This is a genomic window from Klebsiella sp. HC6, from assembly GCF_022605325.1.
GTDB classification, from domain to species: Bacteria; Pseudomonadota; Gammaproteobacteria; order Enterobacterales; family Enterobacteriaceae; genus Klebsiella; species Klebsiella terrigena.
The window spans coordinates 4261862-4319532 of the sequence record NZ_CP093276.1; the positions used below are offsets into that span (position 1 = coordinate 4261862).

Sequence of the window (57671 nt, forward strand, 5' to 3'; positions counted from 1 at the left end):
TTGGGAAGCGCACGAGGCTTCATTAAGAGTGGATCAACGCACACAATGAGAACCTCAGCTTCGTTTAACACTGTATTCTCGGCGTTGACGATTCGCTGCGTGAAGACCAAAGAGGTGCCTCGCATCGAAGATATTTCCGTCTGGATTTCGAGCATGTCGTCGAGTCTGGCGGGCGCAAAATATTCAAGCGTCATTTTGCGAACCACGAAGGCAACTCGCTCAGCCAACAAAACCTGCTGACTGAAGTGATGGTGGCGCAGCATCTCCGTACGTGCTCTTTCATAAAAAGCGACGTAGCTGGCGTGGTAAACCACACCACCGGCATCGGTATCTTCGTAGTAGACCCGAACCGGCCATCGAAACATATACTTATTCATTCCTGCTGCCTCTTTGTTGGCTTCGTCCGCTCACGCCAGTCACTTACTCTTGTAAGCTCCCGGTGAGTTGCGTACCTGCCGCCGCGATGCATTGAGAATGCCGTTGTATATCGCGTTGTGTTCACTTTACATCCCGGTAATGCAAAAAAAGATTAGTGCTTTCAAACTTCGCTACTATACGCGCGGGAATCGTGGTTTGGAATGGGAGAAAGTAAACGGCGAGTAAATTTTTATGGGCTTATGCAAGCCCATGAGGTTACCAGAGTTCTCTTATACTTTTATCGTTCAAAAGAAGAAAAAGAAAAGCCCGGTAATGAGGACAATATCAGCGATAAGTGGACAGAAAATCCCCTGCCAGTAAACGGCGCGCGGACGAAAGCCCACGCCGTGGATAACGCCGGCACAAACGGCCCACATCAGCAGGAAACCATGCCAGATTTCAAGCTCGCTGGTTTTCGCCGCAAAGCGCGACGGATCCCAGAAAATGCAGCCCGCCAGCAGCAGCGCCATCACCAGAGAAAGCGCCCTGAGCGGGCGCTTATCCATTATCGCATAGATATATTTTATCATTCGTGTTGCCTCCTTGTTGGCTGCGCCCGCTTACCCCAGTCGCTTACCTCCGTAAGCTCCCGGGGATTCCCTGGCTTGCCGCCTCGATGCAACCCGACTGATTTCGTATATCGCGTTGCGATAACTATCATCAGTGTTCTTCTTTACCTGCTTTGGTGGCTTCCACGTGCTCAAGCGCCAGCGCGGTGATAACCCCAAAAGCACAGGCAAGAAGCGTTCCCAAAATCCATGCGAAATACCACATATATATAGCTCCTTACCTTAGTACAGCGAGTGGGTGTTCTTTTCGATGTCTTCTCTGGTGATGCGGCCAAACATTTTCCAGTAACACCAGCTGGTGTAGCCCAGAATAATCGGCACGAAGACAATCGCCACATAGGTCATCAGGTTCAGCGTCAGCTGGCTGGAGGTCGCATCCCACATGGTCAGGCTAACGTTCATCATCGTGCTGGACGGCATGATGAACGGGAACATAGCGATACCCGCAGTCAGGATGATACACGCCAGGGTAATGGAGGAAGAGACAAACGCCAGGGCGCCCTTCTCCAGACGTGAGGTCAGAATAGTCAACAGCGGCAGCACGACGCCCAGCGCAGGGATTGCCCACAGCGACGGCATGTTGTTGAAGTTAACCATCCACGCGCCGGCCTGACGCGCCACTTCTTTGGTCAGCGGGTTAGACGGCGCCGCACGGTCGATAACCGAGGTCACCACGTAACCATCGATACCGTAGACCACCCAAACGCCCGCCAGCAGGAAGCAGACCAGCGTGACCAGTGCCGCAACCTGTGAGGTGACGCGAGCGCGCAGGTGCAGTTCACCGACGGTACGCATCTGCAGATAGGTCGCGCCCTGGGTCAGGATCATCGCCACGCTCACTACGCCGGCCAGCAGGCCAAACGGATTCAGCAGCTGGAAGAAGTTACCCGTGTAGTACAGGCGCATGTATTCATCCATGTGGAACGGCACGCCCTGCAGCAGGTTACCGAACGCCACGCCGATCACCAGCGGCGGCACGAAGCTACCGATGAAGATGCCCCAGTCCCACATGTTACGCCAGCGGGTGTCCTCAATCTTCGAGCGGTAGTCGAAACCAACCGGACGGAAGAACAGAGACGCCAGCACCAGAATCATTGCCACATAGAAGCCGGAAAACGCCGCGGCATAGACCGTCGGCCAGGCGGCAAACAGCGCGCCGCCCGCGGTAATCAGCCATACCTGGTTTCCGTCCCAGTGTGGAGCAATGGAGTTGATCATGATTCGACGCTCGGTGTCGTTACGACCGAGGAAGCGGGTGAGCATGCCCACCCCCATGTCGAAGCCATCGGTGACGGCAAAACCAATCAGCAGAATGCCGATCAGCAGCCACCAGATTAAACGCAATACTTCATAATCGATCATTTGACGACTCCTGTCTTAGCGTGCCGGCTGAGTAGTCGCGGAAGACTGCTCAAAATGGTAGCGACCGGTTTTCAGGCTGCTTGGGCCACGGCGTGCGAATTTGAACATCAGGTACAGCTCCGCCACCAGGAACAGGGTGTACAGACCGCAAATCAGCAACATCGAGAAGATCAGGTCAGCGGCGGTCAGCGAGGAGTTCGCCACCGCGGTCGGCAAGACCTCACCTATCGCCCACGGCTGACGGCCATATTCAGCAACGAACCAGCCGGATTCGATGGCAATCCACGGCAGAGGAATCGCGTAAAGCGCGATGCGCAGCAGCCATTTTTTCTCGCCAACCTGATTACGGATAACCGTCCAGAAGGAGGCCGCAATGATACCCAGCATCAGGATGCCGCAGGCAACCATGATACGGAAGGCAAAGTACAGCGGAGCCACGCGAGGGATCGAGTCCTTCGTTGCCAGCGCAATCTGAGCTTCCGTCGCGTCGGAGACGTTAGGCGTATAGCGTTTCAACAGCAGCCCGTAGCCAAGGTCTTTCTTGACGCTGTTGAATTGGTCGCGAACGGCCTGATCTTTCGAACCGGCGCGCAGCTCTTCAAGCAGGGTGTAGGCTTTCATGCCGTTGCGGATACGCGCTTCGTGCTGAACGAGCAGCTCTTTCAGACCGGTAACCTGCTTATCCACGGAGCGGGTGGCAATAATCCCCAACGCATACGGAATTTGAATCGCGAAGCGGTTTTTTTGCGCATCCTGATCGGGAATACCAAACAGGGTGAAGGCGGCCGGTGCCGGCTGAGTTTCCCATTCGGCTTCGATAGCCGCGAGTTTGGTCTTCTGCACGTCGCCCATTTCGTAACCGGACTCATCACCGAGAACGATAACGGAGAGAATAGCGGCCATACCGAAGCTTGCCGCGATGGCAAAGGAGCGTTTAGCGAAGGCGAAGTCGCGACCGCGCAGCATATAGTAGGAGCTGATGCCCAGAACGAACATCGCGCCGCAGACGTAACCAGAGGCGACGGTGTGGACAAACTTCACCTGAGCTACCGGGTTCAGCACCAGCTCGGAGAAGCTGACCATCTCCATACGCATGGTTTCGAAGTTGAAGTCCGAGGCGATCGGGTTTTGCATCCAGCCGTTAGCAACGAGGATCCACAGTGCGGAAAGGTTGGACCCCAGAGCCACCAGCCAGGTCACCGCCATGTGCTGTACTTTGCCCAGACGATCCCAGCCGAAGAAGAACAGACCGACAAAGGTAGATTCGAGGAAGAAGGCCATCAGCCCTTCAATGGCCAGCGGCGCACCGAAGATATCGCCCACGTAGTGCGAGTAATAAGACCAGTTTGTCCCGAACTGGAACTCCATGGTCAAACCGGTTGCTACACCCAGCGCAAAGTTGATACCAAACAACTTGCCCCAGAATTTGGTCATATCTTTATAAATCTGTTTGCCGGAAAGGACGTAAACCGTTTCCATGATGGCCAGCAGGAACGCCATACCGAGCGTCAGTGGCACAAAAAGGAAGTGGTACATCGCGGTCAAGGCAAACTGTAAGCGCGACAGTTCGACTATATCTAACATCATGACTCCTTGCTCATCGCATGAAGACTCCGAGAGTGAACCCCGTTAGAAAGGGTCACACACATGCCCCAATACAAATTTATTTGCGCCCTTTCGCCGTACCCTTTCTTCCGGAGAGGAAACGGTAATGGAGAAAAGTTACAAACATGTTAAAAAAACACCCAAATTGATCCCGTGGTTATATTACGCTGCAAATCCCTTACAATAAATAGGTTTTTATTGAGATAAATTTGCGCTTTTCGACAGCGATCAATTTATAGCGAAAATACCGGTTTTCGGCCAATTTGATCGGCGACAATTTAACTCCATTTCTCATTTTTTTCCAACAGTTAAACATTGATTTAAATCAATTTTCATTTTGAATGTTAATTATGTTTACTATGTGCAACGCTAGTAAACGATAGGTTAAGGATATGTTTTGCGAAGGTGTCATCAGTTACTGGAAATGATAGTCGATTTATTTAAAGCCGGATCCTCTTTTAAGCTGAAGGAACAATGCCGGGACGAGAGACTATCGGCAAATAATGTCGCGTAGCTCACGGATTTTTTTTATCAAGTTATTACCCGTTTATTTTCAACTTATTTTATTTATCATTGTTTTTACCAACACTTAACACAGCTGGGGAACTATCCCACAATCAACGAAGCAGGGATGCCGCTCCGCTACCGCCACGAAGTTCTGGCCATGCCTCGCGCCACAACGCTGACGGCGTAAGAATAATGCTCAATGCTGGTCAGCCCTCCCCTCTCCCGCCCTACAAAAAATAAATATATAACAAAGGGTTCCGCCATCACCTCCGGCGTTTAAAAAAACATATGCAGAAAACCGCCCTCGCCCAGGCATTGTTTTATACCCGTTGAGAATTAATTTAAAAACGATTTAATAACGTCATTAAATAGTTATTTTACATCGACGATAAAAATAACAGTCCGCGTGTAAATATAAACTCGGGCTTATTTAAGCCGCTGTTCATAGCCCTTACCCTGTAAACGAAATGAAAGTAACCCCTTGATTAACATTGATTTAAATGAGGTTATTAAACCTTCAGGTGGTCCTGCATTGATAGTCGATGCTCCTGAGGAGAGCGCGTAAAAAAACGGCCCGAGTCACGGGCGTTATTGAGCACCGTAGTCGGCGCAACGGAAAAGATCGGAAATATCAGCGGGAGCGGCATAAAAAAGGCCACCGGAAGGTGGCCAACCATGTCGAAACTGGACCGGCCCCGGTCTATTCAATAGCAAGCATCAAATAGCAGGGGCCGTTTTATTACATTTACTTAATGATAGATTTCAGCGCTTCGCCGATGTCTGCCAGGCTACGGACGGTTTTCACACCGGCCGCTTCCAGGGCAGCAAACTTCTCGTCAGCCGTGCCTTTACCGCCGGCGATGATGGCGCCAGCGTGGCCCATACGCTTGCCTTTCGGCGCGGTCACACCGGCGATATAACCCACTACCGGCTTGGTCACGTGCTCTTTGATGTAGGCTGCCGCTTCTTCTTCAGCGCTGCCGCCGATCTCACCGATCATCACGATCGCTTCGGTCTGCGGATCTTCCTGGAACAGCTTCAGGATATCGATGAAGTTAGAACCCGGGATCGGGTCACCGCCGATACCGACGCAGGTAGACTGGCCGAAGCCGTAGTCAGTAGTCTGCTTAACCGCTTCATAGGTCAGCGTACCGGAACGGGAAACGATGCCCACTTTACCCGGCTGATGAATGTGGCCCGGCATGATGCCGATTTTGCATGCGCCTGGGGTGATAACGCCCGGGCAGTTAGGGCCGATCATGCGCACGCCGGCTTCATCAAGCTTCACCTTCACGGTCAGCATATCCAGCGTCGGGATACCTTCGGTGATGGTGATGATCAGCTTAATGCCCGCATCGATAGCTTCCAGAATGGAGTCTTTGCAGAACGGAGCCGGTACATAGATAACGGTCGCGGTTGCGCCGGTTGCGTCAACGGCTTCGCGCACGGTGTTGAACACCGGCAGGCCCAGATGCGTGGTGCCGCCTTTGCCCGGCGTCACGCCGCCGACCATTTGCGTACCGTAAGCGATCGCCTGTTCGGAGTGGAAAGTCCCCTGGCTACCGGTGAAGCCCTGGCAGATAACCTTGGTGTTTTTATCAATTAAAATGGACATTATTTCCCCTCCACTGCAGCAACAACCTGCTGCGCTGCGTCCGTCAGACTTTTCGCTGCAATAATATTCAGGCCGCTGTCAGCCAGTTTCTTCGCGCCCAGTTCGGCGTTGTTACCTTCCAGACGAACGACCACCGGAACGTTAACACCCACTTCCTCTACCGCGCCGATAATGCCGTCAGCGATCAGGTCGCAACGCACGATACCGCCGAAGATGTTAACCAGTACGGCTTTAACATTGCTGTCGGAAAGGATGATTTTGAACGCTTCGGTAACGCGCTCTTTGGTTGCGCCGCCGCCAACGTCAAGGAAGTTAGCCGGTTCGCCGCCGTGCAGCTTAACGATGTCCATGGTACCCATCGCCAGGCCTGCGCCGTTAACCATACAGCCGATGTTGCCGTCCAGCGCAACGTAGTTCAGCTCCCACTGTGCAGCCTGGGCTTCACGCGGATCTTCCTGAGACTGGTCGCGCATTTCACGCAGGTCCGGCTGACGGAACAGGGCGTTGCCATCAGCGCCCAGCTTGCCGTCGAGGCAGATCAGGTCGCCCTGTTTGGTGATAACCAGCGGGTTGATTTCGATCAGCGCCAGATCGCGCTCCAGGAAAATGTTCGCCAGGCCCATGAAGATTTTGGTGAACTGCTGAACCTGCTTACCTTCCAGACCCAGTTTGAACGCCAGCTCACGGCCCTGGTAAGGCATCGGGCCCGCCAGCGGATCGATAGCAATTTTGTGGATCAGGTGCGGCGTCTCTTCCGCCACTTTTTCGATTTCCACGCCGCCTTCGGTGGAAGCCATGAACACAACGCGACGGGAGCTACGGTCAACCACGGCGCCAAGATAGAGCTCTTTGGCGATATCGGTCGCCGCTTCAACCAGGATTTGGTTAACCGGCTGGCCGTGCGCATCCGTCTGGTAGGTCACCAGGCGCTTGCCCAGCCAATGTTCAGCAAATGCGCGAATGTCTTCTTTGCTGTTAACTACTTTCACACCGCCCGCTTTACCGCGGCCGCCAGCGTGAACCTGACATTTCACTACCCACGGACCCGCACCGATTTTTGAAGCGGCTTCTTCTGCTTCGCGCGGAGTAGTACAGGCATAACCCACCGGCGCCGGTAAGCCATAGCGGGCAAACAGTTGTTTTGCCTGATATTCATGTAAGTTCATGTGTTCAGTCCATCCTTCAGGTAATCGTTATCATTGAGTCTGTAAGGCGATAAATCGCGGTTTACAGCGCTGATGATGTTTTTATTGGCCCGGCACGCTGAACGCTGCCGGGCCATGATCGCTACACGTCCAGCAGCAGACGAGTCGGGTCTTCCAGCAGCTCTTTAATCGCTACCAGGAAGCCTACCGATTCACGTCCATCGATCAGACGGTGGTCGTAGGAGAGCGCGAGGTACATCATCGGCAGAATTTCTACCTTGCCATTGACCGCCATCGGACGATCTTTAATAGCATGCATACCCAGAATTGCGCTCTGCGGTGGGTTGATGATTGGCGTAGACATCAGAGACCCGAAGACGCCGCCGTTGGTAATGGTGAAGTTACCGCCGATCAGATCGTCTACGGTCAGCTTGCCGTCGCGGCCTTTCAGTGCCAGCTCTTTAATATTCTTTTCGATATCCGCCATACCCAGCAGATCCACATCGCGCAGAACCGGCGTTACCAGGCCACGCGGCGTCGATACGGCCATGCTGACGTCGAAGTAGTTGTGATAAACCACGTCGTCGCCATCGATGGAGGCGTTCACTTCCGGATAGCGCTTCAGCGCTTCCACGACCGCTTTCACGTAGAAGGACATAAAGCCCAGGCGGATGCCGTGACGTTTTTCGAACGCGTCGCCGTACTGCTTACGCAGGTCCATAATCGGCTTCATGTTGACTTCGTTGAAGGTCGTCAGCATGGCGGTAGAGTTTTTCGCTTCCAGCAGACGCTCGGCTACGCGTTTGCGCAGGCGGGTCATCGGAACGCGTTTTTCAGAGCGGTGGCCCAGTTGAGCAACCGGAGCTGTGGCCGCAGCCGGCGCCTTGGTTTCCGCTTTAGCCGGCGCTGCCGCCAGATGTTTTTCAACATCTTCACGGGTCAGACGGCCGCCAACGCCGGAGCCTTTGATCGCGCTCGCATCGAGGCTATGTTCAGCCAGCAGGCGACGGATCGCCGGGCTGAGCGCATCGTTGCTCTGCTCTTCCAGAGAAGCCTGCTGACGCTGAGCCGGGGTGGACTCTTTCGCATCGGCCTTCGCACCGGACTCTTTGCCCGCGCTGTTGCCTTCACGCAGGCGGCCCAGAATTTGACGAGAAAGCACGGTTGCGCCTTCGTCTTCCAGCACTGCTTCCAGAATGCCGTCCGCTGATGCCGGTACTTCCAGTACCACTTTGTCAGTTTCGATTTCCACCAGCACTTCATCACGCTGGACGCTATCGCCCGGTTTTTTATGCCAGGTCGCAACGGTCGCGTCAGCTACGGACTCAGGCAGGTCGGGAACCAGAATATCTACGCTACTCATTATGTATCCTTTAATTAATCGACGTTCAGCGCGTCATTGACCAGATCTTGTTGCTGTTTCTGGTGAACGGACATATATCCTACCGCCGGAGAGGCGGAGGCCGGGCGGCCTGCATAACGCAGAGAGGCCCCAAACGGAATCACTTCGCGGAAGTGATGCTGGCTGCAGTACCACGCGCCCTGGTTGAGCGGTTCTTCCTGACACCAGACAAAATCATGCACCTGCGCATAAGGCTTCAGCGCTTCCTGTACCGCCTGATGCGGGAACGGATAGAGCTGCTCTACGCGCACGATAGCGACATCTTTTTGGTCGTTCTTACGACGCTGCTCCAGCAGGTCGTAATAAACTTTACCAGAGCACAGTACAACGCGCTTCACGGCTTTCGGGTCGAGGTCGTCCACTTCGCCAATCGCCGGCAGGAAGGTGCCGTTTGCCAGTTCGTCGAGGCTGGACACCGCCAGCGGGTGGCGCAGCAGCGACTTCGGTGACATCACCACCAGCGGACGGCGCATACCGCGCAGCGCCTGACGACGCAGCATGTGGTAAACCTGTGCCGGGGTAGACGGGACGCAAACCTGCATGTTCTGCTCGGCGCAGAGCTGCAGATAGCGCTCCAGACGCGCGGAGGAGTGCTCCGGGCCCTGACCTTCGTAGCCGTGCGGCAGCAGCATCACCAGGCCACACATCCGGCCCCATTTCTGCTCGCCGGAGCTGATGAACTGGTCAATAACAACCTGGGCGCCGTTGGCGAAGTCGCCGAACTGTGCTTCCCAGATAGTCAGAGTGCGCGGCTCAGCGGTGGCATAGCCGTATTCAAACGCCAGTACCGCTTCTTCAGAGAGCACGGAGTCCCAGACTTTGAAATGCTCCTGGCCGTTGTGCACGTGCTGCAGCGGAATATAGGTTGAGCCGTTCACCTGGTTATGAATAACCGAGTGGCGGTGGAAGAAGGTGCCGCGACCGGAGTCCTCACCGGACAGACGAATCGGAATGCCTTCATCGACCAGCGTCGCGTAGGCCAGGTTTTCCGCCCCGCCCCAGTCAAACAGCTTCTCGCCGGCCGCCATCGCCTGACGATCGCCGTAAATTTTGGCGACGCGAGACTGCATTTCAATGCTTTCAGGCACGGTGCTGATGCGCTTAGCCAGTTCCTGCAGGCGCTTCATCTCTACCTTGCTCGGGTAGCTCTCATCCCACTCGTGGTTGAGGTACGGCGACCAGGTAAAGGAGTGCAGGTTCATCGGGCGCCACTCTTCTACCACGCATTCGCCGGCATCCAGCGCGTCGCGGTAGAGGTTGACCTGCTCGGTTGCATCTTCCAGCGTCGAAACTTTGTCCTGCTCGAGTTTGTCAGCATAGATTTTGCGCGGAGTCGGATGCTTTTTGATTTTCTGATACATCAGCGGCTGGGTTGCGCTCGGCTCGTCGGCTTCGTTATGGCCGTGACGGCGGTAGCACACCAGGTCGATCAGAACATCGCGTTTGAAGGTATTGCGGAAATCCAGCGCCAGGCGGGTAACGAAAGCCACGGCTTCCGGGTCATCCGCGTTAACGTGGAAGATAGGCGCCTGAACCATCTTACCGATATCGGTGCAGTACGGCGTAGAGCGCGCGTCCAGCGGGTTCGAGGTGGTGAAGCCCACCTGGTTGTTGATAACAATACGTACGGTACCGCCCACTTCGTAACCGCGGGCTTTCGACATGTTCAGGGTTTCCTGAACTACGCCCTGACCGGTGATCGCGGCGTCGCCGTGAATGGTAATCGGCAGCACTTTATTGCTGCTTGGCTCGTCCAGACGATCCAGACGGGCGCGCACGGAACCGATAACCACCGGGCTGACGATTTCGAGGTGCGACGGGTTAAACGCCAGCGCCAGGTGCACCAGACCGCCTTCGGTTTCCATATCGGAAGAGAAGCCCATGTGGTACTTCACATCGCCGGTGCCAAGGTGTTCTTTATGCTTGCCGGCGAACTCGTCAAACAGATCCTGCGGCTTTTTACCGAGGACGTTGACCAGCACGTTCAGACGGCCGCGGTGCGCCATGCCCAGCACCACTTCGCGGGTGCCGCTTTTGCCAGCGTGGCGGATCATCTCTTTGAGCATCGGGATCAGCGCATCGCCGCCTTCCAGCGAGAAGCGTTTCGCACCCGGGAATTTCGCGCCGAGGTAGCGTTCCAGACCTTCAGCGGCGGTCAGTTCGCTTAGGAAGCGTTTTTTCTCTTCAGCGGTAAAGCTGGCTTTCCCTGCTACCGATTCAATACGCTGCTGGATCCAGCGCTTCTCTTCGGTAGAGGTGATATGCATGTATTCCGCGCCGATAGCGCCGCAGTAGGTCTGTTTGAGCGCTGACAGCAGCTCGCCCAGCTTCATCGTATCTTTCCCGATGGCAAAGGAACCTACGTTATAACTTTCCTGGAAATCGGCCTCGGTCAAATCGTGGTATGCCGGGTCTAAATCCGCCACTCTATCCTGTTTCCACAGTCCCAGCGGATCGAGATTCGCATGCTGGTGACCGCGGAAGCGATAGGCGTTGATGAGCTGCAGGACTTTAACCTGCTTCACATTGGTGTCAGGGTCGGAAATCGAAGAAGTGTAACGTGAGGCATCCTTCGCCAATCGACGGAAATAATCACGCGTTTTGGAATGAAATTGATCCGGTTTGACTCCGGTGCCAGGTAACTGCTGGAACATAGAACGCCAGTTGGCGTCAACAGAGTCAGGATCGGTTAAGAAGTCTTCATAGAGCTGTTCTATCCAGCTCTGGTTCGAACCAGAGAGGTAAGAAGAGTCCAGCCAGGCTTTCATTGCGCCGTTCTGCATCGTGATCCCTTAAGCATTTATATGCTTATTTCGCCGTAGAAACTACCACGCACATGGATTGTACGTGCCGGGGTTCACTCATTACGGACGAGTTGTGGCTTCTGCGTCCGCTAAGGAACCTTTAAAAACTGCCATTAATCTTCGGCGTTCAGGCTGCGGTTGCGTTAGCTGCCTTCACTTACCCCGGTCACATAGTTCACTATGCTCCCGAGGATGCGTTCAGTTGCCGCCTTACCTCGCTCTGAACGCCTTGATTACTGGTACATATTTGGCGGTTTTTAAAGATTTCCTGCCATTCCCTTCATACTTCAAGTTACATGTGCGTTGGCTTTCCTCACTCACCCCAGTCACTTACTTGAGTAAGCTCCTGGGGATTCGCGGCGTCGCCGCCTTCCTGTAACTCGAATTATTTAGGGTATTCATTTCCCGGCGGCACAAACGCTGCCGGGGCTACTGCTTCGGGTAGCCCGGATAAGCGATAGCGCCATCCGGGACAGACCGGGTTACTTACGCACTGCGCTGCAGCAGCATCGACTTAATATGGCCGATGGCGCGCGTCGGGTTCAATCCCTTAGGACAAACACTGACGCAGTTCATAATGCTATGACAGCGGAATACGCTGAAAGCATCGCTTAACCCTTCCAGGCGGCTGTCGGTTTCGGTATCGCGGCTGTCGATCAGGAAGCGATACGCCGCCAGTAAGCCCGCCGGGCCGACAAATTTGTCCGGATTCCACCAGAACGACGGGCAGGACGTTGAACAACATGCGCACAGAATACACTCGTACAGCCCGTCGAGTTTCTCACGCTGTGCCGGCGACTGCAGATGCTCACGAGCCGGAGGATTTTGCCCATTATTCAACAAGTAAGGCTTAATCTTCTCATATTGTGCATAGAATTGCCCCATGTCTACAACCAAATCGCGGATAACCGGTAAACCTGGCAGCGGACGGATAACAATTTTCTTGCCCGGCTGATTCAGCGCGGAGATCGGCGTGATGCACGCCAGACCGTTTTTACCATTCATGTTCAGACCGTCGGAGCCACAGACCCCTTCACGGCAGGAACGACGAAATGAGAGCGACGGGTCTTTTTCCTTCAGCTGCATCAGCGCATCAAGCAGCATCATGTCGCGACCTTCTTCCGCTTCCAGGGTGTAATCCTGCATATGCGGAGCATCGTCAACGTCCGGGTTATAACGATAAATTGAAAACTCGAGTTTCATTTTCCTGTCTCCGCATTAATAAGTACGAATCTTCGGCGGGAATGCCGGGCGCAGTTTCGGTTGCATGTTGACGCTACGACGCGTCATCGCTTCCGACTCTGGCAGGTACAGGGAATGGCACAGCCAGTTTTCATCGTCACGTTCCGGGAAGTCGAAGCGGCTATGCGCGCCACGGCTTTCGGTACGGAAGTTTGCCGACACCGCGGTGGCGTAAGCAGTTTCCATCAGGTTATCCAGCTCCAGGCACTCGACGCGCTGGGTGTTGAACTCGCTGGAGGTATCGTCCAGACGCGCATTTTTCAGACGCTCGCGGATCGCCTTCAGCTGCTCAAGCCCTTTTGCCATCGCATCACCTTCGCGGAACACCGAGAAGTTGTGCTGCATACATTCCTGCAGCGCTTTGCGGATCTCGGCCGGGTCTTCACCGTTACGGTTGCCGTTCCAGCGGTTGAGGCGCGCCAGGGAAGCGTCGATCTCTTCTTCCGTAGCGTCGCGCAGATCGCCCTGTTCGGCGATAGATTCCTGCAGATGCACGCCGACCGCGCGGCCGAACACCACCAGGTCAAGCAGCGAGTTGCCGCCCAGGCGGTTAGCGCCGTGGACCGATACGCAGGCGATTTCACCGACGGCGAACAGCCCAGGAATAACCACATCTTCGCCCTGCTCATTAACGGTCAGCGCCTGGCCGCTTACGCGGGTCGGAATACCGCCCATCATGTAGTGGCAGGTTGGGATAACCGGAATCGGCTCTTTCACCGGGTCAACGTGCGCAAAGGTGCGGGACAGTTCGAGGATACCCGGCAGGCGGGATTCGAGAACCTCTTTACCCAGGTGGTCAAGCTTGAGCTTGGCGTGCGGGCCCCACGGACCGTCGCAGCCGCGACCTTCGCGGATTTCGATCATGATGGAACGCGCCACCACGTCACGACCCGCCAGGTCTTTCGCATTCGGCGCATAGCGCTCCATGAAGCGCTCGCCGTGTTTATTCAGCAGATAGCCGCCTTCACCGCGGCAGCCTTCGGTGACCAGAACCCCTGCCCCGGCGATACCGGTTGGGTGGAACTGCCACATTTCCATATCCTGCACCGGCACGCCGGCGCGGATCGCCATCCCAACGCCGTCACCGGTATTGATGTGGGCGTTAGTGGTGGATTGATAAATACGACCTGCACCACCGGTAGCCAGCACGGTTGCGCGGGCCTTGAAGTACACCACTTCACCGGTTTCGATACACAGCGCGGTACAGCCAACGATGGCACCGTCGGCGTTTTTCACCAGATCCAGCGCGTACCATTCGGAGAAGATAGTGGTGTGGTTTTTCAGGTTTTGCTGATACAGCGTATGCAGCAGGGCGTGGCCGGTACGGTCAGCTGCCGCCGCGGTACGTGCCGCCTGCTCGCCGCCGAAGTTTTTCGACTGGCCGCCAAACGGACGTTGATAAATGGTGCCATCTTCGAGACGCGAGAACGGCAGGCCCATATGATCCAGTTCGAGAATCGCTTCCGGACCGGTTTTGCACATATATTCGATGGCGTCCTGATCGCCAATGTAGTCCGACCCTTTAACGGTGTCGTACATGTGCCATTCCCAGTTATCTTCATGGGTATTACCGAGCGCAACGGTGATGCCACCCTGCGCGGAAACGGTATGGGAACGAGTAGGGAACACTTTGGAGAGCAGCGCACAGGACTGGCCGCTCTGGGAAATCTGCAGCGCCGCGCGCATACCTGCGCCACCGGCACCAATCACAACAGCATCAAATTCTCTGACAGGCAATTTCATTACACACCCCACACCACAACAAATCCATAAAGAACGTAAGCCACCAGCGCAACAACGATAAGCAGTTGCAGAACCAGGCGCACAGCCAGTGGTTTAACGTAGTCTGTCAGTACCTGCCACATACCGATCCAGGCGTGGATCAGGATGGAGACGAGGGCCAACAGGGTGAAGACTTTAGTGAACGCGGAGGAGAAAAAACCCGTCCAGACTTCCCATGAGATTTCACCCGTGGTGGCAAAAAAGCCGACCATATAGATGATGTAGAGGGTCAGAACGATAGCGGTGGCACGAACCAGAATGAAGTCATGTACGCCGTTGCGTCCCAGTGCTGAGGCGTTGCTTACCATACGAGGACTCCTGCGAGAAGTGAAAGCACGACAGTAATAACAAAAGAAATCTTGGCGGAGCGTGTCCCTACTTCGAGGGTTTCTTCCAGGTAGCCAAAGTCCATCATCAGGTGGCGGATACCGACCACGGCGTGATAAGCCAATGCGGTCAGAATGCCCCACATAATGAATTTCACGAAGAAGCTATCCATAATGGATGCCGCAGTGAGGAAACCTTCAGGAGAGGAAAGGCTGGTGCCCAGCAGCCAAAGCAGAATCCCGACCGCCACGAAGGTGATCACACCGGATACGCGATGGAGAATGGACGCTATCGCCGTGATTGGGAACCGGATCGTTTGCAGATCCAGATTGACAGGTCTTTGTTTTTTCACATTTCTTACCATGAATAACGCCCACATGCTGTTCTTATTGTTTCCTTCCTCCGGTCTGCTTGCGGGTCAGACAGCGTCCTTTCTATAACCTGTAGTCATGAATAAACTCCTTTTCAGGAGCGAAAACGTGACCAAACAACGCTGGGTGGCTCGGGATTGCAGGGTGTTCCGGAGACCTGGCGGCAGTATAGGCCGTTCACAAAATCATTACAATTAACCTACATATAGTTTGTCGGGTTTTGTCCCGAACAGTGATCAAAGTCACGATAACAACATTATTTTAAAATTTAATCACCTGATTTGACAAATATTAAACATTCTTGTTACAACCATTACCAGATAAATGCAATAATGCTCAAAAGTTATGGGGTCACTCTTTCACCTGAGAATAAGTTATGCAACAGTGTGACGGTATTGACCAATGTAATCAGGACGGTTATTAGTGGTATAACGATTTTTAAATTCGGGCTGCTAAAACGCTGATTTGCTGTTATTTCGTCGTAAACTGAAAACGTTCCATCAAGCGCCTTTGCTCTGTACCCTGCCAATTCCGCTGTCGCAGAGCTGTGTGCAACATAACAAACTGGTAACGTAATCAGGCACGAGCCGAAGGCAAATCCCCCCCGGCAGTCTTAAGCAATAAAGGCGCTAAGGAGACCATAAATGTCTGATGCAAAAGCAAAAATCACCCTAGGTGGTGATACTGCTATCGAACTGGATGTGCTAAAAGGCACGCTAGGCCAGGATGTTATTGATATTCGTAGTCTTGGTTCAAAAGGCGTATTTACCTTTGACCCTGGTTTCACTTCAACCGCATCGTGTGAATCTAAAATCACCTTTATCGACGGTGATGAAGGTATTCTGCTCCACCGTGGTTTCCCGATCGATCAGTTAGCGACCGAGTCCAACTACCTTGAAGTCTGCTACATCCTGCTGAACGGCGAAAAGCCGAATCAGGCCCAGTACGAAGAGTTCAAAACCACCGTTACCCGCCACACCATGATCCACGAGCAGATTACCCGTCTGTTCCACGCGTTTCGTCGCGACTCGCACCCGATGGCGGTGATGTGCGGTATTACCGGCGCGCTGGCTGCGTTCTATCACGACTCCCTGGACGTGAATAATCCACGCCACCGTGATATCGCGGCGTTCCGCCTGCTGTCCAAAATGCCGACAATGGCAGCGATGTGTTACAAATATTCAATCGGCCAGCCTTTTGTTTATCCGCGCAACGACCTCTCCTACGCGGGTAACTTCCTGAATATGATGTTCTCCACGCCGTGTGAAACCTACGAGGTTAATCCGGTACTGGAACGCGCCATGGACCGTATTCTGATCCTGCACGCTGACCACGAGCAGAACGCTTCAACCTCAACCGTCCGTACCGCAGGCTCCTCAGGCGCGAACCCGTTCGCCTGTATCGCTGCGGGCATCGCCTCCCTGTGGGGACCGGCGCACGGCGGCGCGAACGAAGCGGCGCTGAAGATGCTGGAAGAGATCAGCTCCGTTGAGCACATTCCGGAATTCGTTCGTCGCGCGAAAGATAAAAATGACTCTTTCCGCCTGATGGGCTTTGGCCACCGCGTGTACAAAAACTACGACCCGCGCGCCACCGTCATGCGTGAAACCTGCCATGAAGTGCTGAAAGAGCTGGGCACCAAAGACGATCTGCTGGAAGTGGCGATGGAGCTTGAGCACATTGCGCTCAACGACCCGTACTTCATCGAGAAGAAACTCTATCCGAACGTCGATTTCTACTCCGGTATCATCCTGAAAGCGATGGGTATTCCGTCCTCCATGTTTACCGTTATCTTCGCGATGGCACGTACCGTAGGCTGGATTGCCCACTGGAACGAAATGCACAGCGACGGCATGAAAATTGCCCGTCCGCGTCAGCTGTACACCGGCTACGACAAGCGTGATTTCAAGTGCGACATCAAGCACTAAGCCAGATTTCGGCAACAAAAAACGCGCCTTCAGGGCGCGTTTTTTTATGGCTGCGATATCGCCGCTATCTGAGCACCATTCAGGGCAGACGAAACGCCAGCTGAACGTCATTGAGGCTATCGAACGCCTGAGATGATTGCTGCTGCAGGCGCGGAAGATCGAGCTGATGCAGCAGTTGGGCTACGGGAGAGGACGAGCGGACCACCAGTACCGCGCTGGAAATCTCTTTGGCCAGCGCCTGCGCGGACGGATTATCCAGCGGACAGATGTTCAACCCAACCTTATCCAGCGGAATCAGCGATGCTTGCTGATGCCAGACGCCGGTATCAATTTCGCCGAGAAAAACGGAACGCGGCAGCAGGGTAAAATCCACTTCCACATACTCATAATCCGCTTCCGGGAACTGGGCTCGCGTCAGCCGCTGATGATCGCTGGAATGAAAATCGATGCCGACGCGCGGGCGCCGGGCTAACGCCGCATCGGTTTTCTCCACCACCACCAGACTACCCGGCCGATAGTAGCTTCCGTAGCCGACGTCAAAGAGTTCGAAGCCCTGTTCGGCGGTATCCGCCATCAGCATTTGTGCAGAACCGGAAGAGAGCAGAACAATATCCACCGCATGATGCTCAAAAGCGGCCAGGCGCGAACGCGCGCCGCGCAGATAGCCGACGGTGGTGACCACACCCCAGCATTCGGACTGCTGTACAAACGCGGAGGCCACCTGCGTCGCTTCGAGGGAGCCTCGAGGCGGCAGCAGGATATGCACCGGCGGCATGCGTGCGGCGTCCCAGAGCGTCGGGAAATCCCAGGAGACGACAAATGTCCCCTGGTGCCCGCGAGAGACGAGATTGACCGCGCCATCTTTTTTCAGCTCCTGCAGCGCCTTTTGCACCGTACCAGAGCCAATATCCAGCACCTCCTGAAACCAGGAGGTGGTCGGCAGACGGCCGGATAGCCCAAGCGTGATAATCGTGCGGGCAATAAATGCGACCGGAGAAAGCTGTTTCGCATCGTGCGCAATAACCGTCATTGTTTCCGTCAACTCTTACTGTTCCAGAAGCCGCAGCGCCCGTTCAACGCTGTGGTTTTCATGCACCACGGCATTTAGCGCGCGAAGCACGCCGGCCGGCCGCTGCGCGCGGAAAATACGTCGTCCAAACATGACCCCTTTCGCTCCCGCCTGCATGGCATCGGCTGCCAGCTGCAGCGTTGACTGCGGATCTTCGCCGCCCGCACCGCCTGCCAGCAGCACCGGAGTATAGCAGGTGCTTGTTACCGCAGCAAAATCCTCCACCGAGCCGGGCCAAAGCGCCTTCACCAAATCCGCGCCGATATCGGCGGCAATCCGGCAGTACATACTCATCACCCCGGCGCTAAGCGCGTCGGGATCGATGCCCTCCAGCGCCGAGCGGGGTTCGATAATCACCGCGATACCGTATCGTTCACATTCGCGAACAATACGCGCGTTGCGCGCAATTTCCGCCTGTTCCAGCGCCGTATCCTTCTGCCCGAGGTACATATAGGTCATCACTGCATCAATACCGCTGGCGGCCACCTCGCTAATTTCTGCCAGCTGCACCAGCACGCCTTCGCTGCGGCCATCTTTTCCCGGCGTATAAATCGAACGCGCGTGGTTTTTCCAGTCGAGATGTAGCACAAACCCCGGCCTGTCACGCCCCATAAACGTCTGATCCACCAGCGGGATCATCCCCGGCGAAACCATCACCCCATCCGCGCCGCGCAGCTGGGCAAAGACGGTTTCAATATCCCTGCGGGTTTTCAGCCCCGACGGTGGGCCGGACATCACCCCGTGGGATGCGGCGACGACCACCGCGTGCCCTGTTTCCGGGCGCAAAATACGACTTAAACGAACTGCCTTGCCGGTACGGGAATCCATCTTGCTCTCCTTCACAAAGTTGACTAAAAAATAAAATGCAATTTGCAGCTTTCTGCAAATTGATCGTATATTAGCCATCAACACGATGTCAATGAATTATCCCTGAGCGCGTTTTCTCCGCCAGACCGCCAGGATGTTCTCTACAATTGTCAATGCAGGAGTTGGTATGCCGGACATTTCTCATCTCATTAGCGCCTTGAAAAATATATTGCCAGAACAGCAGGTACTGAGCGACCGCGAAACCCTTCAGGCCTCAAGCCACGATACATGGCCACTGTCGACAAAGCTCAGGCGCTTAGGGTGCCATGATTACCAGGCCGACGTTGTGGTGAAGGTCACCGATGAGCAACAGATCCAGCAGGTGCTCGCGCTGGCGACGGCGAACGATACGCCGGTCACCCCTCGGGCTCTGGCTTCTTCGGTCACCGGACAGCCGCTACCCACGCGGGGCGGTATCGTCCTCGATCTCACTGCCATGGCGCATCAGCGCGCAATCAATACGACCAACCTGACCGTCGAAGTCTCCGCCGGCTACAACGGCGGTCAGTTGGAAGATGAACTGCAGCAGATGGGCTGGACGCTAGGACACTCACCGCAATCGCTGTACCAGTCCAGCGTCGGCGGCTGGCTATCAACGCTGGCGACCGGCCAGTTCTCCTCTTACTACGGCGGAATTGAAGATCTCATTACCGCCTATACGGTTATCCTCGCAACGGGTGAAAAGGTACGGCTGAAAGCCTCGCCGCGCGCGGCGATGGGGCCGGATCTACGCCAGCTATTTATCGGCGCCGAAGGAACGCTGGGCGTAGTAACCTCGGTGCAGCTCAAGATATTCCCGCTGCCGCAAACGCGTCTTTACGACACCCTGGAGCTGCCCTCCGTCGAAGCCGGACTGCAGATCATGCGCGAACAGGCGATGGCCGGGCTGCGCCCTTTCCTCCTCCGGCTGTACGATCCCACCGAAGCCCGCCACGCTATGCAAAATCCGGCTCAGGACAAGCCGGTGATGTTCCTAGGCACTCAGGGCGTTGAGGCCGTCGCCCGTGCGGAAATGGACGCATTTATGACTCTTGTCCAGCGTCACGGCGGCAAATCGATCGGTACTCAGGGCGTACTGCAGTGGATGGATCGCCGCTTCGACTTCTCAACGGTCGAAAAGCTGCTGGATTGCAGCGGCGGCTTTGCTGAAACCATCGAAGTCGCTCATACCTGGGACGGTATCGCCAGCCTGTATCACGACCTGAATCAAGCGCTGACGCCGCTGGCCGGCGAAGTTCTCTCGCATTTCTCCCACGTCTATCCGCAGGGGACCTCCATGTACATGATCCTTCTCGGACACGAAACCAACGACGCCGAGGCGGTAGACAAGCTTCGCACTATATGGCGGGAGGCGATGCGCGTCTGCCTGGCGCACGGCGCCGAGCTCTCGCACCACCACGGCGGCGGACTGGTACGCTCACCCTATGCCCGAGAATCGCTTGCTTCGGCGCATATACTGCTGCGACGCGTTAAGCAGGCGCTCGATCCAAACGGCATTCTCAACCCTGGCAAACTGGGGCTATAACGCTTAACTGAGGGTCATCACCATGTGGTTTCTCGGCATTGATATTGGCACCACGCATATAAAAATTATCGGCATCGACGAAGAAGGTCAGCCGTTGGCGGTGAAAAAGTGCCGCACGCCCGTCCTCCAGCGCGACGGGCTGACCTTCCACGATGCGCAGGCGGTTTGGCAAACCGTGGCGGCGCTTATCATCGACTACTCCCGCAGCGAGGCCCGCACCTGCGGCCCGCTGGCGGCGATCTCCATCGGCACCTTTGGCCAGGAGGAGTCGGTGGCGGTCAATCGCTATGGTGATGTTGTCTATCCATCGCTGGCGTGGTGGGAGAACTACCCTGCCGCCGCGCTGCCCGACGACGTTCATCTCTGGCTGGATAGCCAGGCGCATTACGCTGTTTCCGGGATGCGATCGCGCCCGAACCAGAGTCCGGAACGGCTGAGCTGGATACGCCAGCAGCATCCCGATCTCTGGAGGCAAATCGACCAGTGGGTAGATTTCGGCAGCTACACCATGTGGCGTTTAACCGGCGAATGGCGGGCCTGCACCTCGCAAATAACCCACTCGCAGTGCGTCGATTTACAATCGATGCGCCTCCATGAACCCACGCTGGATAGGCTCGGGCTACGCCCCGAAATTTTCCCGGCTACGGTTAACACCGGCGAGCACTGCGGGGAGATTAGCCCTCAGGCTCTTCCCGCAGTGGCGCTGCACCCCGCAGCCTGCGTTTTTGCCGGCGGGCACGATCAAATTATTGCCGCCTGGGCGGTTCAGAGTCGCCAGCCCACTCACGTCTTCGATTCGATCGGCACCTCGGAATATCTGATGGTGCTGACGCCCCACTTCCCGGATACGCCGATCGCCTGGCAGCTTGGCGTGGATATCGAACGAACCTGGCAGCCGGGAGAATTTGTCATGGGCTGCGCGACGCCGTCGGGGAAAATCATTCAGACGCTGGCGGAACTGCTCTATCAGGGGGATTACGATCCGCTGTTTCGCGAGCTGCTCGAGGAGGCACGCACGCCTGGCGTGTCGGTCTCAGTTAATGACGACGAATCTCTGGGCCTGTTTTCACTGCACCATTTGCCTGCCGGTATTCAGCCGGCAAGCATCGTGCAGGCAACCCTGAACCATATCGCCGATCGCGCATTCCGACTGCTGACCAGGATGTGCGAGATTGGCGCAATCCGCCCTCAGGATGCCGTGCTGATGGGCTCGCTATTCCAGCGCAAGGAGATGCTTGAGCACCGCAAACGCCGTTGGAAAATGCCGCTGTTCGTCAGCGAGCTCGCTGAACCGGTTGCCACGGGCGCCGCCATGATCGCCCGCGAAAGCTGGCTCATTACCACTCACCGGGAGAACCGCCAGTGAACGTGCTTATCGCCTCGCTGAATACGGCTATTGAACGTCTGCTGCTGGTCGACCAACAGCGTCCCGGAACGGTCCATCGCCTGCTGAACGATAAAACCCTGGCCGGCGGGAAAGGGGTGAACGTGGCGCGCGTTTTACGCCAGCTTCAGCTACAGCTGGAAAACGCGCCGGAGCCCCTGCTGCTCGGTTTTCTTGGCGGCGCGACGGGTCGGCTATGCCGCGAGCTGCTGGCCGAGGAAGGGCTGGAGGGACGCTGGTGCGAGATTGCCGCGAGCACCCGCATCTGCGAGGTGGTGACGGAGCAAAAAGCACCGGACAAAGCCAGCGTCTACAACGCCGTTGGCCCGGCTATTCAGCCCGAGGAATACCGTCGTTTGTGGAGCATGCTGGCGACGGAGCTTCCTCGCGCCAGCGCCGTTGTCTGCACCGGTTCTCTGGCGCAGAACCTGACGCCGGACGAGTACGGGCGCTGGATATCCCTGGCCCGCGAACATGGCGTCCTTTCGCTGCTCGATACCCACGGGGCCGCGCTGCTGCAATCCGCCGCCGCGCTGCCTGACATCATCAAAATCAACCGCGATGAGCTGCGGCAGGCCAATGCAGAGACGGCGGACGATTTACCCGGCCACTGGCTCGCGCAGGGCGTGCGCTGCGTGATTATTACCGATGGACAGCGGCCAACCCAGGCGCTTACGCCGGACGGAAATTTTACAGTCGCCGCCCCCGCCGTGGCGACGCTCAGCGCGGTTGGCTCTGGCGATGCGTACTGCGCCGGGCTCATCGCCAGCCTGCTGGCCCGACCGCAGTCGGGCTGGGCGGCGCACCTGACGCTCGCGGCGGCCTGCGGCGCGGCCAATGCGGCCAGCTCAACGGCAGGCCTGGCCGCCGACGTCAGCCTTCATGTATTACAACAACGCTGCGCGGTACGCGCGGTACGCTCACCCGCTTAATAACGGAGTGTATTATGGTCAGTCATGCCTCTATCTCAGCAAAAAACGCCTGGATGCGTAACGTTCTGTTGATCTCCATAGTGACCGCCGTCGGCGGGTTTCTGTTTGGTTTTGATAACGGCAGTATTTCCGGCTCCGTCGGTTTTTTACAAAGCAAATTCACCCTTGATGCGAACGGTATCGGCTGGGTGACGTCGTCGATTATCGTAGGCTGTATCATCGGCGTAGCGCTGGCGGGGCCGCTTTCCGATGCGGTAGGACGAAAAAAAGTTCTGCTGCTGACGGCGCTGATTTTTATTTTTGGCGTACTCGGTCAGGCCATGGCGACCTCGGCGGAGATGCTGGTGTGGTTTCGCATCCTCGTGGGGGTGGGTATCGGCGTGGAAACAACCATCGCGCCGCTCTACATCGCCGAGGTTTCCCCGGCGCACATTCGCGGTCGACTGGTCTCGTTAAATCAGCTTTTTAACTGCGTGGGCAATCTGGCTATTTTTTCGATTGCGGCAATCATCGCCAGTAGCGCCAGCGAAGCGTGGAATATCGAATACGGCTGGCGGGTTATCTTCGCGACCGGCATCGCCCCGGCGGCGATCTTTCTGATCCTGCTGGCATGGGTGCCGGAAAGCCCACGCTGGCTGCTGCGCAAAGGGCATGATGCGAAGGGGCTCGAGGTGCTGCGAAAAATTAATCCGGATGAAGCAACGGCCAGGCAGCAGCTGGCGGCGATCCAATCCGCGTTACAAAATGAAAGCCAGTCCAGACTGAGCGAGCTGTTTACCCCTCGCCTGCGTAAGGCGCTGATCGTCGGCTTTTGCGTGGCTCTGTTTCAACAAATTACCGGAATTAACGCCATTTTTTACTACGCCCCGGAAATCTTTAAAACAGCGGGTGTGGATGTCAGCGGCGCGATGTCTTTTACCGTACTGATTGGCCTGACGCTGGTTATTTCGACCCTGCTCTCCATGTGGATCATTGATAAAGTCGGACGCCGTTCGCTGCTGATTTTCGGCTCTATCGGTATGACGATTGCGCTAACCTGTATTGGGATGCTGTTCCGCGCCAGCGAAGCGCACACCACCCTGTTGCTGCTGAGTATTCTCGCCTATGTGGCTATTTTCGCCGTCTCTTATGGCACCGTGGCCTACGTCATCATCGCAGAAATATTCCCTATTCAGGTTCGCGGCGTGGCGGTTTCTATCGCAACGTTTGCCCTTTGGGGAGGCAACTTTTTGGTGTCGCGCTTTTTCCCGGTCCTCGTGGAAAATATCAGTGCGGCAGGCACATTCTTTATTTTTGCCGCCACCTCGGCGGTCGCGCTAATTTTTGTCCTGACCATGGTTCCTGAAACTAAAGGCAAGACCCTGGAGGAAATAGAGCTCGAATTACACCATAAATAATCCTTAGCCCACGGCGGGCGGAGGGAGCGTTTCACCACCTGACACCCTGTACCGTATTTTACTTATATAAATAACACTATCCGGAGTACATTATGAGACCTGGAAAAATCCTACATCCGCAAATCGCCTCAGCGTTAGCCAGTTTAGGGCATGGCGACATTATATTAGTTACCGATGCCGGCGCACCGATTCCCGCTGACGCGAACCGCATCGATCTTGCCTTTTATTCCGGGAGCATCGATCTTCTTGAAATTCTCGCCGTTCTGCGCAATGAAATTTTCATCGAAGAAGTTATTTTTGCCGATGAGGTCCCGGATAATAATCCAAAACTACTCACCCATGTAACCGAGATATTTACCGGCAGCGGTGCGGACTTCACCTTGATTCCCCACAGCAATCTCGTTACCGATATTTATCCGCGGGCTAAAGTGACTATTCGTTCCGGTTCGCTGATGCCCTGGGGAAACTTTGCGCTGGTCGCCAGCACCGATCCTGATGCCTGGTTCGACGGCTCCATGAAAATAATCCCTGAATATATTGAACGCTCCCGGCGCATTACCGACAAGGCCGTACCAAAAATAAAAAAAGTTTACTAACGGGTGCCTGCACATGAATACAACACATCATATGAGTTATAAACTGTCCCTCATAGCCTCATTAGCGGGGCTGTTGTATGGTTTTGATTCCGCAGTTATCGCCGGAGCAATCTCTCATCTCAGTAAATATTTTTCACTCGATGCTATCGGTACCGGATGGGCGGTTTCTTCGGTCGTTTTAGGGTTTATGATAGGCGCGCTGAGCGGGCAGTTTATCAATAACTCTTTGGGGCGCAAAAAAGCATTACTGATCTCCGGATTGCTGGTTTTTTTAGCGGGGATATTCACCGCATTCCCCTATAACTTTACCCTGTTTATCCTGTTCAGGATCCTTGGTGGCGTCGGCGTGGGGCTGGGTTCGGCAACCGCCCCCGTGTATATCGGCGAAATATCGGCACAGGAAATACGTGGTAAAACGCTGGGTTTTTACCAAATGATGATCGCTTTCGGCATCCTGCTGGTCTACCTGGTCAATGCGCTGGTCGCCGCCCAGGCGCCAGACCAGGCGTGGGCGACCCAATATTCATGGCGCTTTATGTTAGGCGCGATGGCGCTTCCCGGCTGTTTGTTTATGATCCTCGTCTGCTTTTTGCCAGAATCCCCACGCTGGCTAATGGGTAAAAACAGGGATGCCGAAGCAAATAAGATAATGAAATATATTAATGGCGAGGACTATGACTGTACCGCTGAATTGTCGGAAATTAAACGCTCATTTTCCGCTAGCGGGGCCGGAAGCTCAGGGGCCACCACCTCACTATTATCGAAAAAATACCGCAGGGTATCATTTACGATCCTCGCCATGGCGCTGCTGGCAAATCTTTGTGGCATTAACGCCGTCCTGTATTATGGCAACGTATTACTTGAAAATATTGGCATCGCAAACGAACGCACCGCCTATTATCAGCAAATTATTATCGGCAGCGCATTTTTTGCCGCTGCGGTATGGGCCGTGTATCGGGTGGATAAATATGGTCGACGTAAGCTCCTGGTCGTCGGATCGTTTGTCTGCTTTGTATCGCTTACGCTGCTCGGAATTTTAATCTGGATGGGCGTCACCAGCATCTTTATGCTGGTGATTATGATTATCTATATTTTATTTTTTGGCGGAACCGTCGGGCCTATTCTATGGATAATTATCCCGGAGCTGTCACCGAACATTATTCGCGGTAAGCTGATGTCGTGGGCGACATTTTTAATCTGGAGCGGTAGCTTTATTGTCTCCCAGACTTTCCCGATGCTGACGGATAGCCGCATGCTCAACGAGTGGTTCAACGGCAGTTTCCCTTTCCTGCTCTATGGATTGTGCTGTCTGCTGTGGTTTTTACTCAATCTCTTCTGCGTAACGGAGACCAAAGATAAATCCCTTGAGCAAATCAGCGCCGAGATGAGCGCGGCCTGAATACGACACGACCCGCCTGCAAAAAATCACGCTAACCCTGCCCGCCTACGCGCAGGGTTAGCAAGCTGCTTTAATGCTGGCAGCCGGGGCACCAGTAGAACGGCCTGGAGGAGAGCATGGTTCTCTCGATAAGCGTGCCGCAGCGTTCGCAGGGCTCGCCGTCGCGGTGGAAAACCTTAAAGCGAAACAGCGCCCCGTGGTGCCGATTTTCATCCACCTGGCCGCGGGTAGTGTAGGAGAGACGCGGGATCGCCAGCAGCGCCTGCGCCAGGGCATCGAGCTGGCTGTCCGTCAGCGCCGAGGCCTTGTGCCGCCCGGTCAACCCAACCTGCCAGAGGATTTCAACCCGCAGATAGTTGCCCAGCCCGGCGAGGAATGCCTGGTCCAGCAGCAGGCCGGAAAACTGACGCTGGCGGAATTTTGCCGACAGCAGGCGGGCCTTGACCTCTTCCACCGTCAGGCTCATATCCAGCACGTCGGGGCCGACCCTGAGTAAAAACGGGTGTACCGCCAGCTGCGCCGGGGTCAATATTTCAATATCCGAAGCGCTGTAGAGCAGCACCGCCTTCTCCGCCGTCTGCAGCCTGACGCGCAGAATGCGGTTGGTCGACGGCTGCTCTCCTGCCGCGACCACACGCCACACGCCGTACAGCTGATTGTGGCTGTACAGCGTCAGCCCGCCGGAGAAATGCGTCAACAGCGCTTTACCGCGCGTCTCAATGTGCGTCACCTGCTGGCCCACCAGCTCAGACTGCCAGGGCTGCAGCTGCGGGAAAGCAAACCAGACCTCGGTCAGAGGTTTGCCTTTAATCGCCAATTCCAGGCTATCCGCCGCGCGGCGGATTTCCGGACCTTCCGGCATAATATCGTCCTTCTGTTAGTGCGTCGCGCCGCCGGTAACGCTGAGATCGTCGTCGTGAGTCAAGGATACGGCAATCGCCGTTTCCAGCGCCGCTCGTATCGTTTCCAGCGCCATACTCGCCTCGCCGGGATGGGCCGCAGCCTGCTCCGGCAGATACGGAATATGGATAAAACCGCCTTTTACGCCCGCCTGACCCTGCAGCTTGTGCAGCAGACCGTACATAACGTGATTACACACGAAGGTCCCCGCCGTCTGTGATACCGAAGCGGGAATGCCCTGCTGGCGCAGCGCGGCGACGATCGCTTTGATCGGCAGGCTGCTAAACCAGGCGGCCGGACCATCAGCCACGATCGGCCGATCGATCGGCTGCTGGCCCTTGTTATCCGGGATCCGCGCATCGTCGACGTTGATCGCCACGCGTTCAACGGTAATATCAGCCCGCCCTCCCGCCTGACCAATAGCAAGGGTTAACGCGGGCCTGAATTCATCCAGCGCGGCGTGAAGCGCCGTCAGCGCCTCATTAAAAACGCAGGGCAGCTGCCGCGCCACGACGCGCTCTCCGGCAATGATAGCGCCATCGAGTCGCTTTACCACTTCCCACGAAGGGTTAACCGCTTCGCCGTCAAACGGTTCGAAACCGGTGATCAATACGCCAGCCATGCTCCCTTCTCCTCTTCCGGCATCGTTATGGTATGTTGTAACTAACTACTTGACTAGTCTTCCACCGCCGCGCTGACCTGAACGTGACGTCCGGCAAACGCCGCCCGTAGACGGCGGGCAAACTCCAGCGCGTGCTCCCCGTCGCCGTGCAGGCAGACGGTTTCCGCCATAACGTGTGCCCACTCGCCGGTGATGCTACGCACCCGGTGGTGCTGCACCATTTCCAGGGTCTGCGCCAGCGCCTGCTCCTCATCGGCAATCAGCGCGCCGGGCTGTGAACGCGGCACCAGGCTGCCGTCGGCCAGGTATCCCCGGTCGGCAAACACCTCCTGGCGGGTGGGTAGCCGGTAATGCTGGCCCGCCCGAATCAGCTCGCTCCCCGCCAGCCCCACCAGCACCAGCTCGGGGTTAAAATCGCGAACGGCTCTGGCAATCGCATCCGCCAGCGGAGCCTCTTTTGCCGCCTGGTTGTACAGCATGCCGTGCGGCTTGACGTGCCGCAGCTCGCCGCCCTCGGCGCGAACTATCGCCGCCAGGGCGCCAATCTGGTATAGCGTCTGGACGTAAACCGTCTCCGGCGGCAGCTGCATCGCGGTGCGGCCGAAGTTTTCCCGGTCCGGGAAGCTGGGGTGCGCCCCGACGGCAACGCCGTATTTTAGCGCCTCGCGCACGCACTGGTGCATCAGCAGCGCATCGCCGGCGTGAAAACCGCAGGCGATATTGGCGGAAGAGACCAGCTGTAAAAGAGCGCTGTCGTTGGCACAGCCTTCGCCAAGATCGGCATTAAGGTCAATTATCATCGTTAAGCCTCCACGCCAGCTGGTCCAGGTAGCGCTGGCGGTCGGCGCGCGCTTTCAGCGCCTCCTCCAGCGAGCAGGGAACAAAGTGAATGGGCTGACCCAAAGGAATTTGCGCCAGCTGGTACATATCCGCCTCAATGATGCTCGCAATCCGCGGATAGCCGCCGGTGGTTTGCGCATCGTTCATCAGCACAATCGGCTGACCGCTATGCGGCACCTGCACCACGCCGGGCAGCAGGCCGTGAGAGAGCATTTCGCGATCGGTGGTGCGTACCAGCGGCTGTCCCTGCAGGCGGTAGCCCATTCGGTTGCTCTGCGCGCTCAGCTGCCACGGCGAGCGCCAGAAGGAGGCCTGCGAGGCGCTGTCGAACTCATGATATTCCGGCCCCGGCAGCGCGCGAATGCGGTTGCCGATCGGCAGTTGCCTGACGCCCTGCGGGCCGCTGAACTCGCGGGACGCTTTGCCCAGTTTCAGCCGATCGCCGTCCTGCAGACGTCGCCCTTCCAGCCCGCCAATGCCGACCTTCAGGTCCGTACTGCGCGATCCCAGCACCACCGGTACGTCGATGCCCCCCGCCACCGCCAGATAGCTGCGGATACCGTACTGAGGGTTTTTTAGCACCAGATGCTGGCCGGCTTGCGCCGCCGTCCGCCAGCCGATCCAAACCGGCTTGCCGCCCACCGTCGCCTCACAGGCGGCGCCGGTCAGCGCAAACCAGCAGTCGCGTTCAAACGCAATATCCACCTGCCCAAGAGTGATCTCCAGAGCGGCCGCGTTGACGTCATTCCCCACCAGCAGGTTAGCGATCGTCAGCGCCGGCTTATCCAGCGCGCCGCAGCGGCTGATAGCCGACTGGCGCTGCCCTTCCCGGCCGCCGTCCTGCACTGAGGTATACATCCCTGCGCGAATCATCTTCAACATAGGCCCTCCTTTTGCGGCACGAAGCGTACTCTGTCCCCAGACCGCAGCAGCGCCGGCTCTTTACGCTGCGCATCAAATAGCGCCAGCGTCGTGCGCCCCAGCAGCTGCCAGCCGCCCGGCGTTGCCAGCGGATAGACGCCGGTCTGCGCGCCGCCGATGCCGACTGACCCCGCCGCAACCTGCAGACGCGGCTCCGCGCGGCGCGGCATTGCCAGCTGCTCCGGCAGGCCGCCGAGATAGGGGAAGCCCGGCTGGAAGCCGAGGAACCACACCACGTACTCCACCGACGAATGCAGCTCGACCACCTGCTTCTCCGTCAGCCCGCAGTGGCGCGCCACCTCGCCGAGGTCGGGGCCCGCTTCTCCGCCGTAGATGACCGGGATCGCAATCTCCCGCGACTCAGGCTCAAGGGCTTCACTCTCTTCCCACCAGCGCTGCAAACGTTCAATCGCATCCCACGCCATGAGCTGCGGATGGCGCAGCACCACGGTGATATTGTTCATCCCCGGTATCACATCCACCGCATCTTCATGGTCCGCCAACCGCTGGGCCAGGCGCCAGATGCGCTTTTGGCTTTCCAGCGTCACCGGGGGCTCGAGCTCCAGCACTACCGCCGTTTCGCCTAGCAGATAACAACGCGCTCGCTGCACTTTTCTCTCTCCCTTAGGCCGGGTTGGGGATATCAATAAACGTGACGTCCAGATCGGTATTTTCCGTCAGCCATTCGCTGAGGGCGCGAATACCGCCGCGCTCGGTGGCATGGTGCCCGGCGGCATAAAAATGCAGCGACTGCTCGCGCGCAGAGTGGATGGTTTGCTCCGACACTTCGCCGGTGATAAAGGCATCGACGCCAAAGCGCGCCGCGCTGTCGATAAAGCCCTGACCGCCGCCGGTGCACCACGCCACCCGCGAGACTTTTTCCGGCCCGGTATCGCCGCACCACAGCGGTTTACGTCCCAGACGCGCTTCAACCCACGAGGCCAGCTCGAGGCCGGAGACCGGCATCGACAGTTCGCCCCACGGCACCAGGGGTTCAATTTCGCCCTTGATAGTGATACCCAGCAGCTGGGCCAGCTGCGCGTTATTGCCCAGTTCAGGATGAGCATCCAGCGGCAGGTGCCAGCCGTAGAGGTTGATATCGTTGGCCAGCAGGGTTTTCAGGCGCTGGCGCTTGATGCCGCGGATAGCCGGCGCCTCGCCCTTCCAGAAATAGCCGTGATGGACAATTACCGCATCCGCCTGCAGGCGCACGGCCTCATCCAGCAGCGCCTGGCTGGCGGTTACGCCGGTAACGATTCTTTGCACCGTCTCGCGTCCTTCCACCTGCAGGCCGTTCGGCGCATAGTCGCTGAAGGCCGCACTATTGAGCTTTTCGTTAATGAGTTGTTCCAGTTCGCTATTTTTCATTGCCGCTCCATCAGGTCGTGAGGTTATCTGCGAAGATAACATAACGATAACCTCGCTGACCGTCGATAGCACGCTCGCAGCGCGCTCTATTTTGACTTTTAGCTTAAAGCCGCAATTTGTCTACCCTCCCCTTCGCGCATTCGTGTATATTTATGCACTATTACAGCATATTAAATAATCAGAAAGCCTTTTAGACCATGAATCTCACTACTAAATAGCTATTCATGCAGGAAGATCGACTTTCGTTTTACGGCAGGAACTGAGCGTTACATGAACACACAATCATCGCAGCCGCGCGCTATCTACTACGTCGTCGCGCTGCAAATCTGGGAATATTTCAGTTTTTACGGTATGCGGGCGCTGCTGATTTTGTACCTCACCAATCAGCTTAAGTATGATGATAACCACGCCTACGCCCTCTTCAGCGCCTACTGTTCCCTGGTTTACGTTACGCCGATCCTCGGCGGTTTTCTGGCTGATAAGCTGTTAGGCAACCGCATGGCGGTGATGATCGGCGCGCTGCTGATGGCTATTGGCCATCTGGTGCTCGGCGCCAGCGAAATCGCCCCTACCTTCCTCTACCTGTCGCTGGCCATTATCGTTTGCGGCTACGGGCTGTTTAAGTCCAACGTCAGCTGCCTGCTCGGCGAGCTATACGAGCCGACCGATCCGCGCCGCGACGGCGGCTTCTCGCTGATGTACGCCGCGGGCAACATCGGCTCGATTATCGCGCCTATCGCCTGCGGATACGTGCAGGAAGAGTACAGCTGGGCGATGGGCTTCGCGCTGGCGGCCATCGGCATGATCGCCGGGCTGGTGATTTTCCTCTGCGGCAGCCGTCATTTCCGCCACACCTCCGGCGTCAATCGCGAGGCGCTGCGCGCCCGGCGCTTTCTGCTGCCGAACTGGGGCTGGCTGCTGGTGCTGCTGGTGGCTACGCCGCTGCTGATTACGGTGCTGTTCTGGCAGGAGTGGTCGGTCTATGCGCTGATTGTCGCCACCGTCATTGGCCTGGCGGTGCTGGCAAGGATCTATCTGCGGGCGGAAACCGCCAGGCAGCGCCGGGATCTGCGGCTGATTATTATCCTGACCGGCTTCAGCCTGCTGTTCTGGGCCTTTGCCCAGCAGGGCGGCAGCTCCATCAGCCTCTACATCGACCGCTTCGTTAACCGCCACGTGATGAGCTACGAAGTCCCGACCGCAATGTTCCAGTCGGTGAACGCCTTTGCGGTGATGCTCTGCGGAATGGTGCTGGCGTGGCTGGTCAAAGAGAATATCAGCGGCAACCGCACCGTGCGCATCTGGGGCAAATTTGCGCTGGGCCTTGGCCTGATGAGCGCCGGCTTTTGTATCCTGACGCTGAGCGCCCGCTGGTCGGCAACCTACGGCCACTCCTCAATGCCGCTGATGGTGCTGGGGCTAGCGGTCATGGGCTTTGCCGAGCTGTTTATCGATCCGGTGGCGATGTCGCAGATTACGCGGATTGAAATACCCGGCGTCACCGGCGTGCTGACCGGCATCTACATGCTGCTCTCCGGTGCCATCGCCAACTATCTGGCGGGGGTTATCGCCGATCAGACGTCGCAGGCTTCGTTCGATTCGGCCGGGGCGGCGCACTACGCGATTGAGGCCTACGTCGACGTGTTCAGCCAGATTACCTGGGGCTCGCTGGCCTGCGTCGGCCTGGTGCTGGCAATCTGGCTCTATCACTCCCTGCGGGTCAGGACCCGCCGCCTGGCGCTGGAGTAGCGCCTTTGCTGGCGGCTTCCCAGGCGGCCAGCGTCTCCAGCCGCGCCTGCTTGTGATCGACCAGCGGGCGCGGGTACGCCAGGGTTACACCCTGCTTATCGGCCCAGACCCACGGCTGGTGCAGGGCCTTTTCCGGCACCGCTGCCAGCTCCGGCAGCCATTGGCGAATAAACCCTCCCGCTTTATCAAACTTCTCGCCCTGAGTCGTGGGGTTGAAGATGCGGAAATAGGGCGCCGCATCGGTGCCGGTAGACGCCGCCCACTGCCAGCCGCCGTTATTGGCGGCTAAATCGCCGTCGATCAGCTGGCTGATGAAATAGCGCTCGCCGGCGCGCCAGTCGACGCGCAGATCCTTCACCAGAAAGCTGGCGACAATCATCCGCAGGCGGTTGTGCATCCAGCCCGTCGCGTTGAGCTGACGCATCGCGGCATCGACAATCGGAAAGCCGGTGCGCCCCTCCTGCCACGCCTGCAGCCCCGGCGCATCGTCCCGCCACGCCACCCTGTCGGTCCAGGCGATAAACGGCCGCCCCTTGCACAGCCCCGGGTAGTAAACCATCAGGTGGCGATAAAACTCGCGCCAGATAAGCTCGTTGAGCCACACCGACCCGCCCTCGCCATCCAGCGCGCCGGGCAGCTCCGCCAGCAGACGATGCAGGCACTGGCGCGGTGAGAGCGCGCCAATCGCCAGGCACGGCGAAAGCCGGCTGGTGCCCTCCAGCGCCGGGAAGTCGCGCTGCTGGTCATAATCGTCGGCCTTATGCTGGCAAAAAGCGCGCAGGCCGGCGATGGCCGCTTTTTCGTCGGCGGCAAACAGCAGCGGATCGAACGCCGTCTGGGGGTAGTCAATCTCCGGCAGGGCGGCGGGCGTCAATGGCCCGCTTTTACGCACCTTCGGCGCCGCCACGCACTCCGGCAGCGTCTCGCGCAGGCGGCGGATGAAGGCGTTTTTGAAGGGCGTGAACACCTTATACATTTCACGACTGCCGGTCAGCACGCTGCCGGGCGGCAGCAGCAGGCTATCGTCAAACCCCTGGCACACCACGCGGCTCAGCGTTTTCTCCGCCGCCGCGTCGCGCTGGCGCTCGTTAATTTCATACTGGTAGTTGTAAAACAGGTGGCTGACCTGCTGCTCCTCGCAGAAGCGGGCCAGCAGGTCGACGCTGGCGGAGAAATCTGTCGCCTGCGCCACCTGCAGGGCGATACCGCGCTCGGCCAGCGCGGCCTGCAGGCTGCGCAGATGGCTGACGATAAACGCCGCCTGACGCGGCGCCATCCCGTGCTGACGCCACTGTTCGGGCGTGGCGATAAATAGCGCCAGAACCCTGGCGTCGGGATCGCGGCAGGCCGCAGCCAGCGCCAGATTATCGTGAATGCGCAGATCCGCGCGAAACCAGACCAGATGGGTGGCCATAAAACTCCTGCTCTTATGCTCTAAATAACGTCTCGTTAGCCCTGCGCCTCGGGCCAGGGATTGAAATAGCGCTGGTCGGCGAGCCAGGGATCGGGAAATTCGCTCATATAGTGTTGGAGGAGGCTCACCGGCGCAAGCAGCGGCTGCTGACCGCGGCGATATTCATCGATCAGCGACGTTAGCTCCTGCTTCTGCTGCGCGGTTAAATGTTCGCGGAAGTAGCCCTGAACGTGCATCAGCACGTTGGTGTGGTTGGCGCGGGTAGAGGGATGGGCCAGCAGCTTCACCAGCCGCTCGCGGTAGGCCACAAAAAACGCCTCCAGTGACGGCCAGCGGGCGATCTCCGCCACGAAGGGACCAATCTGGCGGTATTCAGGCTGTGAATGGGCCAGCAGCAGCAGCTTATAGCGGCTGTGAAAATCCATCAGCCGGCCGCGGGTCAGTCCGTCACGGTGCAAATTATCCAGCTCGCGCAGGGTGTAAATACGAGTTTGCTCATCGTCCTCTAGCCAGTGATCGCTCATGACGGCTCCTTTATCGTTAAGAGCTTTCAGTGTAAGCCACTACGGGCGAAAAAAAACCGCCGGTTTTCCGGCGGTTGCTTTATCAGTCGACAGGCTGGCTATCAGTAAAAATCAGCAGCTGCCTTTTCGGCCTGCGCCATCCATACCGGCTGTTCGCTGGTCTTAGCCCATACGCGGTGCAGCCAGCTGTAGTAGCGGGCTCTGTCTTTCCAGAACAGCATCACCGGAAGTGCCGCAACGCCGGCCACGACGGCGAAAGCACGACGTAAGAAGACGACGTGAGCAGGATAGGTTTTGTATAACGCCATAATTTCTCTCCCTTATGTCAGGCCGGCAATCAGCGCCGGTAAAGTTTCAATGTTTCTCTGTGCAAAATAATAGCGCTTTGGCTGTAATTTTACTACTCATCCGACCACTAAAAACGGCCTATTTAGCCTTTATTTACATTCATCCGGTAATTGAGTTACATAAAAGTTAAATTAATACTAACCATTAGTTAAATAATGGTCTTTGCATTTTTATACTTTTTTTACACCGCCCCCGCCGATTTTTGCAAAATCTTTGCGCCGTAATTCCTATCCTGCAGATAAATCGTAAATACACCCGGAGGTGGATTGTGAGTGCAGGCGTAATCGCTGGCGTGGCGCTGGTGTTCCTGTTGCTGGCTTACTTGGTTTATGCCCTGATCAACGCGGAGGCATTCTGATGGCCGCTCAAGGATTTTTACTTATCGCCAGTTTTATTCTGCTGCTGATGGTTCTGGCCCGCCCGCTGGGAACGGTGCTTGCCAGAATGATCGCCGATACCCCGCTGCCCGGCCTCGCCGGGATAGAGCGCGGGATCTGGCGCGTCGCAGGTATTCGTTCGCAGGAGATGAACTGGTATCAGTATCTCTTCGCCATTCTGCTGTTTAACGCCCTCGGGCTGGTGGCGCTGTTTGTTCTGCTGATGCTGCAGGGATCGCTGCCGCTTAACCCTCAGCATCTGCCCGGCCTCTCCTGGGACCTGGCGCTGAACACCGCGGTGAGCTTTGTCAGCAACACCAACTGGCAGGCCTACGCCGGTGAAACCACCATGAGCTATCTCAGCCAGATGGTGGGCCTGGCGGTGCAGAACTTCCTCTCGGCGGCAACCGGTATCGCGGTGATCTTCGCCTTCACCCGCGCCTGGTCACGCCAGCAGGTGAGCACCCTCGGCAACGCCTGGGTCGACCTCACCCGCATCACGCTCTGGCTGCTGCTGCCGATCTCGCTGCTGCTCGCCCTGTTCTTTATTCAGCAGGGGGTGCCGCAAAATCTGCTGCCGTACCAGGCGTTCACCTCCCTGGAGGGCGTGCACCAGTCGCTGCCGATGGGGCCGGTGGCGTCGCAGGAAGCCATTAAAATGCTGGGGACCAACGGCGGCGGATTCTTTAACGCCAACTCGGCGCACCCGTTCGAAAACCCGACGGCGCTAAGCAATATGGTGCAGATGCTGGCGATCTTCCTGATCCCGGCGGCGCTGTGCTTTGCCTTCGGTGAAGCGGTGGGCGATCGCCGTCAGGGCCGGGCAATTTTGTGGGCCATGACGCTTATCTTCATCGTCTGCGCGGCGGTAGTGATGTGGGCGGAAACCCACGGCAACCCTCACCTGCTGGCGCTTGGCGCCGATAGCAGCGTCAATATGGAGGGTAAAGAGAGCCGCTTTGGCATTTTAGCCAGCAGCCTGTTTGCGGTGGTGACCACCGCCGCCTCCTGCGGCGCGGTGAACGCGATGCATGACTCCTTTACCGCCCTCGGTGGCATGGTGCCGATGTGGCTGATGCAGATCGGCGAGGTGGTCTTCGGCGGCGTCGGATCGGGCCTGTACGGCATGCTGCTGTTCGTCATGCTGGCGGTGTTTATCGCCGGACTGATGATCGGCCGGACGCCGGAGTATCTGGGTAAAAAGATCGACGTGCGCGAGATGAAAATGATCGCCCTGGCGATCCTCGTTACCCCGACCCTGGTTCTGCTCGGCACCGCGCTGGCGATGATGACCGATGCCGGACGGGCGGCGATGTTTAACCCCGGCCCGCACGGCTTTAGCGAGGTGCTGTACGCCGTCACCTCGGCGGCCAATAACAACGGCAGCGCCTTCGGCGGCCTGAGCGCGGCCACCCCGTTCTGGAACCTGCTGCTGGCGTTCTGCATGCTGGTCGGTCGTTTCGCGGTCATCATTCCGGTGATGGCGATTGCCGGCTCGCTGGTCGGCAAGAAAATTCAGCCCGCCAGTATCGGCACGCTCGCCACCCATGACGTGCTGTTTATCGGCCTGCTGATCGGTACCGTGCTGCTGGTTGGCGCCCTGACCTTTATCCCCGCGCTGGCACTCGGCCCGCTGGCGGAACACTTCTCCTTACTTTAAGCGATGCGGAGCAACCTGTTATGAGTCGCAAACAATTAGCCCTGCTGGAGCCAACGCTGGTGCGCCAGGCGCTGCTGGACGCGGTGAAAAAGCTCAACCCTGCGGTGCAGTGGCGTAACCCGGTGATGTTCATTGTCTGGATCGGCAGCCTGGTCACCACCCTGCTCGCCGTCGGCATGACCAGCGGACATATCGCCGGCAGCGCCGGTTTTACCGCCGCCGTGAGCGTCTGGCTGTGGTTTACCGTGCTGTTCGCCAACTTTGCCGAAGCGATGGCAGAGGGGCGCAGTAAGGCCCAGGCCAACAGCCTGAAAGGCGTGAAAAAGACCTCATTCGCCCGCAAGCTGCGCGCCCCGCAGCACGATGCCCGGATCGACCATATTCCGGCCGAGGACCTGCGCAAAGGCGACGTGGTGCTGGTGGAAGCCGGGGATATCATTCCCTGCGATGGCGAAGTGATTGAAGGCGGCGCGTCGGTAGATGAGAGCGCCATCACCGGGGAATCGGCGCCGGTGATCCGCGAATCCGGCGGCGACTTCGCATCGGTCACCGGCGGGACGCGCATTCTCTCCGACTGGCTGGTGATCCGCTGCAGCGTTAACCCCGGCGAAACCTTTCTTGACCGGATGATCGCGATGGTGGAAGGCGCCCAGCGGCGCAAAACGCCGAACGAGATCGCGCTGACGATCCTGCTCATCGCCCTGACGCTGGTGTTCCTGCTGGCCACCGCCACTATCTGGCCCTTCTCCGCGTGGAGCGGCAGCGCGGTCAGCGTAACGGTGCTGGTGGCGCTGCTGGTATGCCTGATCCCGACGACCATCGGCGGCCTGCTGTCGGCCATCGGCGTCGCCGGGATGAGCCGCATGCTGGGCGCGAACGTCATCGCCACCAGCGGGCGCGCGGTTGAAGCCGCCGGCGACGTTGACGTCCTGCTGCTGGATAAAACCGGCACCATCACCCTCGGCAACCGTCAGGCCTCGGCCTTCCTGCCGGCCCGCGGCGTGGAGGAGCGAACCCTCGCCGACGCGGCGCAGCTCTCCTCCCTGGCCGATGAGACCCCCGAAGGCCGCAGCATCGTGGTGCTGGCTAAACAGCGGTTCAATCTCCGCGAACGCGACCTGCAGTCGCTGCAGGCGACCTTCGTGCCGTTCACCGCCCAGACGCGGATGAGCGGCATCAACATCGACCAGCGCATGATCCGCAAAGGCTCGGTCGATGCCATTCGTCGCCACGTCGAGGCCAACGGCGGCCACTTCCCGGCGGACGTCGATAAGCAGGTGGAAGAGGTTGCCCGCCTGGGCGCCACGCCGCTGGTGGTGGCCGAAGGCGAGCGCGTGCTGGGGGTTATCTCGCTGAAAGACATCGTCAAAGGCGGGATCAAGGAGCGCTTTGCCCAGCTGCGCAAGATGGGCATCAAAACGGTGATGATCACCGGTGATAACCGCCTGACCGCGGCGGCGATTGCCGCCGAAGCGGGGGTCGATGATTTTCTCGCCGAAGCCACGCCGGAAGCCAAGCTGGCGCTGATTCGCCAGTACCAGTCAGAGGGCCGGCTGGTGGCGATGACCGGCGACGGCACCAACGATGCCCCGGCGCTGGCCCAGGCCGACGTCGCGGTGGCGATGAACTCCGGCACCCAGGCGGCAAAAGAGGCCGGAAATATGGTCGACCTCGACTCCAACCCGACCAAATTAATTGAGGTGGTGCATATCGGTAAACAGATGCTGATGACCCGGGGTTCGTTAACCACCTTCAGCATCGCCAACGACGTGGCGAAATATTTTGCCATTATTCCGGCCGCTTTCGCCGCCGTCTACCCGCAGCTCGCCATGCTCAACGTGATGCGCCTGCACTCGCCGTCATCGGCGATCCTCAGCGCGGTTATCTTTAACGCGCTGATTATCGTCTTCCTGATCCCGCTGGCGCTGAAGGGCGTGAGCTATCGCCCGCTGTCGGCATCGGCCATGCTGCGCCGTAACCTGTGGGTCTACGGTCTTGGCGGGCTGCTGGTGCCGTTTGTCGGCATCAAAATCATCGATCTGCTGCTGACCCTGACCGGGTTGGTGTGAGGAAAATACCATGTCATTCATTCGTCCGGCCGTTGTGCTATTTATTCTGTTAACGCTGCTCACCGGCGGGCTCTATCCGCTGCTGACTACCGCCCTCGGGCAGTGGTGGTTCCCCCAGCAGGCGAACGGTTCGCTGATCCGCATTGATGGCGAGGTGCGCGGCTCCAGCCTGATTGGGCAAAACTTTACCGCCGCAGGCTATTTCCAGGGACGGCCTTCGGCTATCGCCCAGACGGCGGATAGTCCGCTGGCGTCCGGCGGAAGCAACCTCGCCGCCAGCAACCCGGCGCTGGATAAAGCCATTGGCGAACGGGTAGAGGCGCTGCGTCGCGCCAACCCCGACGCCAGCCCGCGGGTGCCGGTGGAGCTGGTCACCGCCTCGGCGAGCGGGCTGGATAATGGCCTGACGCCGGCGGCCGCGCTATGGCAGGTTCCGCGCATCGCCAAAGCCCGCAGTCTGAGCGCGGAGCAGGTCACCCGGCTGGTGAATGAGGCGACGCAAAAACCGCTGGTCAGTTTTCTCGGCCAACCTGTGGTAAATATACTGCAGCTGAATATGGCGCTGGATGCCCTGAAGGATAACTAAAAATGAGTGACGAGCCGCTGCGCCCGGACCCTGACCGTCTGTTGCAACACGCCGCCGAGCCGCATCGCGGGAAGCTGAAGGTGTTCTTTGGCGCCTGCGCGGGCGTCGGTAAAACCTGGGCGATGCTGGCGGAGGCGCAGCGGCTGCGTGCCCAGGGGCTCGATATTCTGATTGGCGTGGCGGAAACCCACGGGCGTAAAGAGACGGCGGCGATGCTGGAGGGGCTGAGCACCCTCCCCCCGCGCCGTTTCTCCCACCGCGGGCGCTACGTTCACGAATTCGATCTCGACGCCGCCCTGGCCCGCCGCCCAGCGCTGATTCTGGTCGATGAGCTGGCGCACAGCAACGCCCCCGGCTCACGCCACCCTAAGCGCTGGCAGGACGTCGAAGAGCTGCTTGAAGCCGGGATCGACGTCTTTACCACCGTTAACGTCCAGCATCTGGAAAGCCTGAACGACGTGGTCAGCGGCATCACCGGCGTGCAGGTCCGCGAAACCGTCCCCGACCCGTTCTTTGATGCCGCCGATGACGTGGTGCTGGTCGATCTCCCGCCCGACGATCTTCGCCAGCGCCTCAACGAGGGGAAGGTGTATATCGGCGGCCAGGCCGAACGCGCCATCGAGAACTTCTTTCGCAAAGGTAACCTGATTGCCCTGCGCGAGCTGGCGCTGCGCCGCACCGCCGACCGGGTCGATGAGCAGATGCGCGCCTGGCGCGACCGCCAGGGTCAGGAGAAGGTCTGGCACACCCGCGACACTATCCTGCTGTGCATCGGCCACAATACCGGCAGCGAGAAGCTGGTCCGCGCCGCCGCCCGCCTCGCCGCCAGGCTCGGCAGCGTCTGGCACGCGGTCTACGTTGAAACCCCCTCGCTGCATCGCCTGCCGGAAGCCAGGCGGCGGGCGATCCTTGCGGCGCTCAGGCTCGCCCAGGAGCTGGGCGCGGAGACCGCCACCTTGTCCGATCCTTCGGAAGAGAAAGCGGTTTTGCACTATGCGCGAGAACATAACCTCGGCAAGATCGTTATTGGCCGTCAGCGTCAGCGCCGCTGGTGGGATCGGCAGGGTTTTGCCGACCGCCTGGCCCGCCACGCGCCGGACCTCGACCTGGTGGTGATCGCCCTTGATGAAAAGAGCACTCCCCTGCCCGCCCGCGCCGGCGATAGCCGCAGCACGATGGATAAGTGGCGGCTGCAGCTGCAGGGTTGCTGCGTCGCGGTGGCCATCTGCGCGGTAATTACGCTCGTCGCCATGCAGTGGCTGGTGGCCTTTGAGGCCGCCAACCTGGTGATGATCTACCTGCTCGGGGTGGTGGTTATCGCCCTGCTGTACGGCCGCTGGCCGTCGGTGCTGGCGACGGTTATCAACGTCGTCAGCTTCGATCTGTTCTTTATCGCCCCGCGCGGCACGCTGGCGGTTTCCGACGTCCAGTATCTCCTGACCTTCGGAGTCATGCTCACCGTTGGCCTGGTGATCGGCAACCTCACCGCCGGCGTGCGCTACCAGGCCCGCGTGGCCCGCTACCGCGAGCAGCGCACCCGTCATCTGTATGAGATGTCAAAAGCGCTGGCGGTCGGGCGCTGCCGGGAAGATATTGCGCTGACCAGCGAGCGCTTTATCGCCTCTACTTTCCACGCCCGCGGTCAGCTCCTGCTGCCCGACGAGAGCGGAGCTCTGCGGCCGCTGACCCAGCAGACGGGGCTCACCTCGTGGGATGATGCGATTGCGCGCTGGAGTTTCGATAAAGGCCAGCCCGCCGGCGCGGGCACCGATACGCTGCCCGGCGTTCCCTACCAGATCCTGCCGCTGAAAAGCGCCGCCCGCAGCTGGGGGCTGCTGGTGGTTGAGCCGGATAACCTGCGCCAGCTGATGATCCCCGAGCAGCAGCGACTGCTGGAGACCTTTACCCTGCTGATGGCCAGCGCCCTTGAGCGGCTGACGCTCACCGCCAGCGAAGAGCAGGCCCGGCTCAACAGCGAACGCGAAAGCCTGCGTAACTCCCTGCTGGCGGCGCTGTCGCATGATTTACGCACCCCGCTGACGATCCTCTTCGGTCAGGCGGAGATTCTGACCCTCGATCTGGCGAGCGAAGGGTCTAAACACGCGCCGCAGGCCAATGAAATTCGCCAGCACGTGCTCAACACCACCCGGCTGGTGAATAATCTGCTGGATATGGCACGGATCCAGTCCGGCGGATTTAATTTACACAAAGAGTGGCTCACCCTCGAAGAGGTGGTCGGCAGCGCGCTGCGGATGCTGGAGCCGGGTCTCGGCGGCCAGCATATTCAGCTGGCGCTACCCGACCCTCTGCTGCTGGTTCACGTTGACGGGCCGCTGTTTGAGCGGGTGCTGATCAATCTGCTGGAGAATGCGCTGAAGTACGCCGGCCCGCAGGCGCAAATCGGCATTACGGCGCAGGCCGACGATCGCCAGCTGCAGCTCGACGTGTGGGATAGCGGCCCGGGGATCCCCCAGGGCCAGGAACAGGCTATCTTTGATAAGTTCGCCCGCGGTCATAAAGAGTCAGCCATCCCAGGCGTAGGGCTGGGGCTGGCGATCTGCCAGGCGATCGTCGAGGTCCACGGCGGCACCATCGGTGCGCAAACGCGCCCTGAGGGCGGCGCCTGCTTCCGTGTTACACTGCCGCGAGAGGCGCCGCCGGAGCTGGATGAGTGGTGCGGCGACGCGCGAACTGACTGAAAGCACTAGCCGAGGAACCGTGATCAACGTTCTTATTATTGAAGATGAACATGCTATTCGTCGCTTTCTGCGCACCGCGCTGGAAGCCGACGGCATGCGCGTATTTGAAGCCGAAACGCTGCAGCGCGGTCTTCTCGAAGCCGCAACCCGCAAGCCTGACCTGACGATCCTTGATCTTGGCCTGCCTGATGGCGACGGCAGCGATTTTATTCGCGAAGTGCGCCAGTGGAGCCAGATGCCGATTATCGTGCTGTCGGCGCGCACGGAAGAACAGGATAAAATTGCCGCCCTCGATGCCGGCGCCGATGACTACCTGAGCAAGCCGTTTGGCATTGGCGAGCTGCAGGCGCGGCTGCGGGTCGCGCTGCGCCGTCACGCCGGTGCCCAGGCCGATGAGCCCATCGTCCGCTTCTCCACTATCCAGGTTGATATCCCGGCGCGGCGGATCCTGCGCGGCGAGGAGGAGATTCATCTGACCCCGATTGAGTTCCGCCTGCTGGCTGCGCTGCTGAATAACGCCGGCAAGGTGCTGACCCAGCGCCATCTGCTGAATCACGTCTGGGGGCCGAATGCGGTGGAGCACAGCCACTATCTGCGAATTTATATGGGGCATCTGCGGCAAAAGCTGGAGGTTGATCCTGCGCGACCGCAGCATCTGCTGACCGAGACCGGTATTGGCTATCGCTTTATGCCTTAGGTTCGGTTGGAAGAGCGTCGGGCCGCGGCGAAAGCGCCGGGCCCGAGCGGGAGCGTCCCCTCTTCCCGGCTAGCGTTGCGCCGGCGGGAGAGGGTTCACCAGGCTATCAGGCGTTTTTCAGCACTTCGCTGACAATTTCTACCGCCTCTTTCTCAATCTGCTTGCGATGTTCTTCGCCGAGGAAGCTTTCGCAGTAGATCTTGTAGGCATCTTCCGTGCCTGACGGACGAGCGGCAAACCAGCCGTTGTCGGTCATCACTTTCAGACCGCCGATCGACGCACCGTTGCCCGGCGCGGCGGTCAGGCGAGCGGTGATCGGATCGCCCGCCAGCGTGCTTGCGCTGACCATCTCCGGCGACAGCTTCGACAGCGCCGCTTTCTGCGCGGAGGTTGCCGATGCCTGCAGGCGGTTATAGCTCGGCGCGCCGAAGCGTGCGGCCAGCTCGTCATAGTGCTGCTGCGGGTTTTTACCGGTGACGGCGGTGATTTCCGCGGCCAGCAGGCACATGATGATCCCGTCTTTATCTGTAGACCACGGCGTGCCGTCAAAACGCAGGAACGAAGCGCCCGCGCTCTCTTCACCACCGAAGCCAAAGCTGCCGTCAAACAGGCCGTCAACGAACCACTTAAAGCCCACCGGCACTTCCACCAGCTTACGGCCAAGATCGCCGACCACGCGGTCGATCATCGCCGAAGAGACCAGCGTTTTGCCGACGGCAACCTCTTTGCCCCACTGCGGACGGTGCTGGAACAGATAGTTAATCGCCACCGCCAGATAGTGGTTCGGGTTCATCAGCCCGGCCGGGGTTACGATGCCGTGACGGTCGTAATCCGGATCGTTGGCGAAGGCCAGATCAAACTTGTCGCGCAGCGCCAGCAGGCCGGCCATCGCGCACTCGGACGAGCAGTCCATGCGGATGGCGCCGTCTTTATCCAGGTGCATAAAGCGGAAGGTTTGATCGACATGATCGTTAACGATGGTCAGATCCAGCTTGTAGTACTCGGCGATGCGCTTCCAGTATTCAATTCCGGAGCCGCCCAGCGGATCGACGCCAAGCTTAAGGCCCGCTTTTTGAATCGCCGCCATATCGACGATATCCGCCAGACCTTCAATAAACGGCTGAACCAGATCCTGCTCTTTCACGTGACCGGAGGCCAGAGCGGCATCGAGAGAGATGCGCTTCACGCCCTGCAGGCCGGAAGCCAGCAGTTCGTTAGCCCGGTTCTCCACCACCTTGGTGACGTTGGTATCAGCCGGACCGCCGTTCGGCGGGTTGTACTTGATACCGCCATCTTCCGGCGGGTTATGCGACGGCGTAATTACGATGCCATCCGCCAGCGGACCACCCTTTTTGTTGTGCACCAGAATGGCGTTGGAAATCGCCGGCGTCGGGGTGAAGCCGTTGTTTTCCTGCACGATCACATCAACACCGTTAGCCGCCAGTACTTCCAGTACGGAAATAAAGGCCGGCTCGGAGAGCGCGTGGGTATCCTTACCGACGTAGCATGGACCGGTAATCCCGTTCTTCGCGCGATCTTCCGCAATCGCCTGAGCAATCGCCAGAATATGCTGCTCGTTGAAGTTATGGCGACCTGCGCTGCCGCGATGGCCAGAGGTCCCGAACTTCACCGTATGCTCCGCGTTGCCTGCTTCCGGCTTCAGTACGTAGTACTGGGCAGTCAGCTGGGCGACGTTAATCAAATCACTCTGTTGTGCAGGCTGCCCCGCACGCTTATCGATTGCCATTGCCTGATCCTTCTGATGCAAAGGTGAATAAAGCTAGATCGTGCCGCAAACCTTCTCAATCAACTCCGCAGGGAATTGCATTGACTGCATGATATGTTCAATCATGCTGCATTTGCGGCCAGTGTTGGTATTGGTGATCACCCACCACGGCGTGCCGGGGACCTGCTTAGGCTTGGTCTGATTGCCGCTTTTCAGCAGAATGCGGGCATCTTCAGCAAAATAGGTCCGCGTACGCCCGTGCAGAGACTCGGTGGCCGCAGCAAACGCTTTGCTGTCCAGCGAGTACAGCGTCGTCAGCACCAGCATAAAGCGGTTTACCGCGCGCTTTTGCTCGGCGTATTCATCAGATAACAGCAGTTCGCGCACGGCGCGGACTTTATCCTTCACCGGGTTAGCAGGCCTGGCCTCAACAACGGCGGTCGGAGCCGGGGCCGGCGCGGCTTTCGCAACGGCGGTGGCAGTCTGGGAAGCGGCGGAAAATTTCAGCATGCGCCGTAAAATGTCGGATGCACTCTCACCAATATGCTGGGTGTGGCTGGCAATATAGCGATAGAGATCATCATCAACTTCAATTGTTTTCATCTTAATCCAGTGCGATATCTTATTCTGAATACAAGTTGTCAGGATTATAAGGACAAATCCTAACCGCGGATAGCGTCAAACCAGGATGGCGGTAAAACTCAGATAGCTCTGGGTCTTGCAGCCGGATGGCAGAATGTCCAACATAATACCCTAACCCGACGGAGCGAAAAAAAGAACTTTGCCATGAAATTAAATAGCCGCGCGCAATCTGCACAAAATCCGCACAATAATTCCCCTGTGGTCCTGGTTCACGGCCTGTTTGGCAGCCTTGATAACCTGGGTATCCTCGCACGCGACCTGGTCGCCGACTACGATATCCTGCAGGTCGATATGCGCAATCACGGTCTTTCCCCGCGCGATCCGCAGATGACCTACGCCGCGATGGCTCAGGATCTGCTTGACACCCTTGACGACCTGCAGCTGGAAAAAGCGACCTTTATCGGCCACTCAATGGGCGGTAAAGCGGTGATGGCGCTGAGCGCCCTCGCGCCGGAACGCATCGACGGCCTGGTGGCTATCGATATCGCGCCGGTGGATTATCACGTCCGCCGCCACGACGAAATCTTTGCCGCCATCAACGCCGTGACCGCCGCCGGCGCCGCAACCCGTCAGCAGGCGGCGGCAATTATGCGCGAGCATCTGCAGGAAGAGGGCGTGATTCAGTTTCTGCTGAAGTCCTTCGTTGACGGCCAGTGGCGGTTTAACGTGCCGGTCCTGTGGGATCAATATAGCCATATCGTTGGCTGGCAGCCGGTTCCCGCCTGGCCGCATCCGGTCCTGTTTATCCCGGGCGGCAATTCCCCCTACGTGTCCGATGAGTATCGCGACGCGCTGCTGGCGCAGTTCCCGCAGGCCCGCGCGCACGTGATTGCCGGCGCGGGCCATTGGGTCCATGCGGAGAAACCGGAGGCGGTACTGCGCGCAATTCGCCGATATCTCTCCTCTTTAGCGGCATAACTGGCTAAAAACTGCCCGACCGCGCCGCAGAATGCCCGCGGTCGTTGGCGCAGCGGTTCGCCTGATGTATTATGGCGCGCTATCTGTGTCGGCAATGGCCCGACAACTCGTTTCCCCGAAGTCACTCTGAATCATGGCAAAAGAACAAACGGACCGTACGACATTAGATTTGTTCGCAACCGAGCGTCGCCCGGGTAGACCAAAGACCAATCCGCTTTCGCGCGACGAGCAGCTGCGCATCAATAAACGCAACCAGCTTAAACGCGACAAAGTTCGCGGCTTAAAGCGCGTGGAGCTCAAGCTCAACGCTGAAGCGGTTGATGCGCTCAATGAGCTAGCTGATGCCCGCAATATGAACCGTAGCGATCTGATTGAAGAGATGTTGATGAACCAGCTTGCAGCCCTACATAGCCAGGGTAAAGTCTGAGAAACCTCAAAAACAGCACTTTCGTGTAGCAGAGTGTGCAGTCGGGCATGATTGCTGTTTCCGCGCCCTTCCCTGTTCTGCTATGATTGCCGTTATCTGCGGGCATTACGCCACTACCACATCATTAAGTTTCAAGAGGTTATTTTACTCATGGCAATCATCGGCATCTTTTTTGGCAGCGACACCGGCAACACCGAAAATATTGCAAAAATGATCCAAAAGCAGCTCGGTAAAGACGTTGCTGATGTTCACGACATTGCCAAAAGCAGCAAAGAAGACCTGCAGGGTCATGACATTCTGCTGCTGGGCATCCCAACCTGGTACTACGGTGAAGCGCAGTGTGACTGGGATGATTTCTTCCCGACGCTGGAAGAGGTCGACTTCAACGGTAAGCTCGTCGCCCTGTTTGGCTGCGGCGACCAGGAAGACTACGCTGAATACTTCTGTGACGCGCTGGGGACCATTCGCGACATCATCGAACCGCGCGGCGCAACCATCGTCGGCCACTGGCCAACGGCGGGCTACCATTTCGAAGCCTCTAAAGGTCTCGCCGATGACGACCATTTCGTCGGTCTCGCTATCGATGAAGACCGTCAGCCTGAGCTGACCAACGAGCGCGTTGAGAAATGGGTTAAGCAGATTTCTGAAGAACTTCATCTCGAAGAAATCAAAAATGCCTGATGGTTAAACGACGATACCTTCGGGTATCGTCGTATTAATAGGTAAAAGCAATAAAACTAATAGCTACAAGTTTTTAACTTTTAATCACATATCTGTACAATGTCCTCTGATTTAACGAGGAGACGTGACACAGTTTGTAGCCTGTGCCTCGTTTTTGACAGCATACAAGGCTCGATGCTTGCGGTTTTCATTTCATCATGGCAGTTCTATAATGAGACGCGTTACATCGGGTGATTCTCTGTATTACTTCCGCTAATGGAAGTAGATCGTTTAGCAACAGGACAGATTCCGCATGACTGACAACAATACCGCATTGAAGAAGGCTGGCCTGAAAGTCACACTTCCACGATTAAAAATTCTGGAAGTGCTGCAGGGGCCGGATAACCATCACGTCAGCGCGGAAGATTTATACAAACGCCTGATCGACATGGGGGAAGAGATCGGTCTGGCTACCGTTTATCGCGTACTGAACCAGTTTGATGATGCCGGCATTGTTACCCGCCATAATTTTGAAGGCGGTAAATCCGTTTTCGAACTGACGCAGCAGCATCATCACGATCACCTGATTTGCCTCGATTGTGGCAAAGTGATCGAATTCAGCGATGACTCCATCGAAGCGCGTCAGCGTGAAATTGCCCACCGTCACGGTATCCGCCTGACCAACCACAGCCTGTACCTGTACGGTCACTGTGCTGAAGGCGACTGCCGCGAAAATGAACACGCGCACGACGCGGTGGAAAAGTAGTTTCCCACAGCGTAAGCAGCAAAAAGCCAACCTGAAGGTTGGCTTTTTTTATGCCCGCAAATACGGAGTACGAGGGAAATCAGGGCCGGGTATTGTTGCTGCGGATCTCTTTCCAGATCTGGTCGCAGCGGGCTTTGACCGCCTGATCGTTGCCGGTGCGGGTCGCCAGGATACACTGCTGATAATCCAGCACCCGTACGCTTTCCTGGGTGGCGAACTGCTGGTGCTGCTTATCCTCTTTAAGAACGTTCAGCACGCTCTGGCAGGCCTGAACTTTATCCGGATTCCCTTCTGCCGTATTGATGCAGGCGCTGTAGGCATCCTTCAACTTAGTATCTTCTTTTGGCGCCGGTGACTGCGCACAGGCCACCAGACCCGATGCCATGATGGCGATGAGCAATAGCTTTTTCATAATCAACCTCACAGGCTGGCGGCAGGCTTACGCCCGCCGCTGCGGCATCAGAAAATAGTGAACGGGGCAATAACCATAAACTTCACGTCGCGCTCATCCTGGAAGATGTTGCCGTAACCGCCGCTCCAGCTTGGAATATCGGAGTGGTTGTCGTACTGGGTGAAGTGGAGTTTGAACAGCGTTCCTTTTGCCCGGCCGTCCTGTACGGTATACATGGCGTCGAGGCTGTAGGCCGACTCTTCCAGACGTTTGTCGGCGTTGTAGTACGCGTCAGGCGTCGCCATTTTGCCCGGTTTCGCATCCCATGCGTAAACGTAAGATGCACCAAACGCCCAGCCCGGCATATTCCAGTTTTTCATGTCGTACATCGCGCCAAAGAACACGGCCTTTTCGCCGTTGGCGTTAAAGTCGGAGCGGTTATCCCACCACACGTCCAGGCGGCCGTTAGAGGAGGCGTAGGTTGGGGTCATGCGCTGCAGGAAGTAGCCCTGCTGGCCCTCGGCCTTAACCCAGGTACCTTCCAGACGCAGGTCCAGCACGTCGGCAACCTTGTAGCCAAAGGTCAGCGCCTGCAGCCAGGCGGTGCCGTCGTAAATATCGTTGGCGCCGCCGTTGCTGACCTTATCGCGGGTGCCGTAGAACTGATAGCTGGTGTTTAACGGGGTACCGGCAACGTCAAATTTATAGCTGGCCTTGGCAAAATACTGGTCGATATACCCCTGGGCCTGGCCAAACGCGGCCTCCAGCACGAGGTCGTTTTTAAAATCATATTTGGCGCCCAGCGAGTGCAGATAATCGACTTTCGTCTTCTTATCGTTCTGGTAGAACTCATCCATCTCAATGTGCCACGGCGCTTTGTATTCGTTCGTCCACATGTAGGAGAAACTCAGCGCGCCGGAATCACCGTAATCAAAGTTTGCTCCGGCTTCAGCACCTTGATAAGTGCCCGGCATAAAGCTCCAGTGCGGAGCCAGCAGCGTTTGCCCGGTTGGCTGAATGTAGCCAGCGCGCGCCCACGTCGGGCCATACTTAAATTTTGCCGCCGCTTTATAGAGGCTGATCCCGCTCTTATCGCCGGAGTAATCTTCGTCGTAGGCTTTATTTCTGGAGGAGAAGGCAATTTCGTTCGGGTGACCGCTTTCGCTGCTTTCCGCCATTTCAATGGCGGTAAAGGCCGCCACGTCGATACCAAACATATCGGCGGCATAGCCGGACTGGAAGTCCAGGTTGGCGTTCCAGGTTGAATGCGAAAGGTTGGTTTTGTACTTATCGCCGTCGGTGACGTCTTTACGGTCGCGCTCACGCTGCCAGTAATAGATACCGCCGGTTAATGTGGAATCATCAATAAAACCTGCTGCGCTGGCCTGCGGAACAACGATCCAGCTCGACATCGCGGTGACGGCGGCAATAGCCAGCGCCAGCGTACTACGTTTGCCACTAAACGTACGCATGTGCATATCCTCTTTGACGTTTTAAAACGCGGAGCCAAAGGCAAGCCGCGAAAAATAAATAAAACTGCTAAAAAGCGGTGCGGAAAAAAGTCCGCAAATCCACTCTGGATAGACTATTTTTCGTGACGCGAATTATCAATCTCTTTCGCCGATCAAAGCTTAAGATTATGACAAAGCGCACATATTCTATGTCTTTTTGTTACAGCCTTAAATTTCGTAGATTTAGTACAGAAGTGTTTGCAAAATCAGGATAAAACGGGAAATGGAAACGCTTACAGCGGTTTTTTACGCGAAAATCGCCGACGGGCCCGACGGGATATATTACAGGTTGTAAACAAGATTAATTCGCATCGCGAAAATAACCATATTCGGCCACGAATGACGGAAATAAAAAACGCCGCGGAGGCGGCGTTTTTGCTGACGAGGCGGGGACGCGGGCTTATGCGCCGGTCTTCGCCCAGGTATCGCGCAGGCCAACGGTGCGGTTAAACACCAGACGGTCAGCGCTTGCATAGCGGCTGTCGAGGCAGAAGTAGCCTTCGCGCTCGAACTGCAGCGCCTTGCCGACCTGCGCCTGCGCCAGGCTCGGCTCGGCAAAGCCGTGCTTGATAACCAGCGATTCAGGGTTCATTACGGCCAGGAAGTCCTCTTCGGCGCCCGGATTCGGCACGCTGAACAGACGGTCGTACAGGCGAATTTCTACCGGCAGCGCGTGCGCCGCGCTCACCCAGTGGATAACGCCCTTCACCTTGCGGCCGTCAGCAGGATCTTTGCTCAGCGTATCGGCATCATAGGTGCAGAAGATGGTGGTGATATTGCCCTCTGCATCCTTCTCTACGCGCTCGGCTTTGATCACGTAGGCATTGCGCAGGCGAACCTCTTTGCCCAGCACCAGACGCTTGTACTGCTTGTTGGCTTCCTCACGGAAGTCAGCGCGATCGATCCAGATCTCACCGCTGAACGGCACGTCGCGGCTGCCCATTTCCGGCTTGCTCGGATGGTTCGGCATGGTCACATTTTCACTGCCGCCCTGCGGATAGTTTTCGATAACCAGTCTTACCGGATCGATAACGGCCATTGCGCGCGGGGCGTTTTCGTTAAGATCTTCACGAATGCAGGACTCCAGCGACGCCATTTCAATGGTGTTGTCCTGTTTGGTCACGCCGATGCGCTTACAGAACTCGCGAATCGATTCGGCGGTGTAGCCGCGGCGACGCAGGCCGGAGATCGTCGGCATACGCGGATCGTCCCAGCCCTCAACGTGCTTATCGGTGACCAGCAGGTTGAGCTTGCGCTTGGACATCACGGTATATTCGAGATTCAGGCGTGAGAATTCGTACTGGCGCGGGTGAACCGGGATGCTGATGTTATCCAGCACCCAATCGTACAGGCGACGGTTATCCTGGAACTCCAGGGTACACAGAGAGTGCGTAATACCTTCCAGCGCATCGCTGATGCAGTGGGTAAAGTCATACATCGGGTAGATGCACCACTTGCTGCCGGTCTGATGGTGATCGGCGAACTTAATGCGGTACAGCACCGGATCGCGCATGACGATAAACGGCGAAGCCATATCGATTTTCGCACGCAGGCAGGCTTTACCTTCCGCAAAACCACCGGCGCGCATTTTTTCAAACAGCGCCAGGTTCTCTTCTACGCTGCGATCGCGGTACGGGCTGTTTTTGCCCGGCGCTTTCAGCGAGCCGCGGTATTCGCGGATCTCTTCAGCCGACAGCTCGTCAACGTAGGCCAAACCTTTATTGATCAGCTCAACGGCGTAGCTGTGCAGCTGATCGAAATAATCAGACGAGTAGCAAACTTTCCCGGACCAGTGGAAACCTAACCACTGCACGTCGTTTTTAATCGACTCAACGTATTCGATATCTTCTTTCACCGGGTTGGTGTCATCGAAGCGCAGGTTGCATTGGCCTTGATAATCCTGAGCAATGCCGAAGTTCAGGCAAATTGATTTCGCGTGGCCAATGTGCAGATAACCGTTCGGCTCCGGCGGGAAGCGCGTATGAACGGTGGTGTGCTTACCAGTAGCCAGATCTTCATCAATGATCTGACGAATAAAGTTAGTTGGGCGGGCTTCTGCCTCACTCATCGTGGGTTCCTCAAAGCGTAAACAACGTATAACGGGACATGATCTTACAAGCAGGACGTGGAGACAACTATTAGTTACTGAAAATACGTATCTGAAGGAGATTATGGGGTCATTTGCTGCAAAAAAAAGCGGCGGAGGTTTCCCCCCGCCGCACAGGCATAAACTCTACTCAGGAGCCCTACTTGCCTTTAATCTCATACAGCGGCGTCTGGCCGGCGATAACTTTACCGGTCGCCAGAATCACCAGCGCGCTGTAATCATCGCTGTTGCTGCAGACTACCGGGCTAATCATCGAACGGGCGTTCGCGTTGAGGAAGTCCAGATCCATTTCCAGAATCGGCTGGCCTGCCTTCACTTCCGCGCCCTCTTCGACCAGGCGCTTGAAGCCCTGGCCGTTCAGCGCGACGGTATCAATGCCCATATGGACAACGATTTCCGCGCCGTTTTCCGTTTCCAGACAGAACGCGTGGTTGGTATTGAAGATCTTAACGATGGTGCCCGCAGCCGGGGAGACCACAATCTTATCGGTCGGTTTCACCGCCACGCCGTCGCCGACGGCTTTGCTGGCGAACGCTTCGTCCGGGACCTGGTCCAGCGCCACGATATCACCGGTAATCGGCGACACCAGCGCGGCGATAGTTTTCGCGTTAGCCACAGCCTGCGGTTTTGCAGCCGCAGCGGCGACAGGCGCGCTGTCGGTTGTGGTGGCCGTGGCGGCTACCGGGCCGCGCGCAACCACTTTTTTCATCTCATCACCGACCGACTCTGCTTTCGCACCGACGATAACCTGGATGGTTTGTTTGTTCAGCTTAACCACGCCGGAAGCGCCAAGGCGTTTACAGGCCGCATCGTTAACGCGCGCGGAATCCGCAACGGTCAGACGCAGACGGGTAATACAGGCATCAATCGCTTTCAGGTTGTCAGTCCCGCCGACGGCCGCAATGTACTGCGTAGCCAGCTGGGTCAAACCCTCTTCGGTGTTGCTGTTGGCTTCCGAAGTTACCACGTCGTCAGTTTTATCTTCACGACCCGGCGTTTTCAGGTTGAACATGCGGATTACTGCGGTGAACAGCAGGAAGTAGATGAAGAAGAACACCACGCCCATGACAATCAGCATCCAGACGTTTTTGCTGGCTGCCGGCAGGCTGTACATCAGAACGTAGTCAATGGCCCCTGCGGAGAAGGAGAAGCCCGCATGGATACCCAGCGACGTGGCCACAAACAGGCTGATGCCGGTCAGGACGGCGTGCAGGAGGTACAGCAGCGGAGCCAGGAACATGAACAGGAATTCCAGCGGCTCGGTAACACCGGTCAGGAACGCGGTGATAGCGACCGACAGCAGCATACCGCCAACCATCGGACGACGCTCTTTCGGCGCAGCGAAGTACATCGCCAGCGCCGCACCCGGCAGACCGAACATCATGATCGGGAAGAAGCCGGACATGAACATCCCCGCGGTGCCGTCACCGGCGTAGAAGCGGTTGATGTCGCCGTGGAACACCGCGCCTGCGGCGTTGGTGAACTCACCGATCTGGAACCAGGCAATGGTGTTCAGCACCTGATGCAGGCCGGTTGGGATCAGCAGACGGTTGATGAAACCGAAGATACCGGAACCCAGCGCGCCCTCGGCCACGATCCACTCGCCGCCGGCGTGAATAGCGTGCTGTACCGGAGGCCAGACGTAGCCGAAGATGGCCGCCAGCACCAGACAGAAGAAGCCGGTCGCGATAGGAACAAAACGTTTCCCGCCGAAGAAGCTCAGGAAGTCAGGCAGCTTGATGCCAGACCAGCGGTTATAAACGGCACCGGCAACCAGACCGGTAATGATCCCCGCCAGCACGCCCATGTTAATTTCTGGGTTGATGGTGACCATGGCTTTGGTTAATACGAAATAACCTACCGCACCGGCCAGCGCCGCCGCGCCGGCGCTGTCTTTAGACCAGCTGGACGCCACGCCGATCGCAAAAATCAGCGCCAGGTTATCAAAGATTGCCCCGCCTGCCTGCGCGATGAACGCCACGTTAAGCAGATCGGGTTGACCGAATCGCAGCAGCAGCGCTGCGACGGGCAGCACGGCGATAGGGAGCTGTAACGCCCTACCTAGCCGCTGAAAAAAACCTAAAATATTCATCTTATTCCCCCTATGAGACCCCGATGAGGCTCACTCAAAGCCATTTTTTTATTGTGTAAAAAGGTCAGTTTTTTAACTTACCCGCAAAGTGTGTGAAAATTTAATTCGTATCGCAAATTAAACGCGTATTTTTTGTGACTATAATCACCAAATATCGTATTAACCCCTCCCCTGGACTGGCTAACAACGAAAACTTATTTTATCATTCAAAAAATCAACACGGATTGAGCCGGTCGGCGTAGTTACTGCAATACTCTTCATAGAGTACTGGCGCCAATCCGCCAGGTTATAATTTAACTATAGAGGTGAAGAATGAGACTGATTCCCCTGGTAACAGCTGAACAAGTAGGTAAATGGGCTGCTCGCCACATCGTTAACCGCATCAATGCGTTCAAACCGACTGCGGACCGTCCGTTTGTACTGGGTCTGCCTACCGGTGGTACACCTCTTACCGCCTACAAAGCTCTGGTTGAGATGCACAAAGCGGGCCAGGTTAGCTTCGAACACGTTGTCACTTTCAACATGGATGAGTACGTTGGCCTGCCGAAGGAGCATCCGGAGAGCTATCATAGCTTTATGCACCGCAACTTCTTTGATCATGTTGATATTCAGGCAGAAAACATTAACCTGCTCAACGGTAATGCGCCAGACATCGATGCAGAATGTCGCCGCTATGAAGAGAAAATCCGCTCCTACGGCAAAATTAACCTGTTTATGGGCGGCGTGGGTAACGACGGCCACATCGCGTTCAACGAGCCGGCCTCTTCTCTGGCTTCCCGTACCCGCATTAAAACCCTGACCCATGACACCCGCGTGGCAAACTCCCGCTTCTTCGACGGCGACGTTGACCTGGTACCGAAATATGCGCTGACCGTGGGCGTTGGCACCCTGCTGGATGCCGAAGAGGTGATGATTCTGGTGCTGGGCCATCAGAAAGCGCTGGCGCTGCAGGCGGCGGTAGAAGGCAACGTCAACCACATGTGGACCATTACCTGTCTGCAGCTGCACCCGAAAGCAGTGATCGTTTGCGACGAGCCGTCCACCATGGAACTGAAAGTGAAGACGCTGAAATACTTCAACGAATTAGAAGCCGAAAACGTCAAAGGGCTGTAATCTGGTCCCGTCCTGCGGCTACCCCCGCGGGACATTTCTTTTTTTCTGATGCACAAAATCATTCAGGCGGCAGTAAAACGGTCAATTAACGGTCTGCTAAAGAGGCTGGCTTGAAGGATAGCGTGCGTAAACCGGGGGTCGTATGTATGCATTAACCCAAGGCCGGATCTATACCGGTCATGAAATTCTGGATGACCATGCGATAGTTATCGCTGATGGCCTTATCGAACGAATCTGTTCCCTGGCTGATTTACCGTCCGAGATTGAGCAACGCTCGGTCAACGGCGCCATTCTCGCCCCCGGTTTTATCGACGTCCAGCTGAACGGCTGCGGCGGCGTGCAGTTTAACGACAGCCCGGATGCGGTGACCGTCGAAACGCTGGAAATCATGCAGAAGGCCAACGAACGATCCGGCTGCACCAGCTATCTGCCAACGCTGATTACCTCCAGCGACGATCTAATGAAACAGGGCGTGCGCGTCATGCGCGAGTACCTGCAAAAATATCCTAACCAGGCGCTGGGCCTGCATCTTGAAGGCCCGTGGCTGAACATCGTAAAAAAAGGGACTCACAACCCGGACTACGTGCGTAAACCGGACGCCGCGCTGGTGGACTTCCTGTGCGAAAATGCCGATGTCATCACCAAGGTGACCCTTGCTCCGGAGCGCGTCGGGCCAGAAGTGATTCGCCAACTGGTCAACGCCGGGATTGTCGTCTCCGCAGGGCACTCCAACGCCACCCTTAAGGAAGCCAAAATCGGTTTCCGCGCGGGCATCACCTTTGCGACCCATCTGTATAACGCCATGCCGTATATTACCGGTCGCGAGCCGGGCCTGGCGGGCGCTATTTTTGACGAGCCGGACGTTTACTGCGGTATTATCGTCGACGGTATGCACGTTGATTATGCTAACGTACGCAATGCGAAGCGCCTGAAGGGCGACAAGCTGTGCCTCGTGACCGACGCCACCGCGCCGGCGGGTGCCGATATTGAGCAGTTCATTTTTGCTGGTAAAACAATATACTACCGTAACGGACTGTGCGTAGATGAAAACGGTACCCTCAGTGGTTCTTCGCTGACCATGATTGAAGGCGTGCGTAATCTCGTTGAACATTGCGGTATCGCGCTGGAAGAAGTGTTGCGAATGGCAACCCTCTACCCTGCGCGCGCCATTGGCGTGGAAAAGCAGCTCGGCAGCATTGCGCCGGGAATGGTCGCTAACCTGACCGCCTTTACCCGCGACTATAAAATCATCAAGACCATCGTTAATGGTAACGAGGTCGTCACTGAGTAAGTAAAAGTATGACAGCAGGCGGACATGCTCAAATTGGTAACGTTGATCTCGTAAAACAGCTGAACAGCGCGGCCGTATACCGCCTGATTGACCAGCATGGCCCCATCTCGCGCATTCAGATCGCGGAACAAAGCCAGCTTGCCCCTGCCAGCGTGACTAAAATCACGCGTCAACTGATTGAACGCGGGCTGATCAAAGAAGTCGATCAGCAGGCCTCCACCGGAGGCCGCCGCGCTATCTCCATTATTGCCGAGACCCGCAGCTTCCAGGCCATTGGCATACGCCTCGGCCGCCACGACGCCACCCTGACCCTGTACGATTTAAGCAGCAAGACGCTGGAAGAGGAGCACTTCCCGCTGCCGGAGCGCACCCAGGAAACCCTCGAGCACGCGCTGCTGAACATCATTGCCGCCTTTAGCGAACGCTGCCAGCGCAAGATCCGCGAACTCATCGCCATCTCGGTGATTTTACCCGGCCTTGTCGATCCGGAAAGCGGCGTTATCCGCTACATGCCGCACATTCAGGTTGAGAACTGGGGTCTGGTAGAGGCGCTGGAAAAACGCTTTAAAGTCACCTGTTTTGTCGGCCATGATATCCGCAGCCTGGCGCTGGCGGAGCACTACTTTGGGGCAAGTCAGGACTGCGAGGACTCTATTCTGGTGCGCGTCCACCGCGGCACCGGGGCGGGGATCATCTCCAACGGCCGCATTTTTATCGGCCGCAACGGTAACGTGGGCGAGATCGGCCATATCCAGGTCGACCCGCTCGGCGAACGCTGCCACTGCGGCAACTTCGGCTGCCTGGAGACCGTCGCCGCCAATGCGGCCATCGAACAGCGGGTGCGCCACCTGCTGGAACAGGGCTATCAGAGTCGCCTTAGCGTCGATGAGTGCAATATAAAAGCCATCTGCAAAGCCGCCAATAGGGGCGATACCCTGGCCTGCGAGGTTATCGAACACGTCGGTCGCCACCTGGGAAAAACCATCGCCATCGCCATTAACCTGTTCA

At 57.4% G+C, this 57671-nt stretch carries 51 protein-coding genes and 1 pseudogene (2 of these 52 running past the window's edge); 22 read left to right on the forward strand and 30 right to left on the reverse strand.

Going from position 1 to position 57671, the window contains the following annotated elements; genetic code table 11:
- From ybgC to sdhC, 13 genes are all read right to left on the reverse strand, one after another.
- Positions 1-377, reverse strand: partial view of a tol-pal system-associated acyl-CoA thioesterase gene (ybgC, locus tag MMW58_RS20715; protein WP_041144642.1) — the 5' portion only. It extends 28 nt beyond the left edge of the window; only the first 377 of its 405 coding nucleotides appear in the window; it begins with the start codon at positions 375-377; its stop codon lies beyond the left edge, outside the window.
- Positions 378-662: 285 nt separating this feature from the next.
- Positions 663-947 carry a cyd operon protein YbgE gene (ybgE, locus tag MMW58_RS20720; protein WP_241722008.1) on the reverse strand — a complete coding sequence of 95 codons (285 nt, stop codon included), beginning with the start codon at positions 945-947 and terminating at the stop codon, positions 663-665.
- Positions 948-1077: 130 nt separating this feature from the next.
- Positions 1078-1191 carry a cytochrome bd-I oxidase subunit CydX gene (gene cydX / locus MMW58_RS20725; protein WP_004100325.1) on the reverse strand — a complete coding sequence of 38 codons (114 nt, stop codon included), beginning with the start codon at positions 1189-1191 and terminating at the stop codon, positions 1078-1080.
- Between the two features lie 17 nt (positions 1192-1208).
- Positions 1209-2348 carry a cytochrome d ubiquinol oxidase subunit II gene (gene cydB / locus MMW58_RS20730; RefSeq protein WP_076944963.1) on the reverse strand — a complete coding sequence of 380 codons (1140 nt, stop codon included), beginning with the start codon at positions 2346-2348 and terminating at the stop codon, positions 1209-1211.
- Positions 2349-2363: 15 nt separating this feature from the next.
- Positions 2364-3932, reverse strand: a complete 1569-nt coding sequence (cydA, locus tag MMW58_RS20735; protein ID WP_133597973.1) for a cytochrome ubiquinol oxidase subunit I — start codon at positions 3930-3932, stop codon at positions 2364-2366.
- Between the two features lie 1273 nt (positions 3933-5205).
- Positions 5206-6075 (reverse strand): succinate--CoA ligase subunit alpha, encoded by an 870-nt coding sequence (gene sucD, locus MMW58_RS20740; RefSeq protein ID WP_041144638.1) that lies wholly within the window; start codon positions 6073-6075, stop codon positions 5206-5208.
- Entirely contained in the window at positions 6075-7241 is a 1167-nt protein-coding gene (sucC, locus tag MMW58_RS20745; protein WP_041144637.1) for an ADP-forming succinate--CoA ligase subunit beta, read from the reverse strand. The genes sucD and sucC overlap by 1 nt, the downstream gene beginning before the upstream one ends.
- A gap of 121 nt (positions 7242-7362) precedes the next feature.
- Positions 7363-8583, reverse strand: coding sequence for a 2-oxoglutarate dehydrogenase complex dihydrolipoyllysine-residue succinyltransferase (gene odhB / locus MMW58_RS20750; protein ID WP_241722009.1), 1221 nt, complete (start codon positions 8581-8583; stop codon positions 7363-7365).
- A 14-nt stretch (positions 8584-8597) separates the two neighbouring features.
- Positions 8598-11405, reverse strand: coding sequence for a 2-oxoglutarate dehydrogenase E1 component (sucA, locus tag MMW58_RS20755; protein ID WP_045854500.1), 2808 nt, complete (start codon positions 11403-11405; stop codon positions 8598-8600).
- 507 nt (positions 11406-11912) lie between these two features.
- Positions 11913-12629 (reverse strand): succinate dehydrogenase iron-sulfur subunit SdhB, encoded by a 717-nt coding sequence (gene sdhB, locus MMW58_RS20760; protein WP_133596864.1) that lies wholly within the window; start codon positions 12627-12629, stop codon positions 11913-11915.
- Positions 12630-12644: 15 nt separating this feature from the next.
- Positions 12645-14411 carry a succinate dehydrogenase flavoprotein subunit gene (gene sdhA / locus MMW58_RS20765; protein ID WP_133596862.1) on the reverse strand — a complete coding sequence of 589 codons (1767 nt, stop codon included), beginning with the start codon at positions 14409-14411 and terminating at the stop codon, positions 12645-12647.
- On the reverse strand, positions 14411-14758 hold the full coding sequence (gene sdhD / locus MMW58_RS20770; RefSeq protein ID WP_041144632.1) for a succinate dehydrogenase membrane anchor subunit: 348 nt from the start codon (positions 14756-14758) through the stop codon (positions 14411-14413). The genes sdhA and sdhD overlap by 1 nt, the downstream gene beginning before the upstream one ends.
- On the reverse strand, positions 14752-15156 hold the full coding sequence (gene sdhC / locus MMW58_RS20775) for a succinate dehydrogenase cytochrome b556 subunit (RefSeq protein WP_045854497.1): 405 nt from the start codon (positions 15154-15156) through the stop codon (positions 14752-14754). Before sdhC ends, sdhD begins: the two co-directional genes overlap by 7 nt.
- 324 nt (positions 15157-15480) lie before the next feature.
- Between sdhC and MMW58_RS30460 the strand changes: the two genes are divergently transcribed.
- Together MMW58_RS30460 and gltA are read left to right on the forward strand one after the other, a co-directional pair.
- The gene (locus tag MMW58_RS30460; RefSeq protein ID WP_421672170.1) at positions 15481-15612 is read left to right on the forward strand and encodes a hypothetical protein; all 132 of its coding nucleotides are present in this window, start codon (positions 15481-15483) and stop codon (positions 15610-15612) included.
- A 180-nt stretch (positions 15613-15792) separates the two neighbouring features.
- On the forward strand, positions 15793-17076 hold the full coding sequence (gene gltA, locus MMW58_RS20780; protein WP_041144630.1) for a citrate synthase: 1284 nt from the start codon (positions 15793-15795) through the stop codon (positions 17074-17076).
- A gap of 79 nt (positions 17077-17155) precedes the next feature.
- Here gltA and MMW58_RS20785 read toward each other — a convergent pair whose 3' ends face one another.
- Positions 17156-18106, reverse strand: coding sequence for a YhfZ family protein (locus tag MMW58_RS20785; RefSeq protein ID WP_241722010.1), 951 nt, complete (start codon positions 18104-18106; stop codon positions 17156-17158).
- Between the two features lie 15 nt (positions 18107-18121).
- Complete coding sequence (locus tag MMW58_RS20790; RefSeq protein WP_123707040.1) at positions 18122-18973, reverse strand: class I fructose-bisphosphate aldolase; 852 nt, start codon at positions 18971-18973, stop codon at positions 18122-18124.
- A gap of 166 nt (positions 18974-19139) precedes the next feature.
- On the opposite strand from MMW58_RS20790, the gene MMW58_RS20795 reads away from it, so the two are divergent.
- From MMW58_RS20795 to MMW58_RS20820, 6 genes are all read left to right on the forward strand, one after another.
- Positions 19140-20537, forward strand: a complete 1398-nt coding sequence (locus MMW58_RS20795; protein ID WP_241722011.1) for an FAD-binding oxidoreductase — start codon at positions 19140-19142, stop codon at positions 20535-20537.
- A 22-nt stretch (positions 20538-20559) separates the two neighbouring features.
- Positions 20560-21903, forward strand: a complete 1344-nt coding sequence (locus MMW58_RS20800) for an FGGY-family carbohydrate kinase (RefSeq protein WP_241722012.1) — start codon at positions 20560-20562, stop codon at positions 21901-21903.
- The gene (locus tag MMW58_RS20805; protein WP_241722013.1) at positions 21900-22853 is read left to right on the forward strand and encodes a 1-phosphofructokinase family hexose kinase; all 954 of its coding nucleotides are present in this window, start codon (positions 21900-21902) and stop codon (positions 22851-22853) included. The genes MMW58_RS20800 and MMW58_RS20805 overlap by 4 nt, the downstream gene beginning before the upstream one ends.
- A 14-nt stretch (positions 22854-22867) precedes the next feature.
- Positions 22868-24250, forward strand: coding sequence for a sugar porter family MFS transporter (locus MMW58_RS20810; RefSeq protein WP_241722014.1), 1383 nt, complete (start codon positions 22868-22870; stop codon positions 24248-24250).
- A 92-nt stretch (positions 24251-24342) separates the two neighbouring features.
- Positions 24343-24846: an RbsD/FucU domain-containing protein gene (locus tag MMW58_RS20815; RefSeq protein WP_241722015.1), complete on the forward strand. Its 504-nt coding sequence runs from the start codon at positions 24343-24345 to the stop codon at positions 24844-24846.
- A gap of 13 nt (positions 24847-24859) precedes the next feature.
- Positions 24860-26245, forward strand: a complete 1386-nt coding sequence (locus MMW58_RS20820; protein ID WP_241722016.1) for a sugar porter family MFS transporter — start codon at positions 24860-24862, stop codon at positions 26243-26245.
- A 70-nt stretch (positions 26246-26315) separates the two neighbouring features.
- Here MMW58_RS20820 and nei read toward each other — a convergent pair whose 3' ends face one another.
- The 6 genes from nei to MMW58_RS20850 are packed head-to-tail and all read right to left on the reverse strand — an operon-like array spanning position 26316 to position 30896.
- The gene (nei, locus tag MMW58_RS20825) at positions 26316-27107 is read right to left on the reverse strand and encodes an endonuclease VIII (RefSeq protein ID WP_159236073.1); all 792 of its coding nucleotides are present in this window, start codon (positions 27105-27107) and stop codon (positions 26316-26318) included.
- Between the two features lie 15 nt (positions 27108-27122).
- Positions 27123-27767: a pyroglutamyl-peptidase I gene (pcp, locus tag MMW58_RS20830; protein WP_133596858.1), complete on the reverse strand. Its 645-nt coding sequence runs from the start codon at positions 27765-27767 to the stop codon at positions 27123-27125.
- A gap of 53 nt (positions 27768-27820) precedes the next feature.
- Positions 27821-28567 carry a 5-oxoprolinase subunit PxpA gene (pxpA, locus tag MMW58_RS20835; RefSeq protein ID WP_241722017.1) on the reverse strand — a complete coding sequence of 249 codons (747 nt, stop codon included), beginning with the start codon at positions 28565-28567 and terminating at the stop codon, positions 27821-27823.
- Positions 28557-29489, reverse strand: a complete 933-nt coding sequence (gene pxpC / locus MMW58_RS20840; RefSeq protein WP_241722018.1) for a 5-oxoprolinase subunit PxpC — start codon at positions 29487-29489, stop codon at positions 28557-28559. Before pxpC ends, pxpA begins: the two co-directional genes overlap by 11 nt.
- A complete protein-coding gene (gene pxpB, locus MMW58_RS20845; RefSeq protein WP_241722019.1) occupies positions 29483-30139 on the reverse strand; it encodes a 5-oxoprolinase subunit PxpB in 657 nt (218 codons plus the stop codon). Before pxpB ends, pxpC begins: the two co-directional genes overlap by 7 nt.
- 13 nt (positions 30140-30152) lie before the next feature.
- Entirely contained in the window at positions 30153-30896 is a 744-nt protein-coding gene (locus tag MMW58_RS20850) for a type 2 GTP cyclohydrolase I (protein WP_076944954.1), read from the reverse strand.
- A gap of 270 nt (positions 30897-31166) precedes the next feature.
- Here MMW58_RS20850 and dtpD point away from each other — a divergent pair, with 270 nt between their 5' ends.
- Positions 31167-32645, forward strand: a complete 1479-nt coding sequence (gene dtpD / locus MMW58_RS20855) for a dipeptide permease DtpD (RefSeq protein ID WP_241722020.1) — start codon at positions 31167-31169, stop codon at positions 32643-32645.
- On the opposite strand, the gene phrB is transcribed toward dtpD, so the two are convergent.
- The 3 genes and pseudogenes from phrB to MMW58_RS20870 all read right to left on the reverse strand — a co-directional run bounded on the left by phrB (position 32617) and on the right by MMW58_RS20870 (position 34891).
- The gene (gene phrB / locus MMW58_RS20860; RefSeq protein WP_241722021.1) at positions 32617-34059 is read right to left on the reverse strand and encodes a deoxyribodipyrimidine photo-lyase; all 1443 of its coding nucleotides are present in this window, start codon (positions 34057-34059) and stop codon (positions 32617-32619) included. The two genes, dtpD and phrB, sit on opposite strands and share 29 nt — an antisense overlap.
- 35 nt (positions 34060-34094) lie before the next feature.
- Positions 34095-34547: pseudogene (locus tag MMW58_RS20865) on the reverse strand (YbgA family protein); the annotation flags it as partial.
- Positions 34548-34684: 137 nt separating this feature from the next.
- Positions 34685-34891, reverse strand: coding sequence for a DUF2517 family protein (locus MMW58_RS20870; RefSeq protein WP_004859627.1), 207 nt, complete (start codon positions 34889-34891; stop codon positions 34685-34687).
- A gap of 308 nt (positions 34892-35199) precedes the next feature.
- Between MMW58_RS20870 and kdpF the strand changes: the two genes are divergently transcribed.
- Genes kdpF through kdpE form a run of 6 tightly spaced genes read left to right on the forward strand, consistent with a single transcriptional unit; the run spans position 35200 to position 43019 of the window.
- Positions 35200-35289 carry a K(+)-transporting ATPase subunit F gene (kdpF, locus tag MMW58_RS20875; RefSeq protein ID WP_015584874.1) on the forward strand — a complete coding sequence of 30 codons (90 nt, stop codon included), beginning with the start codon at positions 35200-35202 and terminating at the stop codon, positions 35287-35289.
- The gene (gene kdpA, locus MMW58_RS20880; RefSeq protein ID WP_241722022.1) at positions 35289-36968 is read left to right on the forward strand and encodes a potassium-transporting ATPase subunit KdpA; all 1680 of its coding nucleotides are present in this window, start codon (positions 35289-35291) and stop codon (positions 36966-36968) included. The genes kdpF and kdpA overlap by 1 nt, the downstream gene beginning before the upstream one ends.
- Positions 36969-36988: 20 nt before the next feature.
- Positions 36989-39037 (forward strand): potassium-transporting ATPase subunit KdpB, encoded by a 2049-nt coding sequence (kdpB, locus tag MMW58_RS20885; RefSeq protein ID WP_159236065.1) that lies wholly within the window; start codon positions 36989-36991, stop codon positions 39035-39037.
- 10 nt (positions 39038-39047) lie between these two features.
- Entirely contained in the window at positions 39048-39623 is a 576-nt protein-coding gene (kdpC, locus tag MMW58_RS20890) for a potassium-transporting ATPase subunit KdpC (protein WP_159236064.1), read from the forward strand.
- Between the two features lie 2 nt (positions 39624-39625).
- Complete coding sequence (gene kdpD / locus MMW58_RS20895) at positions 39626-42322, forward strand: two-component system sensor histidine kinase KdpD (protein WP_241722023.1); 2697 nt, start codon at positions 39626-39628, stop codon at positions 42320-42322.
- A 19-nt stretch (positions 42323-42341) separates the two neighbouring features.
- Positions 42342-43019, forward strand: coding sequence for a two-component system response regulator KdpE (gene kdpE, locus MMW58_RS20900; RefSeq protein ID WP_041144615.1), 678 nt, complete (start codon positions 42342-42344; stop codon positions 43017-43019).
- Positions 43020-43125: 106 nt separating this feature from the next.
- Here the strand turns inward: kdpE and pgm are convergent, their stop codons facing one another.
- Together pgm and seqA are read right to left on the reverse strand one after the other, a co-directional pair.
- Positions 43126-44766, reverse strand: a complete 1641-nt coding sequence (pgm, locus tag MMW58_RS20905) for a phosphoglucomutase (alpha-D-glucose-1,6-bisphosphate-dependent) (protein ID WP_241722024.1) — start codon at positions 44764-44766, stop codon at positions 43126-43128.
- A 33-nt stretch (positions 44767-44799) separates the two neighbouring features.
- Complete coding sequence (gene seqA / locus MMW58_RS20910; protein ID WP_128878772.1) at positions 44800-45348, reverse strand: replication initiation negative regulator SeqA; 549 nt, start codon at positions 45346-45348, stop codon at positions 44800-44802.
- 183 nt (positions 45349-45531) lie between these two features.
- Here seqA and ybfF point away from each other — a divergent pair, with 183 nt between their 5' ends.
- The 4 genes from ybfF (at position 45532) to fur (ending at position 48158) form a co-directional block, all read left to right on the forward strand.
- On the forward strand, positions 45532-46305 hold the full coding sequence (gene ybfF, locus MMW58_RS20915; RefSeq protein WP_128878773.1) for an esterase: 774 nt from the start codon (positions 45532-45534) through the stop codon (positions 46303-46305).
- A 133-nt stretch (positions 46306-46438) separates the two neighbouring features.
- Complete coding sequence (ybfE, locus tag MMW58_RS20920) at positions 46439-46732, forward strand: LexA regulated protein (RefSeq protein WP_041144611.1); 294 nt, start codon at positions 46439-46441, stop codon at positions 46730-46732.
- Positions 46733-46882: 150 nt separating this feature from the next.
- Entirely contained in the window at positions 46883-47413 is a 531-nt protein-coding gene (gene fldA / locus MMW58_RS20925; protein WP_148250773.1) for a flavodoxin FldA, read from the forward strand.
- A gap of 292 nt (positions 47414-47705) precedes the next feature.
- Positions 47706-48158, forward strand: a complete 453-nt coding sequence (fur, locus tag MMW58_RS20930) for a ferric iron uptake transcriptional regulator (protein WP_045854481.1) — start codon at positions 47706-47708, stop codon at positions 48156-48158.
- Between the two features lie 79 nt (positions 48159-48237).
- On the opposite strand, the gene MMW58_RS20935 is transcribed toward fur, so the two are convergent.
- From MMW58_RS20935 to nagE, 4 genes are all read right to left on the reverse strand, one after another.
- On the reverse strand, positions 48238-48570 hold the full coding sequence (locus MMW58_RS20935) for a ChiQ/YbfN family lipoprotein (protein ID WP_045854480.1): 333 nt from the start codon (positions 48568-48570) through the stop codon (positions 48238-48240).
- A gap of 47 nt (positions 48571-48617) precedes the next feature.
- The gene (gene chiP / locus MMW58_RS20940) at positions 48618-50021 is read right to left on the reverse strand and encodes a chitoporin ChiP (RefSeq protein ID WP_123707018.1); all 1404 of its coding nucleotides are present in this window, start codon (positions 50019-50021) and stop codon (positions 48618-48620) included.
- Positions 50022-50460: 439 nt separating this feature from the next.
- Positions 50461-52128 (reverse strand): glutamine--tRNA ligase, encoded by a 1668-nt coding sequence (gene glnS / locus MMW58_RS20950; protein WP_241722025.1) that lies wholly within the window; start codon positions 52126-52128, stop codon positions 50461-50463.
- Positions 52129-52306: 178 nt separating this feature from the next.
- Positions 52307-54259: a PTS N-acetyl glucosamine transporter subunit IIABC gene (gene nagE / locus MMW58_RS20955; RefSeq protein ID WP_159236059.1), complete on the reverse strand. Its 1953-nt coding sequence runs from the start codon at positions 54257-54259 to the stop codon at positions 52307-52309.
- A 312-nt stretch (positions 54260-54571) separates the two neighbouring features.
- On the opposite strand from nagE, the gene nagB reads away from it, so the two are divergent.
- From nagB to nagC, 3 genes are all read left to right on the forward strand, one after another.
- Positions 54572-55372, forward strand: a complete 801-nt coding sequence (gene nagB / locus MMW58_RS20960; RefSeq protein ID WP_045854476.1) for a glucosamine-6-phosphate deaminase — start codon at positions 54572-54574, stop codon at positions 55370-55372.
- A 142-nt stretch (positions 55373-55514) separates the two neighbouring features.
- Complete coding sequence (gene nagA, locus MMW58_RS20965; protein ID WP_241722026.1) at positions 55515-56663, forward strand: N-acetylglucosamine-6-phosphate deacetylase; 1149 nt, start codon at positions 55515-55517, stop codon at positions 56661-56663.
- 8 nt (positions 56664-56671) lie between these two features.
- Positions 56672-57671 carry the 5' portion of a DNA-binding transcriptional regulator NagC gene (gene nagC, locus MMW58_RS20970; protein ID WP_241722027.1) on the forward strand. 221 nt of this gene lie beyond the right edge of the window, so 1000 of the gene's 1221 nt are visible here — the first part of the coding sequence; it begins with the start codon at positions 56672-56674; its stop codon lies beyond the right edge, outside the window.

Excerpts from the sequence above, each read along its gene's own strand:
- MMW58_RS20795 (WP_241722011.1), top strand. The coding sequence starts at position 19,140 with ATGCCGGACATTTCTCATCTCATTAGCGCCTTGAAAAATATATTGCCA.
- kdpC (WP_159236064.1), top strand. The coding sequence starts at position 39,048 with ATGTCATTCATTCGTCCGGCCGTTGTGCTATTTATTCTGTTAACGCTG.
- sdhA (WP_133596862.1), bottom strand. The coding sequence starts at position 14,411 with ATGAAATTGCCTGTCAGAGAATTTGATGCTGTTGTGATTGGTGCCGGT.
- sucC (WP_041144637.1), bottom strand. The coding sequence starts at position 7,241 with ATGAACTTACATGAATATCAGGCAAAACAACTGTTTGCCCGCTATGGC.
- dtpD (WP_241722020.1), top strand. The coding sequence starts at position 31,167 with ATGAACACACAATCATCGCAGCCGCGCGCTATCTACTACGTCGTCGCG.
- nagA (WP_241722026.1), top strand. The coding sequence starts at position 55,515 with ATGTATGCATTAACCCAAGGCCGGATCTATACCGGTCATGAAATTCTG.
- cydA (WP_133597973.1), bottom strand. The coding sequence starts at position 3,932 with ATGTTAGATATAGTCGAACTGTCGCGCTTACAGTTTGCCTTGACCGCG.
- pxpA (WP_241722017.1), bottom strand. The coding sequence starts at position 28,567 with ATGATAATTGACCTTAATGCCGATCTTGGCGAAGGCTGTGCCAACGAC.
- kdpA (WP_241722022.1), top strand. The coding sequence starts at position 35,289 with ATGGCCGCTCAAGGATTTTTACTTATCGCCAGTTTTATTCTGCTGCTG.
- sucD (WP_041144638.1), bottom strand. The coding sequence starts at position 6,075 with ATGTCCATTTTAATTGATAAAAACACCAAGGTTATCTGCCAGGGCTTC.
- chiP (WP_123707018.1), bottom strand. The coding sequence starts at position 50,021 with ATGCGTACGTTTAGTGGCAAACGTAGTACGCTGGCGCTGGCTATTGCC.
- gltA (WP_041144630.1), top strand. The coding sequence starts at position 15,793 with ATGTCTGATGCAAAAGCAAAAATCACCCTAGGTGGTGATACTGCTATC.
- MMW58_RS20870 (WP_004859627.1), bottom strand. The coding sequence starts at position 34,891 with ATGGCGTTATACAAAACCTATCCTGCTCACGTCGTCTTCTTACGTCGT.
- cydX (WP_004100325.1), bottom strand. The coding sequence starts at position 1,191 with ATGTGGTATTTCGCATGGATTTTGGGAACGCTTCTTGCCTGTGCTTTT.
- sdhB (WP_133596864.1), bottom strand. The coding sequence starts at position 12,629 with ATGAAACTCGAGTTTTCAATTTATCGTTATAACCCGGACGTTGACGAT.
- sdhD (WP_041144632.1), bottom strand. The coding sequence starts at position 14,758 with ATGGTAAGCAACGCCTCAGCACTGGGACGCAACGGCGTACATGACTTC.
- MMW58_RS20850 (WP_076944954.1), bottom strand. The coding sequence starts at position 30,896 with ATGAAAAATAGCGAACTGGAACAACTCATTAACGAAAAGCTCAATAGT.
- sucA (WP_045854500.1), bottom strand. The coding sequence starts at position 11,405 with ATGCAGAACGGCGCAATGAAAGCCTGGCTGGACTCTTCTTACCTCTCT.
- cydB (WP_076944963.1), bottom strand. The coding sequence starts at position 2,348 with ATGATCGATTATGAAGTATTGCGTTTAATCTGGTGGCTGCTGATCGGC.
- sdhC (WP_045854497.1), bottom strand. The coding sequence starts at position 15,156 with ATGTGGGCGTTATTCATGGTAAGAAATGTGAAAAAACAAAGACCTGTC.
- pgm (WP_241722024.1), bottom strand. The coding sequence starts at position 44,766 with ATGGCAATCGATAAGCGTGCGGGGCAGCCTGCACAACAGAGTGATTTG.
- nei (WP_159236073.1), bottom strand. The coding sequence starts at position 27,107 with ATGCCGGAAGGTCCGGAAATCCGCCGCGCGGCGGATAGCCTGGAATTG.
- MMW58_RS20790 (WP_123707040.1), bottom strand. The coding sequence starts at position 18,973 with ATGGATTCCCGTACCGGCAAGGCAGTTCGTTTAAGTCGTATTTTGCGC.
- glnS (WP_241722025.1), bottom strand. The coding sequence starts at position 52,128 with ATGAGTGAGGCAGAAGCCCGCCCAACTAACTTTATTCGTCAGATCATT.
- MMW58_RS30460 (WP_421672170.1), top strand. The coding sequence starts at position 15,481 with ATGCTCAAAAGTTATGGGGTCACTCTTTCACCTGAGAATAAGTTATGC.
- MMW58_RS20815 (WP_241722015.1), top strand. The coding sequence starts at position 24,343 with ATGAGACCTGGAAAAATCCTACATCCGCAAATCGCCTCAGCGTTAGCC.
- pcp (WP_133596858.1), bottom strand. The coding sequence starts at position 27,767 with ATGGCTGGCGTATTGATCACCGGTTTCGAACCGTTTGACGGCGAAGCG.
- kdpD (WP_241722023.1), top strand. The coding sequence starts at position 39,626 with ATGAGTGACGAGCCGCTGCGCCCGGACCCTGACCGTCTGTTGCAACAC.
- seqA (WP_128878772.1), bottom strand. The coding sequence starts at position 45,348 with ATGAAAACAATTGAAGTTGATGATGATCTCTATCGCTATATTGCCAGC.
- fur (WP_045854481.1), top strand. The coding sequence starts at position 47,706 with ATGACTGACAACAATACCGCATTGAAGAAGGCTGGCCTGAAAGTCACA.
- ybfE (WP_041144611.1), top strand. The coding sequence starts at position 46,439 with ATGGCAAAAGAACAAACGGACCGTACGACATTAGATTTGTTCGCAACC.
- nagB (WP_045854476.1), top strand. The coding sequence starts at position 54,572 with ATGAGACTGATTCCCCTGGTAACAGCTGAACAAGTAGGTAAATGGGCT.
- odhB (WP_241722009.1), bottom strand. The coding sequence starts at position 8,583 with ATGAGTAGCGTAGATATTCTGGTTCCCGACCTGCCTGAGTCCGTAGCT.
- pxpC (WP_241722018.1), bottom strand. The coding sequence starts at position 29,489 with ATGTTGAAGATGATTCGCGCAGGGATGTATACCTCAGTGCAGGACGGC.
- MMW58_RS20800 (WP_241722012.1), top strand. The coding sequence starts at position 20,560 with ATGTGGTTTCTCGGCATTGATATTGGCACCACGCATATAAAAATTATC.
- ybgE (WP_241722008.1), bottom strand. The coding sequence starts at position 947 with ATGATAAAATATATCTATGCGATAATGGATAAGCGCCCGCTCAGGGCG.
- MMW58_RS20785 (WP_241722010.1), bottom strand. The coding sequence starts at position 18,106 with ATGACGGTTATTGCGCACGATGCGAAACAGCTTTCTCCGGTCGCATTT.
- fldA (WP_148250773.1), top strand. The coding sequence starts at position 46,883 with ATGGCAATCATCGGCATCTTTTTTGGCAGCGACACCGGCAACACCGAA.
- MMW58_RS20820 (WP_241722016.1), top strand. The coding sequence starts at position 24,860 with ATGAATACAACACATCATATGAGTTATAAACTGTCCCTCATAGCCTCA.
- nagE (WP_159236059.1), bottom strand. The coding sequence starts at position 54,259 with ATGAATATTTTAGGTTTTTTTCAGCGGCTAGGTAGGGCGTTACAGCTC.
- MMW58_RS20810 (WP_241722014.1), top strand. The coding sequence starts at position 22,868 with ATGGTCAGTCATGCCTCTATCTCAGCAAAAAACGCCTGGATGCGTAAC.
- MMW58_RS20935 (WP_045854480.1), bottom strand. The coding sequence starts at position 48,570 with ATGAAAAAGCTATTGCTCATCGCCATCATGGCATCGGGTCTGGTGGCC.
- kdpB (WP_159236065.1), top strand. The coding sequence starts at position 36,989 with ATGAGTCGCAAACAATTAGCCCTGCTGGAGCCAACGCTGGTGCGCCAG.
- ybfF (WP_128878773.1), top strand. The coding sequence starts at position 45,532 with ATGAAATTAAATAGCCGCGCGCAATCTGCACAAAATCCGCACAATAAT.
- phrB (WP_241722021.1), bottom strand. The coding sequence starts at position 34,059 with ATGGCCACCCATCTGGTCTGGTTTCGCGCGGATCTGCGCATTCACGAT.